The organism is Streptomyces sp. AMJ-169 (assembly GCF_055597585.1).
Genome location: NZ_JBVLTJ010000010.1, coordinates 175,628 through 232,713, shown reverse-complemented (window position 1 = coordinate 232,713; position 57,086 = coordinate 175,628). Strand labels below are relative to the sequence as shown.

General features: G+C 71.7%; 46 protein-coding genes and 2 tRNA genes (1 of these 48 cut by a window edge). 28 read left to right on the top strand and 20 right to left on the bottom strand.

Annotated features, from left to right (window positions below):
• Positions 1–332, bottom strand: the 5' portion of a protein-coding gene (locus tag ACYUD3_RS25055; RefSeq protein WP_470973889.1) for a DUF3145 domain-containing protein. Its footprint begins 163 nt before the window's first position; the window shows 332 of its 495 coding nt (coding positions 1–332); it begins with the start codon at positions 330–332; its stop codon lies off the left edge, out of view.
• 326 nt (positions 333–658) lie between these two features.
• Between ACYUD3_RS25055 and ACYUD3_RS25050 the strand changes: the two genes are divergently transcribed.
• The 3 genes from ACYUD3_RS25050 (at position 659) to ACYUD3_RS25040 (ending at position 5,769) form a co-directional block, all read left to right on the top strand.
• On the top strand, positions 659–1,489 hold the full coding sequence (locus tag ACYUD3_RS25050) for an SGNH/GDSL hydrolase family protein (protein ID WP_470973886.1): 831 nt from the start codon (positions 659–661) through the stop codon (positions 1,487–1,489).
• Positions 1,490–1,988: 499 nt separating this feature from the next.
• A complete protein-coding gene (locus ACYUD3_RS25045; protein WP_470973884.1) occupies positions 1,989–3,146 on the top strand; it encodes an aldose epimerase family protein in 1,158 nt (385 codons plus the stop codon).
• Positions 3,147–4,482: 1,336 nt separating this feature from the next.
• The gene (locus tag ACYUD3_RS25040; protein WP_470973881.1) at positions 4,483–5,769 is read left to right on the top strand and encodes a pyroglutamyl-peptidase I; all 1,287 of its coding nucleotides are present in this window, start codon (positions 4,483–4,485) and stop codon (positions 5,767–5,769) included.
• Between the two features lie 242 nt (positions 5,770–6,011).
• Here ACYUD3_RS25040 and ACYUD3_RS25035 read toward each other — a convergent pair whose 3' ends face one another.
• Positions 6,012–6,863 (bottom strand): EI24 domain-containing protein, encoded by an 852-nt coding sequence (locus ACYUD3_RS25035; protein ID WP_470973878.1) that lies wholly within the window; start codon positions 6,861–6,863, stop codon positions 6,012–6,014.
• A 261-nt stretch (positions 6,864–7,124) separates the two neighbouring features.
• Positions 7,125–7,562 (bottom strand): MarR family winged helix-turn-helix transcriptional regulator, encoded by a 438-nt coding sequence (locus ACYUD3_RS25030; protein WP_470973875.1) that lies wholly within the window; start codon positions 7,560–7,562, stop codon positions 7,125–7,127.
• Between the two features lie 105 nt (positions 7,563–7,667).
• Between ACYUD3_RS25030 and ACYUD3_RS25025 the strand changes: the two genes are divergently transcribed.
• The 3 genes from ACYUD3_RS25025 (at position 7,668) to ACYUD3_RS25015 (ending at position 12,565) form a co-directional block, all read left to right on the top strand.
• Positions 7,668–8,666 (top strand): NADP-dependent oxidoreductase, encoded by a 999-nt coding sequence (locus ACYUD3_RS25025; protein WP_470973872.1) that lies wholly within the window; start codon positions 7,668–7,670, stop codon positions 8,664–8,666.
• A 231-nt stretch (positions 8,667–8,897) separates the two neighbouring features.
• Positions 8,898–11,417, top strand: coding sequence for a M14 family zinc carboxypeptidase (locus ACYUD3_RS25020; protein ID WP_470973869.1), 2,520 nt, complete (start codon positions 8,898–8,900; stop codon positions 11,415–11,417).
• Positions 11,414–12,565 (top strand): serine hydrolase domain-containing protein, encoded by a 1,152-nt coding sequence (locus ACYUD3_RS25015; RefSeq protein WP_470973866.1) that lies wholly within the window; start codon positions 11,414–11,416, stop codon positions 12,563–12,565. Before ACYUD3_RS25020 ends, ACYUD3_RS25015 begins: the two co-directional genes overlap by 4 nt.
• Positions 12,566–12,651: 86 nt before the next feature.
• On the opposite strand, the gene ACYUD3_RS25010 is transcribed toward ACYUD3_RS25015, so the two are convergent.
• The gene (locus ACYUD3_RS25010; protein WP_470973862.1) at positions 12,652–13,446 is read right to left on the bottom strand and encodes an SCO2400 family protein; all 795 of its coding nucleotides are present in this window, start codon (positions 13,444–13,446) and stop codon (positions 12,652–12,654) included.
• Between the two features lie 212 nt (positions 13,447–13,658).
• Between ACYUD3_RS25010 and ACYUD3_RS25005 the strand changes: the two genes are divergently transcribed.
• The 8 genes from ACYUD3_RS25005 to ACYUD3_RS24970 all read left to right on the top strand — a co-directional run bounded on the left by ACYUD3_RS25005 (position 13,659) and on the right by ACYUD3_RS24970 (position 24,102).
• The gene (locus ACYUD3_RS25005; RefSeq protein ID WP_470973859.1) at positions 13,659–14,816 is read left to right on the top strand and encodes a mandelate racemase/muconate lactonizing enzyme family protein; all 1,158 of its coding nucleotides are present in this window, start codon (positions 13,659–13,661) and stop codon (positions 14,814–14,816) included.
• Positions 14,813–15,817, top strand: a complete 1,005-nt coding sequence (locus ACYUD3_RS25000; protein ID WP_470973857.1) for a zinc-dependent alcohol dehydrogenase — start codon at positions 14,813–14,815, stop codon at positions 15,815–15,817. The genes ACYUD3_RS25005 and ACYUD3_RS25000 overlap by 4 nt, the downstream gene beginning before the upstream one ends.
• A 133-nt stretch (positions 15,818–15,950) precedes the next feature.
• Complete coding sequence (locus ACYUD3_RS24995) at positions 15,951–16,913, top strand: hypothetical protein (protein ID WP_470973853.1); 963 nt, start codon at positions 15,951–15,953, stop codon at positions 16,911–16,913.
• 77 nt (positions 16,914–16,990) lie between these two features.
• Positions 16,991–18,097 (top strand): multiple monosaccharide ABC transporter substrate-binding protein, encoded by a 1,107-nt coding sequence (chvE, locus tag ACYUD3_RS24990; protein ID WP_470973849.1) that lies wholly within the window; start codon positions 16,991–16,993, stop codon positions 18,095–18,097.
• Between the two features lie 40 nt (positions 18,098–18,137).
• Positions 18,138–19,688 (top strand): multiple monosaccharide ABC transporter ATP-binding protein, encoded by a 1,551-nt coding sequence (mmsA, locus tag ACYUD3_RS24985; protein ID WP_470973844.1) that lies wholly within the window; start codon positions 18,138–18,140, stop codon positions 19,686–19,688.
• Positions 19,685–20,926, top strand: coding sequence for a multiple monosaccharide ABC transporter permease (gene mmsB / locus ACYUD3_RS24980; protein WP_470973839.1), 1,242 nt, complete (start codon positions 19,685–19,687; stop codon positions 20,924–20,926). The genes mmsA and mmsB overlap by 4 nt, the downstream gene beginning before the upstream one ends.
• A gap of 62 nt (positions 20,927–20,988) precedes the next feature.
• Positions 20,989–22,185: an aldose epimerase family protein gene (locus ACYUD3_RS24975; RefSeq protein WP_470973834.1), complete on the top strand. Its 1,197-nt coding sequence runs from the start codon at positions 20,989–20,991 to the stop codon at positions 22,183–22,185.
• Between the two features lie 189 nt (positions 22,186–22,374).
• A complete protein-coding gene (locus ACYUD3_RS24970) occupies positions 22,375–24,102 on the top strand; it encodes a pyridoxal phosphate-dependent aminotransferase (protein WP_470973832.1) in 1,728 nt (575 codons plus the stop codon).
• Between the two features lie 57 nt (positions 24,103–24,159).
• Here the strand turns inward: ACYUD3_RS24970 and ACYUD3_RS24965 are convergent, their stop codons facing one another.
• Complete coding sequence (locus ACYUD3_RS24965) at positions 24,160–25,143, bottom strand: arabinan endo-1,5-alpha-L-arabinosidase (RefSeq protein WP_470973828.1); 984 nt, start codon at positions 25,141–25,143, stop codon at positions 24,160–24,162.
• A 119-nt stretch (positions 25,144–25,262) separates the two neighbouring features.
• Here ACYUD3_RS24965 and ACYUD3_RS24960 point away from each other — a divergent pair, with 119 nt between their 5' ends.
• Positions 25,263–26,063: an intradiol ring-cleavage dioxygenase gene (locus ACYUD3_RS24960; protein WP_470973826.1), complete on the top strand. Its 801-nt coding sequence runs from the start codon at positions 25,263–25,265 to the stop codon at positions 26,061–26,063.
• An 86-nt stretch (positions 26,064–26,149) separates the two neighbouring features.
• Here ACYUD3_RS24960 and ACYUD3_RS24955 read toward each other — a convergent pair whose 3' ends face one another.
• The 3 genes from ACYUD3_RS24955 to arfA all read right to left on the bottom strand — a co-directional run bounded on the left by ACYUD3_RS24955 (position 26,150) and on the right by arfA (position 29,124).
• Positions 26,150–27,037, bottom strand: coding sequence for a sulfite exporter TauE/SafE family protein (locus tag ACYUD3_RS24955; protein WP_470973823.1), 888 nt, complete (start codon positions 27,035–27,037; stop codon positions 26,150–26,152).
• Between the two features lie 84 nt (positions 27,038–27,121).
• Positions 27,122–27,583 carry an RrF2 family transcriptional regulator gene (locus ACYUD3_RS24950; RefSeq protein WP_470973821.1) on the bottom strand — a complete coding sequence of 154 codons (462 nt, stop codon included), beginning with the start codon at positions 27,581–27,583 and terminating at the stop codon, positions 27,122–27,124.
• 26 nt (positions 27,584–27,609) lie between these two features.
• On the bottom strand, positions 27,610–29,124 hold the full coding sequence (gene arfA / locus ACYUD3_RS24945; RefSeq protein WP_470973817.1) for an arabinosylfuranosidase ArfA: 1,515 nt from the start codon (positions 29,122–29,124) through the stop codon (positions 27,610–27,612).
• A gap of 213 nt (positions 29,125–29,337) precedes the next feature.
• On the opposite strand from arfA, the gene ACYUD3_RS24940 reads away from it, so the two are divergent.
• Both ACYUD3_RS24940 and ACYUD3_RS24935 read left to right on the top strand, forming a co-directional pair.
• The gene (locus tag ACYUD3_RS24940) at positions 29,338–29,937 is read left to right on the top strand and encodes a toxin-antitoxin system, toxin component family protein (RefSeq protein ID WP_470973814.1); all 600 of its coding nucleotides are present in this window, start codon (positions 29,338–29,340) and stop codon (positions 29,935–29,937) included.
• Positions 29,938–30,038: 101 nt separating this feature from the next.
• A complete protein-coding gene (locus ACYUD3_RS24935) occupies positions 30,039–31,277 on the top strand; it encodes an MAB_1171c family putative transporter (RefSeq protein WP_470974210.1) in 1,239 nt (412 codons plus the stop codon).
• Positions 31,278–31,330: 53 nt separating this feature from the next.
• Here the strand turns inward: ACYUD3_RS24935 and ACYUD3_RS24930 are convergent, their stop codons facing one another.
• Together ACYUD3_RS24930 and ACYUD3_RS24925 are read right to left on the bottom strand one after the other, a co-directional pair.
• On the bottom strand, positions 31,331–32,179 hold the full coding sequence (locus ACYUD3_RS24930) for an SMP-30/gluconolactonase/LRE family protein (RefSeq protein ID WP_470973811.1): 849 nt from the start codon (positions 32,177–32,179) through the stop codon (positions 31,331–31,333).
• Between the two features lies 1 nt (position 32,180).
• On the bottom strand, positions 32,181–32,954 hold the full coding sequence (locus ACYUD3_RS24925; RefSeq protein WP_470973807.1) for an IclR family transcriptional regulator: 774 nt from the start codon (positions 32,952–32,954) through the stop codon (positions 32,181–32,183).
• A 153-nt stretch (positions 32,955–33,107) separates the two neighbouring features.
• Between ACYUD3_RS24925 and ACYUD3_RS24920 the strand changes: the two genes are divergently transcribed.
• Positions 33,108–33,686 (top strand): hypothetical protein, encoded by a 579-nt coding sequence (locus ACYUD3_RS24920; protein WP_470973803.1) that lies wholly within the window; start codon positions 33,108–33,110, stop codon positions 33,684–33,686.
• On the opposite strand, the gene ACYUD3_RS24915 is transcribed toward ACYUD3_RS24920, so the two are convergent.
• Both ACYUD3_RS24915 and ACYUD3_RS24910 read right to left on the bottom strand, forming a co-directional pair.
• On the bottom strand, positions 33,676–34,554 hold the full coding sequence (locus tag ACYUD3_RS24915; protein WP_470973799.1) for an ATP-grasp domain-containing protein: 879 nt from the start codon (positions 34,552–34,554) through the stop codon (positions 33,676–33,678). The genes ACYUD3_RS24920 and ACYUD3_RS24915 overlap by 11 nt on opposite strands.
• A 39-nt stretch (positions 34,555–34,593) precedes the next feature.
• Positions 34,594–35,310 (bottom strand): FadR/GntR family transcriptional regulator, encoded by a 717-nt coding sequence (locus tag ACYUD3_RS24910; RefSeq protein ID WP_470973795.1) that lies wholly within the window; start codon positions 35,308–35,310, stop codon positions 34,594–34,596.
• A gap of 125 nt (positions 35,311–35,435) precedes the next feature.
• Here ACYUD3_RS24910 and ACYUD3_RS24905 point away from each other — a divergent pair, with 125 nt between their 5' ends.
• The 9 genes from ACYUD3_RS24905 to ACYUD3_RS24865 all read left to right on the top strand — a co-directional run bounded on the left by ACYUD3_RS24905 (position 35,436) and on the right by ACYUD3_RS24865 (position 49,930).
• On the top strand, positions 35,436–36,683 hold the full coding sequence (locus ACYUD3_RS24905) for an SLC13 family permease (RefSeq protein ID WP_470973790.1): 1,248 nt from the start codon (positions 35,436–35,438) through the stop codon (positions 36,681–36,683).
• A 57-nt stretch (positions 36,684–36,740) separates the two neighbouring features.
• The gene (locus tag ACYUD3_RS24900) at positions 36,741–38,186 is read left to right on the top strand and encodes an acyl-CoA synthetase (protein ID WP_470973785.1); all 1,446 of its coding nucleotides are present in this window, start codon (positions 36,741–36,743) and stop codon (positions 38,184–38,186) included.
• Positions 38,183–39,649 carry a carboxyl transferase domain-containing protein gene (locus tag ACYUD3_RS24895; protein WP_470973778.1) on the top strand — a complete coding sequence of 489 codons (1,467 nt, stop codon included), beginning with the start codon at positions 38,183–38,185 and terminating at the stop codon, positions 39,647–39,649. Before ACYUD3_RS24900 ends, ACYUD3_RS24895 begins: the two co-directional genes overlap by 4 nt.
• A 134-nt stretch (positions 39,650–39,783) precedes the next feature.
• The gene (locus ACYUD3_RS24890; RefSeq protein ID WP_470973772.1) at positions 39,784–40,143 is read left to right on the top strand and encodes a CU044_2847 family protein; all 360 of its coding nucleotides are present in this window, start codon (positions 39,784–39,786) and stop codon (positions 40,141–40,143) included.
• 54 nt (positions 40,144–40,197) lie between these two features.
• Complete coding sequence (locus tag ACYUD3_RS24885; protein WP_470973765.1) at positions 40,198–41,922, top strand: VMAP-C domain-containing protein; 1,725 nt, start codon at positions 40,198–40,200, stop codon at positions 41,920–41,922.
• Between the two features lie 36 nt (positions 41,923–41,958).
• On the top strand, positions 41,959–43,002 hold the full coding sequence (locus ACYUD3_RS24880; RefSeq protein ID WP_470973758.1) for an AAA family ATPase: 1,044 nt from the start codon (positions 41,959–41,961) through the stop codon (positions 43,000–43,002).
• 232 nt (positions 43,003–43,234) lie between these two features.
• Positions 43,235–47,350 carry an SAV_2336 N-terminal domain-related protein gene (locus tag ACYUD3_RS24875; RefSeq protein ID WP_470974208.1) on the top strand — a complete coding sequence of 1,372 codons (4,116 nt, stop codon included), beginning with the start codon at positions 43,235–43,237 and terminating at the stop codon, positions 47,348–47,350.
• A 164-nt stretch (positions 47,351–47,514) separates the two neighbouring features.
• Positions 47,515–48,552 (top strand): rod shape-determining protein, encoded by a 1,038-nt coding sequence (locus ACYUD3_RS24870; protein ID WP_470973753.1) that lies wholly within the window; start codon positions 47,515–47,517, stop codon positions 48,550–48,552.
• 4 nt (positions 48,553–48,556) lie between these two features.
• Positions 48,557–49,930, top strand: coding sequence for a GAF domain-containing protein (locus tag ACYUD3_RS24865; protein ID WP_470973748.1), 1,374 nt, complete (start codon positions 48,557–48,559; stop codon positions 49,928–49,930).
• A gap of 172 nt (positions 49,931–50,102) precedes the next feature.
• Here ACYUD3_RS24865 and ACYUD3_RS24860 read toward each other — a convergent pair whose 3' ends face one another.
• The 6 genes from ACYUD3_RS24860 to ACYUD3_RS24835 form a co-directional block, all read right to left on the bottom strand.
• Positions 50,103–50,834, bottom strand: a complete 732-nt coding sequence (locus ACYUD3_RS24860; protein ID WP_470973743.1) for a helix-turn-helix domain-containing protein — start codon at positions 50,832–50,834, stop codon at positions 50,103–50,105.
• Between the two features lie 181 nt (positions 50,835–51,015).
• Positions 51,016–51,609, bottom strand: coding sequence for a hypothetical protein (locus ACYUD3_RS24855; protein WP_470973738.1), 594 nt, complete (start codon positions 51,607–51,609; stop codon positions 51,016–51,018).
• Positions 51,606–52,472, bottom strand: coding sequence for a carbohydrate ABC transporter permease (locus ACYUD3_RS24850; protein ID WP_470973731.1), 867 nt, complete (start codon positions 52,470–52,472; stop codon positions 51,606–51,608). The genes ACYUD3_RS24855 and ACYUD3_RS24850 overlap by 4 nt, the downstream gene beginning before the upstream one ends.
• Entirely contained in the window at positions 52,469–53,410 is a 942-nt protein-coding gene (locus ACYUD3_RS24845) for a carbohydrate ABC transporter permease (RefSeq protein ID WP_470973724.1), read from the bottom strand. Before ACYUD3_RS24845 ends, ACYUD3_RS24850 begins: the two co-directional genes overlap by 4 nt.
• A complete protein-coding gene (locus ACYUD3_RS24840) occupies positions 53,407–54,633 on the bottom strand; it encodes an ABC transporter substrate-binding protein (RefSeq protein ID WP_470974205.1) in 1,227 nt (408 codons plus the stop codon). Before ACYUD3_RS24840 ends, ACYUD3_RS24845 begins: the two co-directional genes overlap by 4 nt.
• Positions 54,634–54,836: 203 nt before the next feature.
• The gene (locus ACYUD3_RS24835; RefSeq protein WP_470973718.1) at positions 54,837–55,760 is read right to left on the bottom strand and encodes a DUF6807 domain-containing protein; all 924 of its coding nucleotides are present in this window, start codon (positions 55,758–55,760) and stop codon (positions 54,837–54,839) included.
• Positions 55,761–56,009: 249 nt separating this feature from the next.
• On the opposite strand from ACYUD3_RS24835, the gene ACYUD3_RS24830 reads away from it, so the two are divergent.
• Positions 56,010–56,660 (top strand): HAD-IA family hydrolase, encoded by a 651-nt coding sequence (locus ACYUD3_RS24830; protein ID WP_470973711.1) that lies wholly within the window; start codon positions 56,010–56,012, stop codon positions 56,658–56,660.
• Between the two features lie 89 nt (positions 56,661–56,749).
• Here the strand turns inward: ACYUD3_RS24830 and ACYUD3_RS24825 are convergent.
• Together ACYUD3_RS24825 and ACYUD3_RS24820 are read right to left on the bottom strand one after the other, a co-directional pair.
• A tRNA-Ile gene (locus ACYUD3_RS24825) sits at positions 56,750–56,823 on the bottom strand.
• A 190-nt stretch (positions 56,824–57,013) separates the two neighbouring features.
• Positions 57,014–57,086, bottom strand: a tRNA-Asn gene (locus ACYUD3_RS24820).

The following is a 57,086-nucleotide window of genomic DNA, read 5'->3' as shown; positions in this document are numbered from 1 at the left end:
GGGATGAGGATGTCGCCGTGGATGCCGGTGACGGCGTGGAAGATGCCGAGGTCGGGGGTGCAGCTGTAGCGCTCGCCCTCGGCGGCGGCGCAGGGTTCGGCGGTGACCTCGAAGCGGAGCATCTGCCAGCCCCTGAGGGCGGAGGCGAGCTTGGACGCCGTGCCGGCCTGGCCCTTCCAGGAGAATTCGGAACGCCAGGTTCCGGGGGCGGCGGGCTGCCGGATCCAGTCGAGGCTGACGCGCGTGCCGAGCACCCCGGCGACGGCCCACTCGACGTGCGGGCACAGCGCGCGCGGCGCGGAGTGCACGTACAGAACTCCACGTGTCGTCACGGGGACCTCCGGGCTGGCGGGTCGTCTTCAGGGCTGGCTGAGCGGCGGCGTTCGGGGCAGCCGCGTTGATGGCGAGGCTACCGTGCGGCGATGCAAGGAGTGTGACGTACCGTCGGTCCAAGGCCCCTCAAACGCCTGCCATTCACCCGGCAGGACGCCTGTGCGGGTGGGGAACGTTCCAATGGACGCGTCTGGAAACGTTCAAGAAAGTGGCCGGAAGTGGCTGCGGGAACTCGTGTGCGTTGTTCATGGTGTGGGGGTTTTGCGCTTCGTCGACCGGAAGGGTACGCAGAGTGACGCGAGGGCGGGCGGGATTGGCCGTGCTGATGACGGCGGTACTGGCGGTACTGGCCGGCTGCACCGGCGGGGGCGGTTCAGGGGGTACGGCGTCGGCGTCTCCCTCTCCGGCTCCCGTATGGGACGTGCGGCCCGCGTCCATGGCGGCCGTCGGGGACTCCATCACGCGCGGGTTCGACGCGTGCGGGGTGCTCCAGGACTGTCCTGAGGTGTCATGGGCGACCGGCGACAGCGCGGACGTCGACTCACTCGCCGTCCGCCTCCTCGGTGCCTCGCGGGCGGCGACGCACAGCTGGAACTACGCGAAGACCGGCGCCCTCATGGCCGACCTGCCCGGCCAGATGGCCCAGGCGGGCACGCGGGCGCCGGAGTTGGTGACGGTCATGGCCGGCGCGAACGACGCCTGCCGCGCCTCGGTCGCCGCGATGACCCCGGTCGACGCCTTCCGCACATCCTTCGAGCAGTCCCTTGCGGCCCTGCGCGCGGTGGCCCCGAAGGCCCAGGTGTACGTCGCCAGCGTGCCGGATCTGAAGCGGCTCTGGTCGGAGGGGCGGACGAATCCGCTGGGCAGGCAGATCTGGAAGCTGGGGATCTGTCCGTCGATGCTGGCGGACTCCGACTCGCTGGACGCCGCGGCGACCGAGCGGCGGGACTCCGTGCAGGAGCGGGTCGTGCAGTACAACGCGGTGCTGAAGGAGGTGTGCGGCGGGGACAGGTTGTGCCGGTTCGACGGGGGTGCGGTGTATGCGTATCGGTTCGGGACGGGGCAGTTGAGTCAGTGGGACTGGTTCCATCCGAGCGTGGGTGGGCAGGCGCGGTTGGCGGAGATTGCTTATGGGAGGGTTACGGCGGGGGGTTGAGGGGGGTGGGGGTTGGGGGGGGTTCTGGTGGGCGGGGGTTTCGGTGGGCGGGGGTTGAGGGGCTGGCGGCTTCGGCGGGGGCTTGAGGGGGCCTGCCGGATTCAGTGGGCGGTGGCTTCGGCGGGCGGCGGCTTGAGGGGGCAGGTCGACTTCAGCGGGCGGTGGCTTCGGCGGGCGGCGGCTTGAAGGGGCAGGTCGACTTCAGCGGCCGGTGGCTTCAGCGGGCGGCGGCTTGAAGGGGCCGGTCTGCCTCAGTGGGCGGCGGCTTGAGGGGCCCGTCCGCGCTTCAGTGACCGGTGGCTTCAGCGGGCGGCGGCCTGAGGGGCCGGTCTGCCTCAGTGGGCGGCGGCTTGAGGGGCCCGTCCGCTTCAGTGGCTGGCGGCTTCGGCGGGCGGCGGCCTGAGAGGGGGGCGGCGGCTTCAGTGGCGGCAGCTTCGGCCGGGCCCGGCGGCTTGGCGGGCGGTGTTCGTGTGCGGGGCCGTGTCTTAGGGTTTCGCTCATGAGCGAACACTTCGGAACACTTTCCGACGGCACCCCGGTGCACCGCTGGACCCTGGAGCGGGCCGGGACCCGGGTGCGGGTCCTGACGTACGGCGGGATCCTCCAGTCCGTCGAGGTCCCCGACCGGGACGGGCGGGCGGCGAACGTGGTGCTGGGGTTCGCCGATCTGGCCGGCTATCTCGATCACCCCGAGCCGTTCCTGGGCGCGTTGATCGGCCGCTACGCCAACCGCATCGCGAACGCCCGCTTCTCGCTCGACGGCCGGGAGTACCCCCTGGCCGCGAACAACGCCCCCAACTCCCTGCACGGGGGCCCGGCGGGCTTCGACAAGCAGGTCTGGACGGCCGAGCAGACGGCCCCGCACACCGTACGGCTGAGCCGGGTCTCACCGGACGGCGAGGAGGGGTTCCCGGGCCGGCTGACGGTGTCCGCGACGTACGCGCTGGAGGAGTCGGGGGCGCTGCGGATCTCGTACGAGGCGACGACGGACGCGACGACGGTGGTGAACCTCACGAACCATAGCTACTTCAACTTGGGTGGGGTGGGGTTGGCGGGGGGTGAGCCTGCGGGGGGCGGCTCGGCGGGGCGTAACTTGGTGGAGGCCGGCTCGGCGGAGGCCGGCTCGGCGGAGGCCGGCTCGGCGGAGGCCGGCTCGGCGGAGGCCGGCTCGGCGGGGCGTGACTTCGCGGGGCGTGACTCGGCGGGCGTCGGTTCCGAGGGGGCGGTCTCGGTCGCGTCGGGGCATGAGCTGCGGCTGGCCGCGTCCCACTACACGCCGGTCGACGAAACCCTGATCCCCACCGGGGAGTTGGCCGACGTCACGGGTTCCCGCTTCGACTTCCGTACGGCTCGCCCGACCGGCAACGGGTACGACCACAACTTCGTCCTCGACAAGGGGGTCACCGAGGGGGCCGTCGAGGTGGCGGAGCTGCGGGAGCCCGAGTCGGGGCGAGTGCTGACGGTGTCGACCACCGAACCGGGCATCCAGGTGTACACGGCCGACCATCTGTCGGCGCCGTTCACACCGTGCGCGGGGATCGCCCTGGAGACCCAGCACTTTCCGGACTCGCCGAATCGGGGGGACTTTCCGACGACGGTGCTGCGGCCGGGGGAGACGTATCGGTCGGAGACGGTGTACGGGTTCGGGGTGCGGTAATCCGCAGGGCGGGGGCGGGAGTTGGGGGATCCGGGGGCCGGGGGCCGGGGGCCGGAGTTGCGGGGCTCTGAGCTTCGGCGGCGGGAGTTGCGGGGTCTGGAGTTTCGGGGCCCGGAGTTTCGGCGGGCCTTGAGCTTGTTTCGGTGGCCGGAGTTGCGGGGGCTTGAGTCTCGGTGACCCAGAGTCCAACAGCTCGGAATCTAACGGCCCAGAGCTCCGGCGGCCGGAGTTGCGGGCCCCTGAGTCTCAGTGACCCAGAGTCCAACAGCTCGGAATCTGACGGCCCAAAGCTCCGGCGGCCGGGCGTCCGGCGGCCAGAGTTACGAGCCCCTGAGCCTCAGTGACCCAGAGTCCAACAGCTCGGAATCTGACGGCCCAAAGCTCCGGTGACCGGGCGTCCGGCGGCCGGGGTTGCGGGGCCTTGAGTCTCGGTGACCCAGAGTCCAACGACTCGGAATCTGACGGCCCGGAGTTCCGGCTGCCCCGGAGTTTCGACAGCCCGGAGTCCGGCAGCTCAGAGCCCGGCGGCCCTGAGTTTCGGTGGCCGGGCGGCCGACGGCCGGAGTTCGGTGGGCAGAGAAAACCCCGGTCCAGGGGTCAGGGTCCCGGACCGGGGTGGCTCTCGGGCACGCAGTCCCAGGGGTGACGCTATCCGGCGTGACGGGTTCCTGCGGTGCGAGTTCGATCTACCCACCTGGATTTCGTACGAACCCTTCACATAGAGGGGAGTGGGTGAGAGCGGGGGCCGGGGTGAGCTGGGGCGGGCCGGAGTCGGAGGCTGGGAGTGGCCGGAGTCGGTGAGGCGGGGGGCGATGAGGCTGGGGTCGGCCGGAGCCTGTGGGACTGGGGCCAGCGGGGCGGTGAGGCTGAGGGCGGCCGGAATCGGCGGGGCCGGGGCCAGCAGGGCCGTGAGGCTGAGGGCGGCCGGAATCGGCGGGGCCGGGGCCAGCAGGGGCTGAGGCTGGGGCGGTCGGGGTCCATGCGGCCGGGGTCGGTGGGAGCGAGTGAGGCCGAGGCCGACCGGAGCTTGAGGCGGCCGGAGTCGGTGAAACTGGGGTCAGCGGCAGCGAGTGAGGCCGGGGCCGAAGCCGAGGTCGGCCGGAGCTGGGGTCCGCCGGAGTCGGTGAGGCTGGGGCGGGCGGCAGCAAGTCCCGAACGGCAGGGGCCGGACACCGGACTTGCCGGCCACCAGACCCTCCCAGGTCGAGTTCGCGTCGCCACCCAGCGGTGAGGACCGGGGCGTTTCTCGGTGCTCTGGCGTAGACCACTCCCCTCACGGGATACTGCGGCCGTCCCGTACAGCTGCACGACTCCCGGTGTCCGAAGGGCTGGTTCCGTGACGTCCTCCCCCACCTCCCCCACCTCCCCCACTCGTTCGCGGCTGCGCGCCGGTGCGCTCGGACTGGCGCTGCTGGCGGGGCTCGGTGTCTCCGCCCCGGGGGCCGTCGCCGCTCCCGCTCCCTCCCCCACCGTCGAAGAGCTGCGGCTCGACCGCACGGTGCCGCAGGAGATCCTGACGCGGTCCGGATTCGCCTCCGTGGCACCGGAGTTCGCACGGGCGCTGAAGGCCGCGCACTCGTACGCGCAGGCGCGCGGGATCGTCGTACGGGAGGGGACCCGGCTGTGGGAGCGGGCCGTCGCTCGGGCGCAGGGGCGGGGGCCGGCCGGTGGGGATCTGGCTCGGGACGACGACCGGCCGTTGTACTGGGCGCGGCTCGGGATGACGCGGGAAGTGCGGACCTGGGAGCCGGGGTTCAGGCTCAGGGAGGGTCAACGGGCGGCGCTGCTGGACGAGTTGGAGCGGACGTCTCGGGGGCAGACCGAGGTGCGGTATCCGCGGGGCGGGCTGAAGCGGATTCTGGTGACCGGGTTCGATCCGTTCACGCTCGACCGTGACATCCGGATCTCGAATCCGTCCGGGGCGAGTGCGCTGGCGCTGGACGGGACGGTGATCCGTACGGCCGCCGGGCCCGCGCGGGTCGAGGCGGTCGTGTTCCCCGTGCGGTGGGCGGACTTCGCGCAGGGGACGGTGGAGCGGACGCTGAAGCCGTATCTGCGGGACGTCGATCTGCTGACGACCATCAGCCAGGGCCGCGTCGGCCGGTTCGACATCGAGCGGACCAACGGGGCCTGGCGGGGCGGCTTCGGTGACAACGACAACATCGGGCGGCTGGAGACGATCCCGGTCACCGATCCGGCGTCACAGCCTCAGTGGACGACCACGACTCTCCCGTACAAGACGATCACCACCACACCTACCGGCCGCTTCCCGGTGAACGACAACACCGAGGTGACGGAGATCCCGGCCGGCGGAACAGCTCCGGTGACCCGCCCGAACGGCCCGACTCCCGGCTCCACGGCCCGCGCCGGGGGCGGCGGAGACTACCTCTCCAACGAGATCGCCTACCGAGCGACCTTGCTCCGCGACCGCCTGAACTCGCACAACACCCTACGGGCCGGCCACATCCACACCCCAGTCCTCCAATTCGCCCCCACCAACACCGACCCGACGACAGGGACGGTGACCGATCCGGAGTTCGTGCGGAACCGGGGGGACATCATCGATCAGGTACGGGAGATTCTGGCGGTGGCGTTGGGGGCGGCTGGGGGGACGGGGGAGTAGGGGCCCTGGGGGGCGGGGGCGGTGGCGAGGGCTGGGGGAAGAGCAGGACGGCGAGAGGAGAGCTGAGGCGGGGGCGGGAGAGCCGGGGCGGCGGGGGTTACGCGCTTAGGCTCAGCTCAGCCCCTGTCAGGTCGCCGCTCCCTCAGAGCCCGCGCCGGCCGAAGTGCCCACCCCCGTCGAAGTGCCCGCTCCCGTGGAGCCCGGGTCGGCTGAAGTGCCCGCTCCGTCTAGCCCGCGTTCGCCTAAATGCCCGCCCCTTCGGAGCCTGCGTTCGCTGAAGTGGCCGTCCTCGGTGAAGCCGGCCCCGCCGAATCCGCGCCCGTTATTCCCTCAGCCCCCTCCTCCCGGCTCTCCTCCCCCAGCAGGTCCCTGGCCATCAGGGTGGCCCCCGCTACCGCGCCCGGCATCAAGAAGACCGCTACCACCGGGATCAAGAAGGCCAGGCCCAGAGGGGTGCCGAAGCCCCACGCCAGGGTTTTGCGGGAGCGGAGTAGGCCCAGTCTTGTGCCTAGGTCCACTCCTCTGCGCTGGAGGGCCACCGACGTCAGTTCCTCCGCGAGGAAGAAGCCGGTCACGAAGAAGCCTATGACCGGGATCACCGTCTGGCCCACCACCGGGATGAAGCCCAGGGCGAAGAGGAGGATGCCCCAGAGGGCGGCGCGGACGATCACGCGGAGGCTGTCGCGGGCGGAGATCCAGAGGTCGCGCCAGAGGGGGAGGGCGGATTCGGGGGCGGTGCCGTCGGGGGAGACCGACTTGTCGACCTGCTCGGAGATGCTGTCGTAGAAGGGCTGGCCGATCAGCAGGGTGACCGCCGTGAACGTGACGACCGCCAGGAGGAGGGCCAGGGCGAAGAGGACGGCCGTGAGGAGGCCGCGGAAGAGGCCTTGCCAGGGGCTCGACCAGTCGTCGGCGAAGGGGGTGGCCCACGCGATCACGTCGCCGCCCCAGACGACGAGCGCGCCCAGTGCCGCCAGGTACAGCACCAGCGTGATCAGCCCCGGCAGCAGCCCTATCCCGTACTGCCTCCCGTGCCGGCCCACCCACCGCTGCCCTCGCACCAGATACCCGAAACCCACCCCAAGATCGCGCATGCCAGAACTTTACCCACCACCACCGACATCCCCCCGCCCCTGTGGACAACCCACCCCCTGTGGAAAACCCCGGCTGGAAAACCCCGCCGCCAGGAGAACACGCACCCCCTCGACGCATACAGCCCTTCAAGACACGAGCCGCCCCACCACACGCAGCCACCCTCAGAGCACGCGGCACCCCAAAGCACGCCCCCTCAAAGCACGCGACCCCTCAGAGAGCACGCAGCCCCTCAACACACGCCCCCCTCAGCCCCCCACCCCTCACACCCCCAACATCCTCTCCAACATCCCCCGCAACACCACCCTCTCCCCCTCCCCCAACCCCGCCAACGGCTCCCGCGCGAAGCGCAGCGACTCGTTGAGGCTGCGAGCCGTCCTGCGCCCCTCCTCCGTCGTCACCGCGAGTTTCACCCGGCGGTCCGCGGGGTCGGGGCGGCGTTCGACCAGGCCCCGCGCCTCCAGGCGGTCCACGATCCCCGTGACGTTGGACGGTTCGCATTTCAGCTTCTGGGCCAGCTTGCGCATGGGCAGCGGCTCGATGGACAGCAAGGAGAGGAGGCGGGCCTGGGCCCCGGTGAGGGAGTGGGCCGCCGCCGCCTCCTCGTAGTCCGCGTGGAACCGGGCCACGACCTCGCCGATCAGCTCGACCACCTCAAGGGTCAGGGGGTCGAGACGGCGGGAGTTCGCTGAGGGAGCCATGGCCGCCAGAGTACCCCTTTACTTGACAACATGAAATATCAAGCTGCATGGTTGTTTCAGGTAGTGAAGTACTTGCAGTGACTCTGATGACAGGAAGGTCCCCCCATGCTCAACCGCGAATGGCACCTGCTCAACCGCCCGGTCGGCTGGCCGAAGGCCGAGGACTTCGGACTGGTGGAGACAGAGACGCGGGCGCCGGGCGAGGGCCAGGTCCTGGTGCGGAACAAGTTCCTGTCGGTCGACCCCTACATGCGCGGCCGGATGAGCGCCGCGAAGTCGTACCTCCCCCCGTTCGAGCTGGGCAAGGTCATGCAGGGCGGCGCGGTCGGCGAGGTCATCGAGTCGAACGCCGAGGGCTTCGCCGCCGGTGACCACGTGCTGCACTTCGGCGGCTGGCGCGAGTACGCGACGTTCGACGCGCAGCAGGCCGTCAAGGTCGACGCGGACGCCGCCCCCCTCTCGTCGTACCTCGGCGTCCTCGGTATGACCGGCCTCACCGCCTACGCGGGTCTGCTGCGCACCGCCGCCTTCAAGGAGGGCGACTCGGTGTTCGTCTCCGGCGCCGCCGGGGCCGTCGGCAGCCAGGTCGGGCAGATCGCGAAGCTCAAGGGCGCCTCGCGGGTCATCGGCTCGGCCGGTTCGGACGAGAAGGTGAAGCTGCTCACCGAGGAGTACGGCTTCGACGCCGCGTTCAACTACAAGAGCGGCAAGGTCTCCGACCTGCTGCGCGAGGCCGCGCCGGACGGGATCGACGTCTACTTCGACAACGTCGGCGGTGACCACCTGGAGGCCGCGATCAGCTCGCTCAACCAGGGCGGCCGGATCGCCGTCTGCGGCATGATCTCGGTGTACAACAACACCGAGCCGGCCCCCGGCCCGCGCAACCTGGCCCGGCTGATCCAGACCCGCGGCCGGATCGAGGGCTTCCTGGTCGGCGACCACTACGACCTCCAGCCCGAGTTCGTCGCGGACGTCGCCCCCTGGATCGCCTCCGGTCAGCTGAAGTTCCGCGAGACGGTCGTCGAGGGCATCGAGAACAACCTTGAGGCGTTCCTCGGTGTGCTGCGCGGCGACAACACCGGCAAGATGATCGTCAAGCTCTGAGCCAGGAAAGCTCTGAGCCAGGCTTACGAGTTGAGGGCCGCACCCCTGATCCGGGGTGCGGCCTTCCGCATGTCCCGCCCCGCCCCCGCTCCACCCGCGCGAGCCTGTGACCCGACACCCTCTTGTTGCGGTTGAGTCGAACGGGTACATCTCGCCGTACCGATCTGCGGGTCTGCCCGACAGGCCCACCACCAGCAGCGGTTCCGATCCGGCAAGTCCAGAGGAGGTCACGTGCGCACCACGAGAACCACCCCTGCAAGAGCTGTGCTGATCGCCGCCCTCGCGCTCACCGCGACGGGCTCGGTCCTGATCGCCCCCCGCACCGCCGCGGCCGGCCCCGAGCCGGTCACCCGGGAACGGGAGGCCCGCGCCTCCGCTCCTGCCAACTCCCCCGCCCTGGCGGCCAGTCGGGCCCTCACAGGCCAAGAGGCGCGTCTCTCCGGGGACTTGGGGTACCCACGCAGGCAGGTCCTCTCCCCCGACCCCGTGAACCCCGCCGACAAGTCCCTCAAACTCGGCCTCACCGCCTACCATTCCATCGCCCCGAAGCTCAACTCCCTCCAGAAGCTGGGGAATCGGGTGAGTGTGGAGATCGCGGGACGGTCGGCCGGCGGACACCGGCTCTTCCTCGTGACCGTCACCGCCCCGGAGAGCGCCGCGCAGGCCCGCGCCCAGGAGCGGACGCGGCGGCTCATCGAGGAGGGGCGGGCCCGCGCGGGCGACGTACGCGGCTACAAGACGCCCGTGTTCTTCAACAGCAACATCCACGGCAACGAGTGGGAGGGCACCGACGCCGCCCTCAAGGCCATCGAACGGCTCGCCACGGCAAGGGACTTGAGGACCGCCGACCTGCTCGCGCACAGCCGGCTGTACTTCAACGTCACGGCGAACCCGGACGGCCGGATCGCCGGCACCCGCGCCAACGCCAACGGCTTCGACCTGAACCGGGACGCGGTCACCGCCTCCCAGCCCGAGGCCCGCGTCCTGCGCCGGATCGCCATCGACAAGCAGCCGGCCGTCATGCTCGACCTGCACGGCTACAACAACGGCACCCTGATCGAGCCGACCACTCCCCCGCACGGCGAGAACTACGAGTACGACCTGTTCCTGAAGAACACGTACGCGAACGCGCTCGGCATGGAGTCGGCCGTCAACTCCCTTGGCTACACGCCGAAGAAGGACGGTGTCGAGCCGGTCGTCATCCCGTTCCGCGACCTCGCCGAAGGCTGGGACGACTGGCCGCCGATCTTCACCCCGCAGTACGCCGCCTTCCACGGCACGGTCGCCGCCCACACCATCGAGATCCCCCTCGCGGTCAACAACTCGGCCTACAACCTGCCGGTTGAGGAGCTGCGCCGCCGCTCCGCGATCAACGTCGCCGTGGCGGGCGCGGCGATCGGCTCGACCCTCGACTTCGTGCGCACCCACCGCGCCGGGCTGATCGCCGACCAGACCGAGGTCTTCCGCCGCGGCGCCGCCGGCGCCCGGCAGATCCCCGTCTCCTCCTCAACTGTCCCCGGGGTACCGGGAATCGGTCCCGAGGACGTGTATACGACGACCTTCCCGCGCGCCTACGTCATCCCGGCCGGCTCCTCCGCCGCCGCGCGCCTCGTCGACCACCTCCTCGCCAACGACGTCCGCGTCGGCCGCGCCGCCAAGAGCTTCCGGCTCGCGGGGCGTTCGTACCCGGCCGGTGCCTATCTGGTCGACATGCGCCAGCCCAAACGGGGGCTCGCCAACGCGCTGCTCGCCGACGGGCGGGACATCAGCGGCAAAGTCTCGGTGATGTACGACATCTCGGGGTGGAGCCTAGGGCGCTTGTGGGGCGCGGACGTTGTGTCCGTCGGCTCCGGTCAGCTGCCCGTCCGTACCGCCATCTCCCGTGCCACTGCGGTGAGTTCGGTGCCCTCCTTCGGGAATCTGCGGCTGCGGCTCGACGGTCCGTCCGCCGTCGCCGCGCTCAACTCGCTGCTGGCACAAGGGGTTTCGGTGCGGCGGGACCTGGACGGGAGTGTCGTCGTGCCGGGGTCGGCGCGGCGGCAGGCTGCTGCGGCGGCGCGGGCGTACGACGTGCCGTTCACCGCTGCGGCCGGTTCGGGGCGTACGCCGCTGCACCGGGTCCGGGTCGCCGCCGCCGTCTCCGCCGGGGAGCTGTTCGCGCTGCGGGAGATGGGGTTCGCGGTGACGCCGGTCTCGGAGACCCTGCTGAACTCCGGGTTCAACTGGGGTTCTGTGGATGTGCTGTTCGTGTCGGCCGGGCTCGACCGGGGGCGGCTCAGCAGCGGTGCGCGGCAGGCGCTGGACGCGTTCCTCGCCCGGCGCGGGCTCGTCGGGATCGGGGCCACGGGAGCCGAACTCGCTTCTCAGGCAGGAGTGTTGAAAGCCACCGCCGTGGAGGGCAATCCTGATGCCAACGGTGTGGTGAAGGTGGTGGGCCGGGACGGCAGGCCGGGCTACTCCTTCGTCTACTCGCCCAGTTGGTTCACCGGTCTGGGGTCCGGGGTGCGGGTCGAGGAGTCGTACGCCGCCGGGAACCCGCTCGTCTCCGGGCACTGGCGGCCGCTCGCCGACGGGTCCGGCGGGCCCGCGGGCGCGGCCGGGCGGCCGGTGGCCGTGAGCGGTCCGCATGCCGTCCTGTTCGGCTCGCAGCCCCTCTTCCGGGATCACCCGAAGGGGGAATTCCCGCAGGTCGCACAGGCTTTGTTCACGATGGCTCACGCCAGCAGCGGCTCTGTCGAGGAGAACGGATGACGCTAGAGATCCACGGGACCGTCGCCGACGGTTTCGAGGCCGTACGGGAGGAGTTCGCCGCTTTCGTGGCGGGCGAACAGCCGGATTACGAAGGTCAGTTGTGCGCGTACGCGCAGGGGCGCAAGGTCGTCGACCTGTGGGCCGGTGAGGGGGTCCAGGCGGACACGCTGTACGCCGTGTACTCGTCCACCAAGGGGGCCGCGCATCTGGTGGTCGCGCTGCTCACGCAGGACGGCACGCTGGAGCTGGACCGCAAAGTCACCTACTACTGGCCGGAGTTCGGGGCCGAGGGCAAGGGGCAGCTGACCTTGCGGGACCTCATCACGCACCGGGCCGGGCTGATCGGTCTCGACGCCGGGTTCACCCCGGAGGAGATGGCCGACGACCGGCTGATCGCCGAACGCCTCGCCGATCAGCGGCCGTTCTGGCGGCCGGGGACCGCGTTCGGGTATCACGCGCTGGTGATCGGCGCGCTGACGGGCGAGGTGGTCCGGCGCGCGACCGGCCGTACGCTGCAAGAGGTGTACGAGGACCGGGTGCGGGTGCCGTACGGGCTCGACTTCTTCCTCGGGCTGCCGGAGGCGCACGAGGGGCGGTACCGGTCCGTGCAGCCGATGCTGCCGACTCCCCAGCAGCAGGCGGTACTTGACGCCGCGCCTGCGGGGCCGCACACGCTGGCCTCGGTCGCGTTCAACACGCACGCCGGCGGGTCCGGTGAGCTCGTCGACTTCCCCAACTCCCGTGCCGTGCGCGCGAAAGGGCCCGCCTCGGCCGGCGGGGTGGCCGCCGCGCGGGGGCTCGCCGGGATGTACGCGGCGAGCGTCGCCGAGGTCGACGGGCGGCCGCCGCTGCTGAAGCCGGACACGGTCGCCGAGGTCGGGCAGATCCACTCGGCCGGCTACGACCTCGTCGCCCGCGCCCACAAGTCCTTCGGCCTCGGCTTCCAGGCCACCGCCGACACCTGGTACCCGTTCCTCGGCGCGGGCGCCTTCGGCCACAGCGGCGCGGGCGGCTCCCAGGCGTTCGCCGATCCGCGCAGCGGGCTGGCGTACGGGTACACGCGCCGGAGGCTGGCGTTCCCGGGCGGGGCCGCGCCGGAGAACGGGCGGTTCGTGCGGGCGGTGCATCGGGGGGTGCTGGGGATGTGAGAGGGCCTCACAAGAGGTTCCTGTAGCTCCTTGAGCGGAGGCCGCACCCGTCATCCCGGGATGCGGCCTCCGCGGTCTCGGCACCCCTACGTGCACCACCACAAGAACCGATTGCACGTTTCCGAAGGCGACGGTTCCGGGGTCGGCTGCGTCGTGCTCGGCTGTGTCGTCGGCGTAGGGCTGTCCGGCTCCGTCGGAGTCGTCTCCGCCGGGATCGTGGGGGCCGGTGAGGCGCCGGGAGCCTCCGACGGGGTCGGGGAGTCGCTCGCCGACGGGGAGGCCGAGTCGGAGGGGGACGCCGACGCGCTCGCCGAGGCCGACGCCGACGCGTCCGGCGATGTGGAGACCCGGTCGGCGGGGCGGGCGTGGGCGCCCGGGGCCGGGCTCGCGCCGGCCACCTCGTCGTTCTCGCCGCCCGCCGCCGAGGGGTGGCCTGAGGAGAAGCCGGGGGCGTCGACGCCCAGCTCGGCGAGGCTGAGCGCGGCGGTCACCAGGACGGCTCCGGCGACGGCCAGGACGATTCTGCGGCGGCGTCTTCGGTGCGCGGTCGCCTTGCGGTCGCGACGGCTGCCGTGGTCGGCGCCGGCGGCGGTCCCGTCGGCGCCGGGGTCGTCGTAGGACTGCGACTCCACCGAAGCAGCCGGAGCGGTGCGGTCCCGGCCCCTGCCCGTCCCTTTGCGGCGTGCCGCCCGGCCGCCGTCCGGGGGAACTTCCGCGGTGGCCGGCGCGGGCTGCGGGGCCGGAGTCCCGTACCCCTGTGCCTCGTGCTCCTCCGGCTGCGCCGCACCGGCGTACGCGCGTAGATCCTCGGCGGCAGCGCCGCAACCAGGGCAGGTCAGGGCGTTGTTGAGGTGGCGGCGGCAGGTGTGGCAGTAGTCCATGACGCGGGAAGACTAGGTTCCCGGCGCGTGGCGATCCTAGAGGCGGCTGTGAAGGTTGTGTGGGAACAAGCGATCGAAACATGAAACGCGCGAGCGAAACTGTCGAAACCGTTATGCGTTCGACCCATTGACACCCCCCTCACGTCGTCCTTACTGTCACGCCAGAATTTCGAACGTGTGACGAAATCTCGAACAGCTGAGGGGCAACTTCCGTGCGTATCACCGGAATCAGCACGCACGTGGTCGGGACGCCGTGGCGCAACCTGACCTACGTCCAGGTGCACACCGACGAGGGGATCACCGGAGTCGGCGAGACCCGGATGCTGGGCCACACCGACGCACTGATCGGCTACCTGCGCGAGGCCGAGACCAACCACATTCTGGGCTCCGACCCGTTCGCGGTGGAAGACCTCGTGCGCCGGATGAAGTACGGCGACTACGGGCGGGCCGGCGAGATCGTGATGTCGGGCATCGCGATCGTCGAGATGGCCTGTCTGGACATCAAGGGCAAGGCCCTCGGCGTGCCCGTCTGGCAGCTGCTCGGCGGCAAGGTGACCGACAAGGTCAAGGCGTACGCCAACGGCTGGTACACCACCGAGCGCACCCCGGAGGCCTACCACAAGGCCGCGCAGGGGGTGATCGAGCGCGGGTACAAGGCGCTGAAGATCGACCCGTTCGGGACCGGCCACTTCGAGCTGGACCACGACGAGACGCTGTACGCGGTCTCCCTGATCGAGGCGGTGCGGGACGCGATCGGGCCCGACGCCGAGCTGATGCTGGAGATGCACGGCCGGTTCTCGCCGGCCACCGCCGTCCGGCTCGCGCGCGAGCTCGCGCCGTTCAAGCCGGCCTGGCTGGAGGAGCCGTGCCCGCCGGAGAACCTGAAAGCTCTCGAAAAGGTTTCGGCGAAGGTCGACATCCCGGTCGCGACGGGTGAGCGCATCCACGACCGCATCGAGTTCCGCGAGCTGTTCGAGAGCCAGGCCGTGGACATCATCCAGCCCGACGTCGGCCACATCGGCGGCATCTGGGAGACCCGCAAGCTCGCGGCGACGGCCGAGGCGCACTACGTCCTGGTCGCCCCGCACAACGTGGGCGGCTCGGTGCTGACCGCCGCCTCGCTCCAAGTCGGCTTCTCCACACCGAACTTCAAGATCCTGGAGCACTTCAACGACTTCGCGGACGCGGAGATCAAGAAGATCGTGAAGGGGGCGCCGGAGGTCGTCGACGGGTACTTCCACCTGTCCGACGCGCCCGGTCTCGGCGTCGAGTTCGACGCGGAGGCGGCGGCCGAATTCCCGCAGCAGCAGGCCCGGTTCGACCTGTGGGCCGAGGGCTGGGAGCAGCGCAAGCCGAAGGGCACGAAGTGAGTTTCCAGGTTCTGGTCGAGGCGCCGGGCGTGCACCGGGTCGAGGAGCACACGCCCCGCGACCCGGGCGCCGGCGAGGCGCTGGTCCGGGTGCACGCGACCGGGATCTGCGGCAGCGACCGCGAGGTGTACCAGGGCAACAGGCCCGAAGGGTACGTCCGTTACCCGCTGACGCCGGGGCACGAGTGGTCCGGGACGGTCGCGGCCGTGGGATCTGGCGTGCCGTCAAGTCTCGTCGGGCGCAAGGTAGTTGGTGAGGGTTTCCGCAACTGCCAGGTGTGCGACCGGTGTCACGCCGGGGAGACCACGCTGTGCACCGACGGGTACGAGGAGACGGGGTTCACTCAGCCCGGCGCGATGGCGGCGACGCTGACGCTGCCGGCCCGGCTGCTGCACGCGCTGCCCGAGGACGCCGACCTCACCGCCGCCGCGCTCCTTGAGCCGGCCGCCTGTATCGCCGCCGCCGCGCTCAAGGCGAACGCCCGGCCCGGTGAGCGGGTCGCGGTGGTCGGCACGGGCACGCTCGGGATGTTCGCCGTGCAGTTCCTGAAGGCGGGCTCGCCGGCGGAGCTGCTGGTCGTCGGGACCCGGGGGGACCGGGAGGCTTTGTCGCGGCAGTTCGGGGCGAGCGACTTCCGCACCCGGGACCAGGAGCTGCCGGACGACTTCGACGTCGTCATCGAGACGGCGGGGTCGGCCTCCGCCGCGCGGACGGCCGCCTCGCTGCTGCGGCGGGGCGGGCGGCTGGTGCTGACCGGCATCCCGGCGGCCGGCGCGCAGGGGCTCGATCCGACCGACCTCGTCGTACGGCAGCTGGAGGTGCACACCGTCTTCGGCGCGCCGCCGGACGCCTGGGCGCACACGGTGCGGGTGTTCGGGGCCGGGCTGCTCGATCCGCTGCCGCTGGTCACGCACGAGCTGCCGCTCACCGAGTTCTCCGAGGCCATCGAGCTGGTGGGCTCGGGTGATCCGAAGGTGGGGAAAGTGCTGCTGAAGCCGTAGCGCGCCGCTGCGGGGGCGGCCCCTGAGAGCCGTAGGGGCCCTAGGGCAACTCCCTCAGGGGCCGCCCCGCCGCCCCTGACCCGAGCCGCGAACCTCGTCCGAAATACCGAACCATGGACCCGAAGGACAGCTTGTGACCGACGCTTCCGTTCCGGCAGCCCGTCGCCCCGGTGAGCCGGCGCTCAGCGCGCTCGGCCTGGGCGCGCCCGCCCTCGACCCCGCCGACGCCTCCGCGCACACCTTCCCGGGCGGTGGCCGCTGGCGCACCGAGGTCCCTTCCTGCGAGGGTCCCGAAGCGCTGGCCGTCGTCCTGAAGGAGTCCTCCCGCCTGGACGTGCCGATCCACCGGATCAGCCAGGGCAGCGGCGTGTGGATGCTGTCCGACGCCGAGATCACCGAGATGGTGGAGGCGACCGCCGCGCGCGACATCGAGCTCTGCCTGTTCACCGGCCCGCGCGGCACGTGGGACATCGGCGGCTCGACCCGCACCGACTCGCGCGGCGGCGGCCTGCGCGCCCGGGGCCACGACGCGGTCGCCGGGTGCGTCGAAGACGCCGTACGCGCCACGGAGTTGGGGGTGAAGTGCCTGCTCGTCGCGGACGAGGGGGTGCTGTGGACGCTGCACCGGGCGCGGGTCGCGGGGATCATCCCGGCCGACACGACGCTGAAGGTGTCGGCGCTGATCGGTCCCGTCAACCCGGCCGCGTACGCGGTGTACGAGCGGCTCGGCGCCGACTCGCTGAACGTGCCCAGCGATCTGACGCTGGATCATCTCACCGAGATCCGGCGGGTGTCGGGCGCGCCGATGGACATGTACATCGAGGCGCCGGACGACCTCGGCGGCTATGTCCGGATGTACGAGGTGGCCGAGCTGATCCGGCGCGGCGCCCCGCTGTACCTCAAGTTCGGCCTCTCCAAGGCCCCTTCGATCTACCCGTGGGGCACGCATCTGCGGGACGTCACTCTGGACACCGCCCGGGAGCGGGTGCGGCGCGGCCGGCTCGCGCTGGATCTGCTCGAACGGCACGGCGCGGCGGGCGACATGGCGCCGCTGGGCTCCCGGCTGCCGGGCGAGCTGAACCGCTTCCCGGTCTGACGAAAACTCCGCGCTGTCCGCTCTCCCGGCCCGCGTGACCGCTCTCTCAACGACGAGAAGAACAAGGACTGATCAGCATGCTCAACCGCAGAGCGGCGCTCGCCGCGATAGCCACCGCCGCCTCCCTCGCCCTGACCCTCACCGCCTGCGGCCAGAGCGGCGAGGGCGGCAGCGCCGAGTCCTCCGGCTCCAGCAAGGGCGGCACGATCGGCATCGCGATGCCGACGAAGTCGTCCGAGCGCTGGATCAACGACGGCAACAACGTCGTCAAGGACCTTCAGGCGAAGGGCTACAAGACCAAGCTGGTGTACGGGGAGGACGACCCCGACCAGCAGGTCTCGCAGATCGAGAACCTGATCACGCAGGGCGTCAAGGCGCTGATCGTCGCGGCGATCGACAACAAGTCGCTGAACAACGTCCTCCAGCAGGCCGCCGACGCGAAGATCCCGGTCATCGCCTACGACCGCCTGATCCTCGGGACGAAGAACGTCGACTACTACGCGTCGTTCGACAACGAGAAGGTCGGCAAGCTCCAAGGGCAGTACATCGTCGACAAGTTGGGGCTGGCGAGCGGCAAGGGCCCGTTCAACATCGAGCTGTTCGCGGGCTCCAACGACGACAACAACACGAAGTACTTCTTCAGCGGCGCGATGAGCGTGCTCCAGCCGTACATCACGTCCAAGAAGCTGGTCGTCAAGTCGGGCCAGACGGCGCTGACGAAGGTGACCACGCTGCGCTGGGACGGCGCGACCGCCCAGAAGCGCATGGAGGACCTGCTCACCTCGTCGTACACGAGCGGCCGGGTCGACGCGGTGCTCTCGCCGTACGACGGCATCTCGATCGGCATCATCGCGGCGCTGCGCTCGGACGGTTATGGTTCGGCCGCGCAGCCGCTGCCGGTGATCACGGGCCAGGACGCGGAGCTGGCGTCGGTGAAGTCCATCATCGCGGGCCAGCAGACCCAGACCGTGTACAAGGACCTCCGCAAGCTGGCCGAGGTGGCCTCGGTGATGGTCGACGACTCGCTGAACGGCAAGACGCCGCAGACCAACGACACCAAGACGTACGACAACGGCGCCAAGGTCGTCCCCGCGTACCTGCTGGAGCCGGTGAGCGTGGACAAGGCCAACTACGAGCAGGTCCTGGTCAAGGGCGGCTACTACACGGCGGACCAGCTCAAGTAGCCCCGGCCTGTTCGCAACTCACTGATTGGAAGGCACGACCATGGCGGGACCCGTCCTGGAGATGCGCTCGATCGTCAAGACCTTTCCCGGTGTCAAAGCGCTCTCGGACGTCACGCTGACGGTCCGTCAGGGCGAGGTCCACGCCATCTGCGGCGAGAACGGCGCCGGCAAGTCCACCTTGATGAAGGTGCTCTCCGGCGTTCATCCGCACGGCAGTTACGAGGGGGACATCCTCTTCGAGTCCGCTCCTTGCGAGTTCCGGGACATCCGGGCGAGCGAGCAGCGCGGCATCGTCATCATCCACCAGGAGCTGGCGCTGTCGCCGTACCTCTCGCTGGCGGAGAACATCTTCCTGGGCAACGAGCATGCCAGGGGCGGGTTCATCGACTGGCGGGAGACGCTGCGGCACGCGACGGACCTGCTGCGCCGGGTGGGTCTGGACGACCATCCGGAGACGCGGGTGGCGGACATCGGCGTCGGCAAGCAGCAGCTCGTGGAGATCGCGAAGGCGCTCTCGAAGAAGGTGAAGCTGCTGATCCTGGACGAGCCGACGGCGGCGCTGAACGACGAGGACAGCGACAAACTCCTCAATCTCATCCTGGAGTTGAAGAACCAGGGCATCACCTCGATCATCATCTCCCACAAGCTCAACGAGATCCGCAAGGTCGCCGACTCGGTGACGATCATCCGCGACGGCCGCTCCATCGAGACCCTCGACGTGAAGGACGCGGGGACCACCGAGGACCGGATCATCAGCGGCATGGTCGGCCGCGACCTCGACAACCGCTTCCCCGAACGCAGCGGGTACGAGGGGGAGGTGGGCGACGCCCCGGCGCTGGAGATCAAGAGCTGGACGGTCACGCATCCAATTGACCAGCAGCGCAAGGTGGTTGACGATGTGTCACTGCACGTGCGGCGCGGGGAGATTGTCGGCATCGCCGGTCTGATGGGCGCGGGCCGCACCGAGCTGGCGATGAACGTCTTCGGCCGTACGTACGGCCGTTACGCGGGCGGCCAGGTCTTCAAGGACGGACAGGAGATCCGTACGAAGACCGTCGCGGAGGCGGTGAAGCACGGCATCGCCTATGTCACCGAGGACCGCAAGCACTTCGGCCTGAACCTGATCGACACCATCAACCGCAACATCTCGCTGACCGCGCTGCACAAGGTCGCCCGGCGCGGGATCGTCGACGAGCACGAGGAGCGGCAGGTCTCCGAGGGCTACCGCACGTCGATGAACATCAAGGCGCCGACGGTGTTCGAGCCGGTGGGCAAGCTGTCCGGCGGCAACCAGCAGAAGGTCGTCCTCAGCAAGTGGATCTTCGCGGGTCCCGAGGTGCTGATCCTGGACGAGCCCACGCGCGGGATCGACGTGGGCGCCAAGTACGAGATCTACACGGTCATCGACCAACTGGCCGCCCAGGGCAAGGCGGTCGTCTTCATCTCCTCCGAGCTGCCCGAACTGCTCGGCATGTGCGACCGCATCTACACCATGGCCGCCGGGCGGCTCACGGGCGAGTTCCCGCGGGCCGAGGCCACGCAGGAAGTGCTGATGCGTCAGATGACGAAGGACAAAGAGGTAACGCGATGAGCACCGACGTGACCGACAAGAGCCCGGCGGCGGCCCCGCCCGGCAAAGGCGGCGGGGCCGGCGGCAATCTGCTCCAGCTGATCCTGAACGGCCTGCGCAGCAACATGCGCCAGTACGGGATGCTGATCGCGCTCGGCCTGATCATCGTCCTGTTCCAGGTGTGGACCGGCGGCGATCTGCTGCTGCCGCGCAACGTCTCCAACCTGGTGCTCCAGAACAGCTACATCCTGATCCTGGCGATCGGCATGATGCTCGTCATCATCGCCGGGCACATCGACCTGTCGGTCGGCTCGATCACCGCGTTCACCGGGGCGATGGCGGCGGTGCTGACGGTGCAGCACGGGGTGGCGTGGCCGCTGGCGGTGGTGATCTGCCTGCTGGTGGGCGCCGCCGCGGGCGCCGTACAGGGCTATCTCATCGCCTACTTCGGGATACCTTCGTTCATCGTGACCCTCGCGGGCATGCTGCTGTTCCGGGGGCTCACCGAGATCTCGCTGAAGGGGCAGACGCTCGGCCCGTTCCCGGGCGGGCTCCAGAAGATGGGCAACGGGTTCCTGCCCGAGGTCGGTCCGCACACCAACTACCACAACATCACGCTGGTGTTGGGGATCGTCCTCATCGTCTTCTCGGTGCTGCAAGAGGTGCGCGACCGTAAGCGGCAGCAGGAATTCGCCCTGGACGTGGTGCCGTTCAACCTGTTCCTGCTGAAGCTCGTCGCGATCGGCGCCGCGATCCTCGCCGTCACGATGCTGCTGGCCAGCTACAAGGGCGCCCCGATCATCCTGCTCATCCTCGGTGTGCTGGTCATCGGCTACGGCTATGTCATGCGCAACGCGGTCTTCGGGCGGCACATCTACGCCATCGGCGGCAACCTTCCGGCGGCGAAGCTGTCCGGCGTCAAGGACAAGAAGGTCACCTTCCTCGTCTTCCTGAACATGGGCGTGCTCGCGGCCCTGGCCGGTCTGGTGGTCGCCGCCCGGCTGAACGCGGCGTCCCCGAAGGCGGGCCTCAGCTTCGAACTGGAGGCCATCGCCTCGTCGTTCATCGGCGGCGCCTCCATGAGCGGCGGCGTCGGCACCGTCCTCGGCGCGATCATCGGCGGGCTCGTCCTCGGTGTGCTGAACAACGGCATGAACCTGCTGAGCGTCGGGACCGACTGGCAGCAGGTCATCAAGGGGCTCGCACTGCTGGCGGCGGTCGGGTTCGACGTGTGGAACAAACGCAAGTCCGGTTCGTAACCATGTATCTCCGGGCCGCACCCCTAAGGGTGCGGCCCCAGCCCTTAAGGGGAGCCGCAGATATGGAACTGAACAGACGCACGGTCATCGCGGGCGCGGCGGCGGGCATCGCCGCGAGCGGCCTGGGCGGGACGGCGGAGGCGAGCACGGGCGGGGTGAGCGCGGGCGGGGCCGACTCTTCGGGCGCCGCCGCCGCTTCGGGCCGCACTCCCACGAAGAAGCTCTTCGGCACCCTCGCCGACGGCACCAAGGTCCACGTGTGGTCGCTGTCCAACGGCGCCACCCGCATGCAGGTCCTCTCCTACGGCGGTGTCCTGCACGCCCTGGAGATCCCCGACCGCCACGGCCACTACGCGAACGCCTCGGCGGGCCTGCGCACGATCGAGGACTACGTCGCGAAGAGCCCGTACTTCGGCGCGCTGATCGGCCGCTACGGAAACCGCATCGGCAAGGGCCGGTTCACGCTGGACGGCAAGAAGTACCAGCTGTCCGTGAACGACGGCGCCAACAGCCTGCACGGCGGCGCCAAGGGCTTCGACAAGCACGTCTGGGACGTCGAGCCGTGGGTCAAGGGCACGGACGTCGGCCTGCACCTGCACTACACCAGCGTCGACGGCGAGATGGGCTACCCGGGGACGCTGCGCGCGAAGGTGACGTACACGCTGACCCGGCGCGGCGAGTGGATCATCGACTACGCGGCGACGACCGACAAGGCGACGGTCGTCAACCTGACCAGCCACGTCTACTGGAACCTCGCCGGCGAGGGCAGCGGGTCCATCGAGGACCACGAGCTGACGATCGCCGCCGCCCGCTACACCCCGACCGACGCGGGGCTCATCCCGACCGGTGAGCTGGCGAAGGTCGCGGGCACCCCCTTCGACTTCCGCCGGCCCAAGGCCATCGGCCGGGACCTGCGCGCCGGGCACGCGCAGCAGATCCTCGCCAAGGGCTTCGACCACAACTGGGTGCTGGACAAGGGGATCACGGCGAAGCCCGAGCACGTGGCGACGCTGCGCGACCCGCACTCCGGCCGCACCCTGAAGATCGCCACCGACCAGCCGGGGCTCCAGTTCTACTCCGGCAACTTCCTCGACGGCACCCTGACCGGCACCGGCGGCCACACCTACCGGCAGGGCGACGCGCTGTGCCTGGAGACGCAGCACTTCCCGGACGCGCCGAACCAGCCGAAGTTCCCGTCGACGGTGCTGCGGCCGGGGCAGACGTACCGGACGCGGACGGTGCACACGTTCGGGGCGTGAAGTCGCTCTGGGCACAGGGGCGTTGAGCGCCCGCCATAGGTGCTTCACAAATTCCTACCGATTTCTCGGTGAGTGAACAGCCCCGGCCCAGCCTCCGTATGTAGGGGCGGCCCGTGTTCCATCGCACGGGCCGCTCACGCCAAGACGGACCCGTCTGTCCCCAACGGGCCCGCCCCATACGGAGGTTCCATGGCCGACAACGTCACCTCGTTGTTCCGCAGCACGACGGCCCACAGCCCGTCGATGGCGGCACTGACGCGGGAGGGCGGCGAGGGTACGGGCCCGGTCGACTTCTGTATCCCCTGCAACCCCTACTTCCCGACGCCGGCGATGTTCGACGACATGGCGGCGCGGTTCCGCAGCATCATCACGTACTACCCCAGCAGCGCCGACACCATCACCGCCGAGCTGTGCAACCTCCTCCAACTCCCGCCGCAGGCCGTGGCGATGGGCAACGGCTCCACCGAACTCATCACGTGGATCGACCACTTGCTGGTGCGGGAGTCCCTCGCGGTGCCGGTGCCGACCTTCGGCCGCTGGACCGACCAGCCGATGGAGACGGGCAAGCGGGTCGACATGTTCCCGCTCCAGGAGGCGAACGGATTCGCCCTGGACCTCGCCCAGTACGCCGAGTTCATCCGTACGCGCGGCACCCGGGTCGCGGTGATCTGCAACCCGAACAACCCCGACGGCGGCTTCCTCCACAAGCACCAGCTGGTGCAGTTCATGGACGCGATGGCCGACCTCGACCTCATCGTCATCGACGAGTCGTTCCTGGAGTTCGCCGACGCCGAGCAGGAGCCCAGCGTCGTCCAGGAGGCCATGCTGCGGCCCAACGTCGTCGTCCTGCGCAGCCTCGGCAAGAACTTCGGGCTGCACGGCATCCGCTTCGGCTACCTCGTCGCGAACCCCTCGCTGGCCGGCAAGGTCCGCTCGATGCTGCCCAAGTGGAACCTCAACTCCTTCGCCGAGCACGTGGTGTTCATGCTGAAGGACCATGGCCGTGAGTACGCCCAGAGCCTCATGCAGGTGCGCCGCGACCGGCTGGAGATGGCCAGCCAGCTGTCGGCGCTGCCCGGTCTCACGGTCTACCCCTCGCAGGGCAACTTCCTTTTCGTACGGCTGCCGTTGGGCGCGGAGGGGACGGTCGTGCGCGACCGGCTGCTGACCGAGCACCGGGTGCTGGTGCGGGAGTGCGGCAACAAGATCGGCTCCTCCAGCCGCTTCCTGCGGCTCGTGGTGCGGCCCGAGGTGGACGTGCGGCGCCTGGTGACCGGGATGGAGCAGGTGCTGTACGGCAGCCGCAAGCAGGAGGCGGTGCCCGAGCTGGCGGCCGCGGTCGGCTACAGCTCGGGTACGGCCGCCGTGGACCGGCTGGTCACGAACGGCGCGGGGATGCCGGGCCTAGCCGCTCAGGCCCTGGCGGCCGGCGCCCCGGCTCCGATGGCCCCGGCGGCTGTCGGGGCCGGTATGCCGGCGCAGATACCTGCGGCGCAGATGCCGGCGCAGATTCCGGCCGCTCAGATTCCGGCGGCGGCTCAGATTCCGGCCGCGCAGATCCCGGCGGCGGCTCAGATCTCGGCGGCGCAGATTCCGGCGGCTGCCGGGATGGGGACGGGGATGGGGATGGGGCAGCCGGCGGGGATGCTGGGGCAGGCGCCGATGGCCGCGCAGGTGCCGCAGCAGATACCGATGCAGTCCAACGGGGCGGGCATTCCGATGCCGGCGCAGGCACCCGCGTACCCGCAGCAGCAGCCGCCCGCGCAGCCGGCGATGACTCCGCCGGGGGTACCGGCGCGGGGCGGGCTGACGGCGGCGCAGGTACGGGGGACGAACGGGCTGACCCCGGCACCGGCGACGGGGTGGCCGAACGCGGGGAGCTGGCCGAATGCGGCGGGGATGGGGCAGGTGGGGTAACTCCGGAAAGGGAGACCCCTTAAAGGGTGAGGCAACTCCTTTACGGGGTCGGCCCGTTCAGTACGCGACGGGCCAACCCGTGCTCCAGTCCAGCAAGTTGATCCCCAGCTTCGGTGTCCCGTTGTCGTTGCCGTCGTAGTAGTGGTAGACGATGAGATCCCCGTCGGCGTCGGCCAGTACCGACTCCCCGCCGGGCCCGATCACGCTGCCGTGTGTCTCCAGCACCGGCGTCCCGCCGTTCTCGGTGAGCGCGACGCCGTTCTTGTCGACGTACGGCCCGGTGACGCTCGCCGCCCGGCCGGCCTTCACCTTGTACGTCGAACTCGTCCCCGCGCAGCAGGTGTCGTACGAGGCGAAGAGGTAGTAGTACCCGTTGCGCTGCACGATGTACGGCGCCTCGATCGCCTTCGTCCCGGTGGGGCGGGCGGCGATCGAGCGGCGGGCGGTGTCCGAGGCGAGCTGTTTCCCGGTCGCCGGATCGATCCGGATCAGCTTGATCCCGGTCCACCAACTCCCGAACGACAGCCACCACTTGCCGTCGGTGTCGACGAAGAGGGCGGGGTCGATGGCGTTGTAGTCACTGGACGCCGATGACGTATAGACGGTCCCGTAGTCGCTCCAGGACCCCGGCAGCCCGGTACTCGAACCGGCCAGCCCGATCGCCGACTTGTTGGACCCGAAGGTGGAAACGGCGTAGTACATAAGATACTTACCGCCCTGATACGAGATATCAGGCGCCCACGCCTCGGTGTTGCCGTACGAGACCCACCAACTCGGCCTGCCGCCGAACGCGTCCGCACCCGCGCTGAACGCGACCCGGTCGGTGGAGGTGCGATAGGTCAGCCCGCCACCGGTCCCGTACACGAGATACCGACCGGCGGCCGTACGGACCATCGTCGGATCATGCACACCCGTGTCCCCGGTGACCCGCCCCGGATTCGGGTAGGCGGAGGCGGTCGCCGGGATCAGGGCGAGCAGGAGGGCTGCGAGGAGGGTGACTCCGACGCGGCAGGGCGCCGGTCTGCGGAATGTGCGGCTCATACGAACGGAACGTAAAATCGAACGCTTTGCGCGTCAACGACCGGCACCCGACTTGACTGACCATCACTTTGCCGAACTGATAGCTCGTCAATAGAAACCCTCCCTACGGTGCCGTGTCCATGACAGACAACACAGCAGAGCCCACCGCCGGAGAATCCAATGTCGGGCGCCGTACCGTGCTGCTCGCGGGCGGTGCCACGGCCGCGACCCTGGCCGTAGGCGTCGCGACCCTCACCGAGACGAGCGCTCAGCCGGCCCAGGCGGCCGAGCAGGCGGCCGGAGTTCAAGAAGCCCAAGCCGCCGCAGCCGTCTGCACACTCACCAAAGAAATGACCGAAGGCCCCTACTACCTGGACGGCCAGTACGTCCGGGCCGACATCACGGAAGGCAAGACCGGCTTCCCCCTGAAACTCGCCCTCACCGTCGTCGACGACGACACCTGCGCCCCCCTCAGCAACGCCCTGGTCGAGATCTGGCACTCGGACGTCCTCGGCGAATACTCGGGCTTCGTCGGCAACAACGGCCACAGCGAACCCGACAGCGGCACCTTCCTGCGCGGCGGAGTCCTCACGAACACGAGCGGGCTCGCGAACATCACGACCGTTTTCCCGGGCTGGTACCGGGGCCGCTGCATCCACATCCACGTCAAGGTCCACACGAACGTCACCCTGACCTCGAACGGCTCCTTCACCGGCGGCCAGGAACTCCACACCGGCCAGCTGTTCTTCGACGAGACCCTCTCCGCCAGAGTCGCCGCGCTCACCCCGTACACGGCGAACACGGTCACCCGCACCACCCTCACCCAGGATTCGATCTACGACGGCGGCGGCGCCGCTTCCGGACTGCTCACCCTGACCGCGCTGGGCAGTTCACCGACCGCCGGCTACAGCGGCACCCTGACGCTCGGCGTCGAGCGGTGACTCCCGTACAGCTGAACTGAGTTCACCACCGGCGGCCCCGAGTGACGGCGGGGCCGCCGGTCCCGTTCCCCCAGCCGCGCCCCACCTCACGCAGTCACCAACTCCCCTTCCCGCTCCCGCAGATGCGCCCGCACCGAGTACCCCACCGCCCCGGCCCACGCCGCGAACACCCCCACGTACACAAGGACACTCCCCGCCCCAGACATCCCCACCCACCCGCTCCCCAGCAGCGTCCGCACATTCGTCACGACGATCACCCCACCCACCGCCGCCCCCAACACCCGTGCCGGCAACAGCCGTACGAGCCAAGCCGCCACCGGCGCCGCGACGAGCCCTCCGAGCAGAAACGCCAACACCCAAGCCCATTCAAGCCCTTGAGACCCCAGCGACACGAGAAACCCGAGACTCGCCGCCAACGCCACCAGAAACTCACTGGTGTCGACAGAGCCGATCACCTTACGCGGCTCCATCCGCCCGCTCGCCAGCAGCGCGGGCGTACCGACGGGCCCCCACCCGCCCCCACCGGTCGCGTCGAGGAACCCGGCGACCAGGCCGAGCGGTGTGAGGAACCGCCGCCGCAGCGGCTTGCCCAACTGCCCCTTGGGCAGCCCCCGGAAGGTGAACCGGGACATGACGTACACCCCGAGGCCGAGCAGGATGAGGGACATCACGGGCTCGGCGACCTCGGTGGACAGCGCGGACAGGACGGTCGCGCCGAGGAAGGAACCGGCCGCGCCGGGCACGCCGATGCGGGCGACGACCTTCCAGTCGACGTTGCCGAACCGCCAGTGCGACGCGCCGGACATCAGCGTCGTACCGATCTCGGCGAGATGGACGGTCGCGGAGGCCGCCGCCGGGTTGGTGCCCATGGCGAGCAGCAGGGTCGTGGAGGTGACGCCGTAGGCCATGCCGAGGCTGCCGTCCACGAGCTGGGCGCCCAGGCCGGCGAGGGCGAGCAGGATCAGCGTGCGCATCCGTGCACCGTAGGGGGCCACTCTGAGGAGGTTCTTAGACGTCCATGAGGACGCCGCACAGGAACACCCGGTACAGAAGAGGACCTACGGGTTCTCCCACGCCGCCGGTTCCGCCGCCAGCGCCTTCACCGGACCGGGCAGCGCCCCGGCCGCGAGATCGGCGACCGTCACCCCCTCCAGGATGCGCCGCACATTGGCCCGCAGCGCGACCCACAGCGGCAGCAGCGGCTCGGCGGTCCCCTGGTAGCTGAGGCCGGTGGGGCGCTCGCCGCGGACGGAGACGATGGGGCCGTCGACGCCTCTGATGACGTCCGCGACGGTGATCGCCGCCGCGTCCCGCGCGAGCCGGTAGCCGCCGCCCCCGCCGCGCCGGCTGTCGACGATCCCGGCCCGGCGCAGATCCCCGAGGATGCCCTCCAGGAACTTGTGCGGGATGTCCTGGGCGAGCGCGACGGTCTCCGTCTTCACCGGGGCGCCGGCGGACTGCCGTACGGCGATCTCCAGTACCGCCCGTACCGCGTAGTCCGCCCGTGCCGAGATCCTCATGCGCCCATTGTGCGGTGCGCGCGCGGTCAGGCGAGCCGGATCACGTTCCAGGAGAGCGGCTCCAGGGTCGCCGTCAGCCGGCCGTCCGTGAGGGCGGTGCCCTGGGCCGGGTGCGGGGCGACGCGGTCGGGGTCGGTGAGGGTGTTGCGGGCGTCGGGGTCGGCGTCGGCGAGGACGCTGTGCTCGACGACCCGCGCCAACCCGAGCCCGCCGAGGGCGACTTCGAGCGGCAGCGGCTCGGTGCGGCCGCGGTTGACGGCGAAGACGGTGACGGAGCCGTCGGCGGCGCGGACGGCGGTGGCGTGCAGCAGGTCCGTCGTACCGAACCGCTTCGTCTCGTGGGTCGGGGAGTCGGCGCGGACGTCGAGGACCTCGCCCCGGCCGTGGCGGGCGGCCTGGGCGAAGGGGAAGAACGTGGTCTGGCGCCAGGCGGGGCCGCCGGGCTCGGTCATGATGGGGGCGATGACGTTGACGAGCTGGGCGAGGCAGGCGATCTTGACGCGGTCGGCGTGCCGGAGCAGGGCGATGAGCAGCGAGCCGAAGACGACCGCGTCCGTCACGCTGTAGTTGTCCTCGAGGAGGCGCGGGGCCTCGGGCCACTCGTCGGGGTCGTGGGCCTCCGCGTGGTCGTGCCAGCGGGAGGTGTACCAGACGTTCCACTCGTCGAACGAGAGGTTGATCTTCTTCTTCGACTTCAGGCGGGCGCCGATGTGGTCGGCGGTGGCGACGACGTTGTCGATGAACGACTCCATGTCGACGGCCGAGGCGAGGAAGGAGTCGAGGTCGCCGTCGTGCGGCTCGTAGTAGGCGTGCAGGGAGATGTGGTCGACGAGGTCGTACGTCTCCGCGAGGACCGTCGCCTCCCAGGCGGCGAAGGTCGGCATGGACTGGCTGGAGCTGCCGCAGGCGACGAGTTCGACGCGGGGGTCGATCTGGCGCATCGCGCGGGCCGTCTCGGCGGCGAGGCGGCCGTACTCCTCGGCCGTCTTGTGGCCGGTCTGCCAGGGGCCGTCCATCTCGTTGCCCAGGCACCACATGCGGATGCCGAAGGGCTCCTTGTCGCCGTGCGCGACCCGCAGGTCCGAAAGGGCGGTGCCGGCCGGGTGGTTGGCGTACTCCTGGAGTTCGAGGGCCTCCGCGACGCCCCGGGTGCCGAGGTTGACCGCCATCATCGGCTCCGCCTGGGGGCCGAGTTTACGCAGGAAGGCGATGTACTCGGAGAGGCCGAAGCGGTTGGTCTCCGTGGAGTGCCAGGCCAGGTCGAGGCGGCGGGGGCGGTCCTCGGCGGGGCCGACGGAGTCCTCCCACTTGTAGCCCGAGACGAAGTTGCCGCCGGGATAGCGGATGGTCGTCACGCCCAGTTCGCGGACCAGGTCCAGCACGTCCTGGCGCAGGCCCTCGGTGTCGGCGCTCGGGTGGCCCGGCTCGTAGATGCCGGTGTAGACACAGCGGCCGAGGTGTTCGACGAACGAGCCGAAGACTCGGGGGTCGACCTCGCCGACGGTGAAGGCCGGGTCCAGGGTGAAGCGGGCGGTTCGCATGGGCACCTTTCGGGGGCCTTCGGGAGCCTGCTGAGAGGTCTCACTGTCCGAAATACCGGATAACGCTCGGGTCTCCGAACAGGGACCGTAGGGGGCGGCGCGACCCACGTCAACCCATGTGAACACGCTTTCCGACACCGCTTTCCACGGCTCCCTCATGACGTGTGCACATCTGCGCGCGTAGGCTCGGCGGGGGCCGATAAGGGGGTGGGGATGGACATCGCGGATGGGCGGGTGCCGAACGGGCGGGCGCCGAACGGGCGGGTGCCGGGCGGCGGGCTGTTTCGCCGGCTGCGGACCGGTTCGGCCATGCGGCGGCTCAGCTCCGGGCTGACGGCCGCGCTGCGGGAGCGGGGCGGGCCGGAGCGGCGGGGGCTGGAGACCGGTGAGGTGTGCCGGATGCTGTGCGCGCGGATGGGGGAGCTGCGCGGCGGGCGGCGGGTGGAGGTGCGGTTCGAGCGGTTCCCGGACGAGATCGAGGTGACCGGGCTGTGGGTGGAGTTCGCCGACTTCGACCTGGTCATCGTCGAGGAGCGGGCCGAGGAGGTGCAGCAACTGGTCATCCTGGGCCATGAGTTGTGGCATCTGCACGCCCGGCACCAGCACCACCACGTCGCCGCGAGCGCCCTCGCCGGCCGCTCCGACTGGGCCGGCGTCCCGCTGGCGGTCGCCGCCCGCGACGGCTCCCGCGAGGCGGACGAGGCCGAGGCGGACGACTTCGGCCACCGCCTGGCGGCGGCGGTACGGCCGTACCTGCGGGCGGGGGACGACGGGGCGGTGCAGCGGCTGCTCGGGTATCACAGGGGGCGGTGATGTGGCTCGCTCTCGGGGTCCGGCAACTCGCCTCCGGCGCACCGGCGTTCGGCCAAGACCTCCGCCAACTCGCCTCCGGCGCAACCCCGCTCGCCTCCAGCCTGCGCCAACTCGCCCTCCCCCTCCCCTCTCTCTCCGACTTCAGCATCTCCTTCTGCGTCCCCACCTTCGTCCTCTTCCTCGCCCTCGCCCTCAAGCTCCCCACCATCCTGCGCATGTGGCGCGACCCCCTGCTGCGGGCCGTCGGCGGGATGCTGCTGCTGGCGTGTGCCGTGTTCGTGTTCGTGGCGCCCTCGACGATCGTGTGGACCAACCGGGTCACCGGGATCCCCAACTTCTCGGCGCCGTGGTGCTATTCACTGCTCACCGCGTTCGCCGGCGCCTGCCTGCTGCTGATCATCGCCTGGCGGGGCGGGTTCGGGCCGCCGACGCGGGCGGCCCGGCGGGCGCGGCGGTGGGTGATCGGCTCGTACTCGGCGGTGATCGCGGCGCTGTGGGTGCTGTTCGCCCTCGCCGACGTCCCCGAGGAACGCGTCCGCGACCTCGACACGTTCTACGCCAACACCCCTTTCATGCGCGAGGAGATCCTCCTCTACCTCACCGCGCACACCGTCGCCGTCGTCATCACCCTCCGGCTGATCGGAAACTGGCTGCGCACGGAGGAACTCGACGGCTGGCTCCGCGCCGGCCTCCTCTTCCTCACCGTCGGCTACGCCTTCAACCTGGGTTTCGACGTCCTCAAACTCACGGCGGTCGCGGCCCGTTGGACCGGCCACGACCTCGACTGGATGAGCACCCGCGCCGCCCCGCTCGCCGCGTCCCTGTCGGCGATCCTGGCCGCCGTCGGCTTCATCCTCCCGCACAGCGGCCAATACCTGCGCGACCGCTGGGAGTCGTACGCCGCCTTGCGTGAACTGCGGCCCCTGTACACGCTGATGAGGTCGGCGACCGGCCGGGGCGTGCCGTTCGCGCCGCACGCCTCGGCGGGGCTGCGGCTGGTCCAGCGCGAGACGTTCATCCGCGACGCGCTGCTGCGGCTGTCGCGCCACTTCGACGAGGACCGGGGCCGCCGGGCCTACCGCGCCGCCGTCTCCCTCGGCCACTCCGAGGACCGCGCGCTAGCCCTGGCGGCGGCACTCACCGTCCAGGACGCGGTCACCCGAGGCCGCCGCACCCCGTACGAGGAGACCACCGGCGACCTCGACATCACCCGCCTGCTCCAGTCGATCGGCCCGGTCTCCCGCGCCCTGCGCGACCCCGAGACCCTGACGGCGGTCCGCACCCGGATGGCGACGACGCCGGAACCGGCGAAGAGACTGCGGGGCGCGGGCCACCCCTAGCCCGGACGACAATCCGGTAGCCCTACGACAAGACGCCCCCGGTCACCTCCCCCTCACCCCGCGAACGCCGGCAACGCCACCCCCTTCCCCGCCCCCGGCACCACCAACAGCGAACCGGCAACCGGATGCGGCGAGTTCAGCCCCACCCGAGCCGTCGTGATGTACAGATCGCTCAGATCCGCCCCGCCGAACGCACAAGCCGTGACCCGGGGCACCGGCAGCGAGATGACCCGGTCCAGCCGCCCCTCAGGCGTGTACCGCCGCACAGCCCCCCCGTCCCACAACGCGACCCACACACACCCGTCGGCGTCGACGGTCAGCCCGTCCGGGAACCCGGCCCCCTCCTCGATCGCGACGAACTCCCGCCTGCCGCCGACCCGTTCACCGTCGTGGTCGAAGACGTCGACCCGCCGGGTAGGACTGTCGACGTAGTACATGAGCCGCCCGTCCGGGCTCCACCCGGTGCCGTTGCTGACCGCGACGTCGTCGAGGACGACCGACGCGAGCCCGCCGCCGGTGAACCGGGCCAACGTCCCACCCCCGGCCGCCTCGTCGTACCGCATGGTCCCCGCCCACAGCGACCCGTCGGGCGCGACCGCCGCGTCGTTGCCGCGCCGGCCGGGGACAGGTTCGTGGTGCAGCCAGGAGAACTCCCCGCCGGCGTCCAACAGGCCCACCCCGTCACGGAGGTTGAGGACGAGGCCGCCGCCCGCGCGGGGTTTGGCGGCGCCGACGTGCTGGTCGGTGACCCGTACCGACTGCCGGCCGCTGACGGGGTCGTAGGAGTGCAGCCGCGCCCCGAGGATGTCCAGCCACAGCAGCCGCCCGGTGGCGGGGTCCCAGGTGGGCCCCTCCCCGAGGGTGGCCTCCGCGCGTACGGCGATGTCGAATCCGCTGGTCATGTCAGGCCACGCTCCGGTGTCCGAGCCGCTCCGAGAGTTCGGCGGCGCCCTTGGCCGCCAGCTGTTCCAGTTCCACGCGCCGCTCGTCGCTCCAGCGGATCATCGGCACCGAGATCGAGAGCGCGGCGACGACCCGCCCGGTGCGGTCGCGGACGGGGGCCGCGACGCAGCTGACGTCCGGGTTGGACTCCCGGCTCTCGACGGCGATCCCCCGCTCCCGGATCGGGACCAGCGCCTCGCGCAGCGCGGCGGGGTCGGTGATGCTGTTCGGGGTCATCCTGACGAGGTCGGCGTCGTCCGGGACGCGCGCGGTCAGCTCGTGCTCGGGCAGCGAGGCGAGCAGCATCTTGCCGACGGACGTGCAGTGCGCGGGCAGCCGGCGGCCGGCAGCGGAGACCATGCGGACGGCGTGCGTGGAGTCGACCTTCGCGATGTAGATGACGTCGGTGCCCTCCAGGATCGCCACGTGCACGGTCTCGTCGCAGGTCTCGGCGACGGACCGGGCCACGTGCTGCCCCTCCGCCGCGAGGTCCAGCTGCTCGGCGTAGCGGCTGCCGAGCTGGTACGGCCGCACCCCGAGCCGGTAGCGGCCGGGCTGGCCGGTGACCGGGACGATGTACGAGCGGGCGGCGAGCGTCGTGACCAGTTCGTGCACGGTGGTGCGCGGCAGCTTCAGGCGGCGCACGATGTCGGGGGCGGAGAGTGTGCCGTCCCCGTCGAGGAAGAGCTCCAGAATGTCCAGAGCCCGGGTCACGGCAGGTACCAGACGTCCCATGGCCGGCCCCCTCCCTTGGTGGTCTTGTGCGGTCCTGTTCGAGATTTCAACAGGCGATCGGGATGACGAACACAGGCTAATCAGAAGGCACCTGGCGGGCAATGGGCGGGAAAAGGCGGTTTCCTGGTGGGCGGGGTTTCCCGGTGCGCGACGATGGGGCGTATGCAGCCGTTCACGCCTCTCGACTTCCAGCTGGTCCTGCTGCGCCTCATGGCCGACCACAACCCGGACCTCGTCGAGGACGCCCGCCGCGCGCTGGGCGCCTCCGCCGCCGGGATGCGCGAGGCCAACAAGCGCTGGCAGGCGATGCGGCACGCCCCGCGCGGCCGGGCCGCCGCGAGCCGCTACGCCTCGGTCCTCGGCGCGCCCGAGTCCCGCTCGGACCGCAGGATCGGCGACCTGACCTGCACGGCCCTCCAATGGCCGGTCCCCCTCTGGCCGGACCTCCGCTTCGAGGTCCTGCTCGCGCCGAACGGGTCGGTCTGGAACGAGTGGCTGGTCCGGGCGCCGGGCACACCACCGCCCCCGCTGCGGACGACCGCCGACCTCACCCCCTGGTCCTGCACGGTCGACGAGGCGGCCGGCGCCTTCCCCCCGGCCCGCCCCCTGGAGGGCACCGCCCCCAACCGCTGGGGCCTGGCCTTCACGGCACCCGACGCGGAGGGGGTACGGCGGGAGGTGGCGGCGGAGTTCACGTGGGGGCTGTTGCAGCGGGTGGGGATCAGGAACTAGGCACGGCCTTCAGGATTCCCTCGACGACCGTCCCCAACGACCCCGGATGCAGCCAGAGAAACATGTTCGGCTCGACCAACTCCAGCTCCATCACGCAGGGTTGCCCGTCATCGCCGTCGACGACGTCCACCCGGGCGTACAGCAGTTCACTTCCCCCGGGCACAGCGGCCAACGCCCGCCCGGCGAGGGCGAGTTCAGCGGGGGTGGGCGTCCAGGGCGCCAGATCGGGATGCGCGGTCTTGCGCACGTCGTAGGGCGTCCCGGGACTGAGCACGGCCCCCTTCCGGCTGGCGTGCAGCAGCCGCCCGCCGAAGAACTGCACGGCCCGCTCCCCGCTGACGTCGATCCCCTTGACGTACGGCTGGACCATCGCCGTGAGCCCCTCGGCGTGCATCCGCCCGATGTGCCGTACGGCGGTCTCGCGCTCGCCGGCGGAGTAGCGCGCGGCGAACCGGGACCCGGCGCCGGAGGTCGGCTTGACGACGTACTCACCGTCGCCCGGCAGCTCCGGCGTCTCCCCGGGCGCGCAGTACCGCGTGGGCACGACGGCCACCCCGGCCGCCGCCAGCTCCCCCAGGTACCGCTTGTCGGCGTTCCACCGCACCACCCCGGCGGGGTTGGCGAGCCGGGTCACGCGGGCGGTCTCGCCGACCCACCCCAGGAACTCGGCCGCCCGCCAGCTGTAGTCCCAGGTGGACCGGATGACAACCAGGTCGAAGCCGGCCCAGTCGGCCTCGGGGTCGTCCCACACCTGGACCGAGGCCTCGGCCCCAGCCGCCTTCAACGCCTCCAGCAGCCCCGGCAGATCCCGGTCGACAGGCCCGTCGGGAGCGGACGGACGATAGGTGACAAGCGCGATGCGCGGCACAGTGGAACCCTCGTTTCGTACGGCTGACGGACCTTGAGGCTAGTCAACCGGGGCGTCCGACGGCTCCTCCCAGTCCAGCAGGCGCACCTTCGCCACCGTACGGACATGTGTGCGCATCGCGGTCGCCGCCCGGCGTGGGTTTCCCTCCGCGATCGCGTCGAGGATCGCCTGATGCTGCGTCAACGACCTTGCGGGGCGGCCTGGTTGGCGTAGGGATTCCGTGCGGCTCTCGGCGATCTGGGGGGCGATGGAGCGCATGAACTCCGCCAGGAGGGCGCTGTGGGCCGCCGCCGTCACCGCCGCGTGGAAGAGGCGGTCGCCCTCGGTGCCGGGGGCGCCGGAGGCGGTTTCGCGGGCCATGTGGGCCAGGGCCGCGCGCATCGCCGTGAGGTCGTCCTCCGTGCGGCGTTCGGCGGCGAGTTCGGCGAGCTTCGTCTCCAGGGCCTCGCGGGCCTCCAGGACGTCGGGCAGGCGCTTGCGGCGCTCGACCATCCGCTCGACCGGCTCGACGTCGAGGCTGTCGCGGACGAGGTACGTCCCGCCGCCGTGCCGCGCCTCGACCAGCCCCTGCACCTCCAGGACGACGATCGCCTGCTTGACGGAGGCCCGGCTCACCCCGAGCCGCTGCGCCAGGTCGCGTTCGGGCGGCAGCCGGTCGCCGGACTTGAGGCCGCCCTCGGTGACGTACTGCCGCAGCCGGTCCAGCACTTGCTCGTACAGGCGCTGTTTCGTCATCGGCCGCAGGGCGTCGCTCACGGGGGCCTCCTCTCCGTCACGCACGCGGTCTTGACTCCCGTGCACGGCGGCCACTCTAATCGACCGTCGCCACCATTGGCTCAGCCACTCGTCCACTGCTCCGGGACCCAACGACGGGAGCCCGTATGTCCCCCGAACTCGTCTCGATCCTCGTCCTGGTGGTCGTCTTCGTCATCGCCACCACCCGCTCGGTGAACATGGGCGCGCTCGCCTTCGCCGCCGCCTTCGGGGTCGGTGAGCTGGTCGCCGGTCTCGACGCGGACGGCATCTTCGCCGGGTTCCCCGGTGATCTGTTCGTCGTCCTGGTCGGCGTGACGTACCTCTTCGCGATCGCCCGCGCCAACGGCACCACCGACTGGCTGGTGCACGCCGCGATCCGGCTCGTGCGCGGCCGGGTCGCGCTGCTCCCGTGGGTGATGTTCGCGCTGGCCGCCGCGCTGACCGGCATCGGCGCCGTCAGCCCGGCGGCCGTCGCGATCGTCGCCCCCGTCGCCCTCAGCTTCGCCGCCCGCTACACGATCAGCCCGCTGCTGATGGGCGCGATGGTGGTGCACGGCGCGCAGGGCGGCGGCTTCTCGCCGATCAGCATCTACGGCACGATCGTCAACGGGATCGTGGAGCGCGAGCACCTGCCGGGCAGCCCGGTCGCCCTGTTCCTCGCCTCCCTCCTCGCCAACCTGGCCATCGCGGGCGTGGTGTTCGCGGTGTGCGGGGGGCGGCGGCTGTGGCGGGAGCGGGTGACGTCTGAAGCGGACGCGGCCGAGGACGACGTCCCCCTCACCCCCGCCCGTATCGCCACCCTCGTCTCCCTGCTCGCCCTGGTCCTGGCCGTGCTGCTGCTCGATCTCGACCCCGGGCTCACCGCGATCACCCTGGCCGTGCTGCTGAGCACCGCCTGGCCGGAGGACAGCCGCAAGGCGGTCGGGCAGATCGCCTGGTCGACGGTGCTGCTGATCTGCGGGGTGCTGACGTACGTCGCCGTCCTGGACGAGATGGGCACCATCAAGTGGGCCGGCGAGGGCGTCGGGAACATCGGGGTGCCGCTGCTCGCGGCCGTGCTGCTCTGCTACATCGGCGCGCTGGTCTCGGCGTTCGCCTCGTCGGTCGGCATCATGGGCGCGCTGATCCCGCTGGCGGTGCCGTTCCTCCTGCGGGGCGAGATCGGGGCGGTCGGGATGGTGGCGGCGCTGGCGGTGTCGGCGACAGTGGTGGACGTCAGCCCGTTCTCGACGAACGGCGCGCTGGTCCTGGCCGCCGCGCCGGATGTCGACCGGGAGCGTTTCTTCCGGCAGTTGATGGTGTACGGGGGGATCGTGGTGGCCGTGGTACCGGCGGTGGTGTGGCTGGTCATGGTCGTCCCCGGGTTCGGGTAGCCCTGGCCTGAGCGACATTTGACCGAACAGTGCAGCAATGACCAAGGAGTACGACGCGTGTCCTCTCTCTTCCCGGCCCTGACCGCCGACCCCGGTCCCGACCGGCCCGCCCTGTCCTTCGGCCCCCGCGCCCTCACCTATGCCCGACTGGCGGGCGCCGCCGGGGCCGTGGCCGCCCGGGTGCGCGGGGTGCAGCGGGTCGCCGTGTGGGCGACGCCGGAGCTGGAGACGGCCGTGGCGGTGGTGGGCGTCCTGCTCGCCGGGTCCGCCGCCGTCCCGCTGAACCCCAAGTCGGGCGACAAGGAGCTGGGGCACATCCTCGGCGACAGCGCCCCCGCCCTCGTCCTGGCCGCCCCGGGCACCGAACTCCCGTCCGCGCTGGCCGGGTTGGAACGAGTGGACGTCGATGTCGACGCGTCCGCCGAACCGCCCGCCGACGACTTCCCGGACGACAACCCGGCGCTGGTCGTCTACACCTCCGGTACGACCGGCCCGCCCAAGGGCGCGGTGCTCCCCCGCCGGGCGCTCGCGCACACCCTGGACGCGCTGGCCGACGCCTGGCAGTGGACCGGCGACGACGTCCTGACCCACGGGCTGCCGCTGTTCCACGTCCACGGACTGGTCATCGGCATCCTCGGCCCGCTCCGGCGCGGCGGCTCGGTACGGCACTTGGGCCGCTTCTCCACGGAGGGCGTGACGCGGGAGCTGAGTTCGGGCGCGACGATGCTGTTCGGGGTGCCGACGATGTACCACCGCATCGCCGAATCCCTGTCCGAGGAGCCGGAGTTGGTGAAGGCCCTCGCGAACGCCCGTCTCCTGGTGAGCGGTTCGGCGGCGCTGCCCGTGCACGACCACGAGCGGATCGCGGCGGCCACCGGGCGCCGGGTCGTCGAGCGGTACGGCATGACGGAGACCCTGATGAACACGAGCGTCCGCGCGGACGGCGAGGCCCGCGCCGGAACCGTCGGAGTCCCCCTGCCCGGCGTGGAGTTGAGGCTGGTCGAGGAGGACGGCACGGCGATCGACGGGTACGACCGGGAGCGGGTCGGCGAGATCCAGGTGCGCGGCGCGAACCTCTTCACCGAGTACCTGAACCGCCCCGACGCGACCGCCGCCGCGTTCACCGCCGACGGCTGGTTCCGCACCGGAGACATGGCGGTGCGCGACCCTGACGGGTACGTCCGTATCGTCGGCCGCAAGGCCACCGACCTGATCAAGAGCGGGGGTTACAAGATCGGGGCCGGTGAGATCGAGAACGCGCTCCTGGAACATCCAGGGGTGCGGGAGGCGGCGGTGACCGGGGAGCCGGACGCGGATCTGGGCGAGCGGATCGTGGCGTGGGTCGTCCCGGCCGACCCCGAAGTACGGCCCACCGCCGAGGAGTTGGCGGACCACGTGGCGTCCCGCCTGGCCCCGCACAAGCGCCCCCGGGTGGTCCACTACCTCGACACGCTGCCCCGCAACGACATGGGCAAGATCATGAAGCGGGTGCTGAGCGCATGAGCGACCGTCTCTCGGCCCGCGAGATCATCGACACCGTCACCGACGAGTTCACCGAACTCCCGCCCCCGGCAAGGGTGTCACTGCCCGACGGCCCCCTGACCTGGCAGGGCTACGACGACTCCCGCGCCCGCGCCACCGGCCGCACCGGCGAGGACGAGTCCGTGCTCTGCGGCACCGCCGACATCGAGGGCATCCAAGTCGTCCTGCTCGCCTTCGAGTTCGGCTTCCTGGGCGGCTCCCTGGGCGAACGGACCGGTGACCGCCTGGAGGCGGCGTACCGCTACGCCCGCTCCGAACGCCTCCCGGTCGTCTCCCTGATCGCGACCGGCGGCAGCCGTATGCAGGAGGGGATGCTCGCGCTGACCCAACTCCAGCGGGTGGCGAGGGAGGTGTCGATGACCCGGGAGTCCGGGCTCCCCCAGATCGCGGTCCTGCGCGACCCGACGACGGGCGGCGGCTGGGCGACTCTCGGCGCGGGCGCGGACGTGATCCTGGCGCTGCCCGGGGCCCAGGTCGGCTTCGCGGGCTCCCGGGTCCGCCCGGCCGACGCCGATCCGTCGGCGTACACGGCGGAGGCCCAGGTCGCGGCGGGGTCGGCGGACGCGGTGGTGCGACTGGAGGAGCTGCCGGAGACGTTGGGGTGGTGGCTGCGGCTGCTGTCCGGCGGGGCGGACCGGTGGCAGGCGCCGGAGGTGGCGCAACTGCCGGATCTGCCCGGGGTGGTGGAGTGGCCGAAGCCGGCTCCGGCGGCCGAAGAGGACGGGCCCGCGTCCTTCGATCCGTTCGCGGAGGACTTCGACGACGAACCCGATCCGGTCCCGCTCCCTCCCGCCGTCCCCGGCTCCGGCTGGGCCGCCGTCCAAAGCGCGCGTTCCCCGCGACGCCCGCGCGCCTTCGCCTACTTGGACGCCCACTTCGGCCGGTATGCCCGCATCAGCGGTGACCGGCACGGAGGTGTGGATGCCGAGGGGATCGTGTGCGGGTTCGGGGAGCGGGACGGGTACACCGTCGCGTTCGCCGCGCAGACCGGCGTCGCCATGCGGCCCGCCGGGTACCGGACGGCCGTGCGGCTGATCAAGCTGGCGGTGCGGATGCGGATTCCGGTGCTGACGCTGATCGACACGCCGGGCGCCGCCAATGACGCGGAGGCCGAGCGGCAGGGGGTGGGGGCGGCGGTCGCCGAGCTGTTCATGGCGCTCGCGCAGGCCCGTACGCCGGTGACGTCGCTGCTCATCGGGGAGGGCGGCTCCGGCGGGGCGCTGGCGCTGGCCGCGCCGGGGCGGACCTGGGCGACACCGGACAGCTACTTCTCGGTGATCGCACCGGAGCTGGCGGCGGCCATCCTCAAGCGCCCGGCGGACCAGGTCGCCGCGACCGCCGATCAACTGCGGCTGCTGCCCGACGACTTGGTGCACCTCGGGGTGATCCGGCCGGCGACCGACATTCCCGGCGCGGACGTGTGAGCCTGTGAGGCATCGGCGCCGTCTTCACAACCCGTGGAGGCGGCGCCGTGCCGTACCGCCGAGACGGGGACAAGGCCAAGCACCGTACGTAACAATGGAAGTGCACAGAGGCGCGGGACGACGGGGGAGTCGTGGTGGACGAAGTGGTGGAGTTCCGGACGGAGGACGGCGCGGTCGTCGCCGTGCAGGCCGTCGGCGAGCGGTCCGGTTCGCGGCTGGTGGCGCGGGACGGGAGCGTGCAGGCGGCGCGGACGTTCGAGGGCGCGCTGGAGGGGGTGCGGGCGGCGGCCCAGTCGGCGCTGCGGGTGTTCCGGGACGGGGCGGGGGCGCTGCGGCCGGACGGGGTGGAGATCGAGTTCGGGGTGCGGCTCCAGGCGGAGGCCGGCGCGGTCATCGCGAAGGGGACGAGCGAGGGCCATCTGGTGGTGAAGCTGACGTGGGGGGCCGCGGCCGGGGGCCGGGACGAGGGGTCGTACGCCGATGACGCTTCTTGAACTTCCGTGCGGCAGGCCGATGTCGACGCTCCTTGAGCCGGGGACGGCGGTTCGATGAGGAGCGCCGAATGGCACGCCCGGGTCGAGTCGGCCGGCCGGGTCCTCGGCGCCGGGTTCCTGGTCACCCCGGACACGGTCGTCACCTGCGCGCACGTGATCGGCGGACAGCCGACGGAGACGCTCACCGTGTCGTTCACGGAACGCCCCGAACTCCCTTCCGTACCCGCCCGGTTGCTGGCGCACGGCGGCTGGGACCCGGAGTCGGGGCACGACCGGGGCGACCTCGCGGTGCTGCGCCTCGACCGCCCCGCCCCCGTCGTCCCCGCCGTCCTCGCCCCCTCGGACGCGGTGCACCGCGAGCGGCCCGAGGACCCGCCCCGCAAGCTCGTCGTCTACGGCTTCCCCGCCGGGTTCGACGAGGGCACGCTGGCCGAATACCGGGTCACCGCACCGCAGTTGATCAGCGGGGAGTGGCTGCAACTGGAGGCGTGGCAGCTCGGCGGGCAGCCGCTCGCGCCGGGGTTCAGCGGGGCGGCCGTGGTGCTGGTCGAGACGGGCGAGGTGGTGGGGATGGTGACGGCGGCGGCCGGCGGGAGCGTCGTGCGCACCGGGCGGATGATGCCGACGGCCGTGATGGTCCGGTACTGGCCGGGCCTGGACGGGCTGGTCCCCGTGCCCGGACACCGCCCGGCCGACCGCACCCGGCTGTACCGGCTGGTGGCGCGGGCCGAGGCGGCGGGCCTGGAGTGCGATCCGACGCAGCTCTACAACGCCGTCCGCGATCCGCTGGACGTGCTGGTGCAGAAGCCGGGGTTCGCGTCGGTGCGGGCGGCGGCCCTGTTCGTGCTGTCGGAACTGGACGGGGAGGGCGCGGCCGGGACGGTGCTGCGGTTCACCGAGCGGCTGGAGCAACTGCTGTCCGTGCCGCAGGAGTCGGACGCCGAGGAGTACGACGTCGCCGAGGCGCCCCCGGACTGGTCGCCGATCCTGGTCGAGCTGCGGCACAGCGGCGCGGGCGACGACCAGGTGCAGGTCACGGTGTCGGCGTACAGCGGCGGGCAGCAGCATCCGGTGGGCGCGGCGACCGTGCCGTGGAGCGGGGTGCGGGCGTTCGTGCAGGAGCACATCGACGAGGCGTTCTCCTGGCTGGCGCCCGGCGCGGACGAGCTGATCGCGTTCGCGCTGCCCCGCAACTGGCTCGATCTCCCCGTCGACCGCTGGGAGTTCGCGCCCGACGTCGACACCCCGATGGGCTGCATGTTCCCCCTCGTCGTCACCGACCACACCCGCCGCAAACACTCCGTCCAGCATCTGCTGGACAAGGCCTGGCGGCGGCTGGACGGCAGACCCGGGGTACGCCTGGCCCGGGTGGAGTGCGGCGAGGACCCCGGCCGGGCGGAGAGCCTGCGGATGCGGTTACGGCGGCACGACGCGTGCGTGGCCGCGTTCGCCGCCCCGCCGGCCGCCGCCCGCGCCCACTTCGGCGTCGCGGTGACGGCCCCCGCCCCGGCCGTCGTCTGGTCGCGCGGCGGCTGCGCCGACGGGGACTGCGTGGGCGCCGACGGCTGCGCGGGCAAGACGTTCCTGGACGGCCTCGACACCGAGCTGGCGGGCTGCCCGCCGGCCGAACTCCCCTTGTACGTCCTGCACTTACGGATGGCGGCGGAGGCCGACGAGGGACACTGGGCGCGGGACATCCAGCTGCTGTGGGACGACCCGAGGGTCTTCGCCGACCCGCACACCGCCCGCCCCCGCCCGGCCCGCTCCCCGGTGGCCTGACGTTTCCCCCCGACCTCCCGCGGAGAAAGTAAGCCCATGTCCGACTGGTCCGTCTACACCGGCACGAGCGACCCGCACGCCGGTATCGAGCGGCTGCCCGCCCCGCCGCCCTGGCGGGCCTTCGACGGCGCGCCCATACTCCCTGTGCCGGACGACGACGCCGACGAGGCGGCCGTCTCCCCCGACCGGGTCCACCGCGCCCGCACCTACGTCGCCACCCCCGACAGCGTCGAACTCGTCAACGCCGCCCTCGTCCTGCGCCGCCCCCTCCTGGTCACCGGCCCGCCCGGCACCGGCAAATCGTCCCTCGCGTACGCGGTGGCAAGGGAGTTGCGGCTGGGCCCGGTCCTGCGCTGGAACATCACCAGCCGCAGCACCCTGACGGACGGCCTGTACCAGTACGACCCCCTGTCCCGCCTGTACGCGGCCCGCAAGTCGGCCTGGCAGGAGGGCGGTTCGGACGCCGGCCCCTACGGCGACCTCGACGGCGTGGAGGACCACCTCCGCCTCGGCCCCCTCGGCACGGCCCTCCTGCCGTACGCCCAGCCGAGGGTCCTCCTGGTCGACGAGCTGGACAAGAGCGACCTCGACCTGCCGAACGACCTCCTCAACGTCCTGGAGGAGGGCCAGTACGAGATCCCCGAACTCCTGCGCGCGGCAGGCCAGTCGGCGCGGAACCCGACGGTGGACGTCCTCGCGGACGGCTCCCAGGTCCCGGTCCCGATCGCCCGTGGCCGGGTGCGCTGCAAGGCGTTCCCCTTCGTCGTCCTCACCAGCAACGGCGAACGCGAGTTCCCCGCCGCGTTCCTGCGCCGCTGCGTACGGCTGCGGCTGCGCAGGCCGGACCGGCAGCAGCTGACCGAGATCGTGCGGGCGCATCTGGACACCCCGGCGGCGGAGGCGGATCCGCTGATCGACCGCTTCCTGGCGCGGGCGGCGGAGGGGGACTTGGCGACGGACCAGCTGCTGAACGCGCTGTATCTGACGGGGGTCACGGGTCTGGACGCGGCGTCTCGGGGGGAGTTGGCGGAGCGGTTGATGCCGTATCTGGATGCGGTGGCGGATGCGGATGGGCTCTGAGGGGGTGGAGGGTTCTGCCGGGGCGGGGGGCTCCGCTGGGGCGGGGGGCTCCGCTGGGGCGGGGGGCTCCGCTAGGGCAGGCGGCTCCTCCGGGGCGGGGGGTGATTCTGGGGTGGCTGGGGGTGCTTCCGAGCTGGACTCCGTGGCAGCTGGAGGTGCTTCCGAGCCTGGCTCCTTGGCAGTTGGAGGTGCCTCCAAGGCTGGCTCCGTGACGGCTGGCGTCGCTTCGAGCATGGGCTTCGCCCAGCCCGGCCGGCCCTCGCTTCCTCTGCTCGCGGATCTGCTGGGTGCCGTGTCCGGTGATGCCGGTCCGTCTCCTCGTGAGCTGGCCGAAGTTCTTTGGCTGGCGCGGCAGTTGGCCGGTGAGGTGCCGGAGCCGGTTCCTCGGCAGGCCGCCGCGCCCGTACCCGTTCCGCCCCAACCGCCCGTCGAGCCCGGCCCGTTGCCCGTCCCGCCGGCCCCGGCAGCCGCCCCGCCTCCTCCACCGTCCCCGACCGGACGCGTCCCCCTCCACCTGCCCACCCCCTCACCCACCCCCGGCCAGCCCTCACTGCGAGTCCCCGTCCCCCCGATGCTCCCCCACCCCCTCGCCCTGCAACGGGCGTTGCGGCCGGTGAAGCGTACGGTTCCCGACGCGCGGGCGCGGCTGCTGGACGAGCGGGCCACCGTCGACCGCATCGCCCGCCTCGGCGCCCACCCCGAGGTGTGGCTGCCGGTACTGCGCCCCGCACGGGACCGCTGGCTGCGGCTGGCGCTGGTGCACGACGTGGGTCCGACGATGCCCGTATGGGCGCCGCTGGTAAGGGAGTTGCACGCCGTACTCGCCCAGTCCGGCATCTTCCGCACCGTCTCCCTGCACCCCGCGACCCCCGACGGCCACGCCAGAGGGGTCGCCGCCCCGGCGGACGGGCGGACGGTCGTCCTCGTCGTCAGCGACTGCATGGGCCCGCAGTGGCGCCCGGGCCCGGCGGGCGACCGCTGGTACGCCCAACTCCGGCGCTGGGCGGCGAAGTTGCCCCTGGCCCTCGTCCAGCCACTGCCCGAACACCTGTGGGCACAGAGCGCGTTGCCCGCCGAGGCGGGCGTCTTCGTGGCCCCCCGCCCCGCCGCGCCGTCCGCGTCGGTGGCGTTCACCGCGTACGACCTCGACGCCCGCAAGCCGCCAAGTGACGCTTTCCCGCTGCCCGTTCTGGAGGCGGGGGCCGCCTGGCTGGGGAACTGGGCGGCGTTGGTGAGCGATCCCGGGGGCGGGCTGGTTCCGGGGGCCGCCGCTTGGGTGCCTTCAGTTCCGGTCGACGGTGAACAGGAGGACTCCGAAGGGGAGTTGAGTGCGCGGGAACTGGTCCTGCGGTTCCAGGCGACCGCCTCTCCGGAGGCGTTCGTGCTGGCGGGGCATCTGTCGTTGGCGGTGCCTTCCGTTCCGGTGATGCGGCTGGTGCAGCATGCGGTGGAGGGGGAGCCTCGGTCGCAGCATCTCGCCGAGGTGATCCTGAGCGGGATGCTGCGGGCGGTGGACGGGCCGTCGGGGTCGTACGAATTCCGGCCCGGGGTAAGGGAGTTGCTGGCGGGGACGTTGCCTCGGACCGTGCGGGGGCGGACGCGGGAGTTTCTGGCGCGGGTCGGGGGGCTGATCGACGAGCGGGCCGGGTTCAGTGCGGGGGTGTTCGGGGCGCGGAGGGGGAAGGGCGAGGAGGGTGCCTTCGCGACGGTCCGGGGGGAGACCGTCGAACGGCTCGGCGGGGGTGGGGAGGGGTTGCTCGGGGGGCGGTACCGGGTGCTGGGGAGGAGGGGGGTGGGGCAGCGGGTGCGGGAGGGGGTGGATACGTGGGGTGGGGAGCGGGTCGTCGTTCATCTTTATCCGGAGCGGGAGGGGCCTCATGAGCGGTTCCTGGCTGAGGCGGAGGTCTTGAGGGGGGTTGAAAGTCCTTACGTGGCACGGGTGTTGGACTTCGGGGTCGAAGGGCGGGTGCCGTATCTGGTCGTGGAGTTCGTGGAGGGGGTGACGCTGTCCGAGCTGACGCTGGGGAGCGGGCCTGGGGTGTCGTTGCCGGTCTATGCCGCGTTGCTGGCCGATGTCTGGGCGGGGCTCAGGGCATTGCATGAGCGGGGGCTGGTGCGGGGGCAGGCGGGAGATGTCGGGCTGCTGCTGCGGCCGGACGGGTCCGCGCTGATCAGTAGATTCACGCTGGGCGAGGGGTCCCGGCAGTGGGTCACGTCGGGCGACTGGGCCGAACTCGCCTCGACCGCGACGGGGTTGGCGAGGCATTCGGCCGAGGTCGAGCGTTTCCACGACGAGGTCATCACCCCCGGCGGCTGGCCTTTCGAGTCCCGCCGGGACTCCGCCGGCCTGCCTTCCGATGCCCGCCGGGTCGCCGCCGCCCTCGCTCAAGCCCGCCAGACCGCCCCCCTCCACGTCCGCCTCTCCACCCCCCTCCGCATCACCCGAGGCGACACCGACCTCCCCCTCCCCTCCCCCGCCGCACAGTCCCTGCTGGTCCAACTGCTGCGCGCCCCCGGCCACCGGGCCACTTACGAGGAGCTGGCGGCCAACCTGCCGGAAGCCCAACCCCTCGACCGGGTAAGGGAGTTGGCCCGCGAGCTAGTAACCGCCTGCCTCGGCCCCGCGACCCTCGCCGAGCTGAACGACGGCTACGCCCTCCACTCCCCCGGCGCCCGCCTCGAACCCGTACCCGACCCACCCCCCACCACCCCCCTCCTCTTCACCACCCCCACCCCCCTCACCCCCGAATCCCGCATCACCCTCGAATACGCGGTGGACCAAGTCCTCACCCGAGCCGGCCTCACCCCCGCCCAATACACGACCCACGTCCTCCCCCACGGCTACCGAGTCGACATCACCCCCACCGCCAACCTCCTCCCCCTCCTGGCGGCAGCGATCCGCTGGCTCCCCGGCCCCTTGGCCACCCTCACCGACCCACCCCCCCTCCACGTCACCTACGCCGGCGCCCCCGAACCCCCCAACTCCCCGGCCCCGGTGACCATCACCATCCCCCCGCCCCTCCACACCTCCTTCGCCACCAGCTCCGCCGCCTCCGGCCCACACCGCTTCCGCCCCCTCTACGGGCCCGACCCGGACGCCCCGCCGCTGGCCTGGTACTGCCCCCTCCCGGCCCCCCGCCCGGAGGACGACACCCGCGACCTCGTCAAGGGCCCCCACCTCACCCGGGACCTCCGCGACCTGCGCCTCCCCGCCCCCGGCCGGGCGGCGATCGTCCACACGCTGCCCGACGGCCCGCTGACCCTCCTCGACCCGGCCGACCCCTACCAGGGCCGGGACGCGGGCCCGGTGACGTACTACGAGGTAGACCTGGCCCCGCAGACCACCTCGGGCCGTACCCGGCTGCGCAGTTCGGGCCGCAGCGACTTCGACGCGCGGGTACGGCTGCGCTGGCAGGTCACCGACCCGGTGGCGTTCGTGCGGGGGGAGGTCACGGGGATCGCGCGGCGGCTGGTCGACCATGTCGCCGAGGTCGCCCCCGGCATCACCCGCCACCACTCCCACAACCGCCCCCGGGGAGCGGAACGCGCGCTGGCGAAGAACCTGCGGCGGTGGCCGGTGCCGGGGGTGCAGGTGACCTGCGAGATCCAGCTGACGCCGGACGAGGGGCAGGCGGCGCCCCAGCAGAGCGCGCCAGGGCTCGACGCGCTCCTCGCCGCCGCCCCGGCGGTGCTCCTCGGCTTCGACGGCCCCGTGACCCGCCTCTTCACCGCGGGCCAGGCCCGCGAGGCCGCGCTGGCCCTGCTGGCGCTGGTCGCCGAACTCCGGGACCCCGAGGACGCGTTCACCGGACGGCCCTTCGCCATAGCGAACATCCGCGAGACCGCCGTGCACCCGCTGGACGTGCTGCGGGTCTTCGCCCGCGACGCGGTCGGGCCGCACCTGCGGCACCGTCTCGACCAGCTGGAGCTGGCCGCACTGCCGGACGCGCCGACGACGCACAACGCGGTCGCGCTGGTGCGGGCGCTGCACGGGTCGGGGCGGCCGGTCGCGATCGTGACGGACGTGTGCGAAGCGGCGGCGCGGCGGTACGTACAGCCGTACGGGCTGCCGCTGGCCGGAGTCCATGGGCGGGCGGACGATCTGCGGCTGCTGATGCCGGACCCGGACTGTGTGCGGCGGGCGCTGGCCGGCGCCGGCACCGACCGGGCCGTCGTCATCGGGTCGGGCAGTGCGGCGCTGGCGGCGGCGCAGCGGGCCGGGCTGCCCTTCATCGGTCTCGCGCGCAACCGGACGGCGGAGCAGGGGCTGCGGGAGGCGGGGTGCGAGGTGGTGGTGCGGTCGCTGGAGCCGGTGCTGGAGGCGGTGCGCGGACTGGGGAATCCCTGAGCTTGCGCGCCACGGGACCCGCTTCGGGCGATCATCCGTAAATCATCCGTTCGGGCGCTCCCCGCCCGGCCCATCCCAGCAGGCGGCCCCTCCCCCGCGCCCGCACGATGCGAGGGAGGCCGCCATCCCGGCGGTCCGATGCCGTGCTCTCGGGAGGACCTGCCATGACCGCCAGCTTGGAGCAGCTGCGCCGCTGCCATTTCGCCGTCGACCTGGGGGCGGCGCGGACGCGGGTGTATGTGAAGGGCGCCGGGCTGGTGGTGGACCAGCCGTCGGCGGCGGCCGTCAACACCCGTACCGGCGCGCTGATCGCGGTCGGCGAGTTCGCGGAGAAGATGACCGGGCGGACGCCGGACTACATCCGCGTGGTGCGGCCGGTCTCGGGCGGGACGGTCGTCGACATCGAGATGGCCCAGCGGATGCTGCGCCACCTCCTCGGTGACAAGATCCGCCGCCAGCTGCGCTACAAGCCCCGGCTGCGGGCGGCGGCCTGCACCCCGCACGACGCCGATCCGCTGGCGCAGCGGGCGACGATCGAGACGCTGGTGGGGCTCGGGGCGCGGCGGGTGGAGCTGGTGGACACGCTGATCGCGGCGGCGGTGGGGTGCGGGCTGCCGGTGGAGCGGCCCGAGGCGACCATGATCATGGTGTGCGGGGCGGCGGCGACCCAGGTCGCGGTGCTGTCCCTGGGCTCGATCGTGACGGCCGAACGGGTCCCGGTCGGCGGTGAGGCGGTCGACCACGCGATCGTCCAACACCTGCGCCACCAGCACGAGTTGATGCTCCCGAGCCAGTCCGTACGACCGCTTCAGCTGGCGCTGTCGAGCAACGGCCTCTCCCCGCACGGGCCGACGTCCACGGAGATCCACGGCCGGGACGTCGCGACCGGGCTCGCCCGTTCCGTCCAGGTCGACACCGCCGCCGTGCGCGACGCGATCGAGACCCCTTTGACGGCCGTCCTCGACGGGATCGGCCGCGTCCTGCGCAACTGCCCGCCCGACCTGGTCGCCGACCTCGCCGAGCGGGGCATCATGATGGTCGGCGGCTCGGCGCTGCTCCCCGGTTTCGACCAGATGCTGCGCGAGGCGACCGGCATGCCCGTGCACATCGCCGACCGCCCCGACATCTGCGCGGCACAGGGCCTCGGCATGATGCTGGAGGGCCGCATCCACCCCCTGGAACTGGACCCCCTGGGCGCCTGACCGCGTGCACTGGGACGCCCTGCTGAGAGTCGGCACCTCGCTGCGGCTCCGGCCGACGGTACGTCATATCGAGGAGGCGGCACGGGAGTTGGGAGCGGTGCTCGAAACGGACGGGGAGCGCGAAACCGGCGGGGCGGAGAGCGGGGTGCCCGAAACGGACTCCCCCTCAGCCTCCTCCGAAGCGAACGCCCCCTCCGTCCCCATCGAAGGCTACGGCCACCTCCGCCCCCTCAACGGCCAACTCACCCCCGCCCTGGAGGTGTTGGCCGCCCGCGCGTCCGCCGCCCTCGCCGACGCCCGCCGCTACGAGGCCGCCCGGCAGCGCGAACGCTGGATCGAGGGCGTCGCCGCGGTGACGACCGCCCTCCTCAGCGGCGAGAGCGCGGCGGACGCCCTGATGACGGTCGCCGAACGCGCCCGCCTCCTCGCCGACGCGGCGGCCGGGGTGATCCTCCAGCGGACCGCCGAGGGCGGCATGGAGATCGTGGCGGCCTCGACGTACGACGACCCGGGCGACATCGTCGGTACGACGATCCGCCCCGGAAGTCCGGTCCTGGTCCAACTCCTGGGCGGTGAACCGGTGTTCATCGACGACTCGGCGACCGACCCCCGGATGACGACCCACGTCCGGCACCGCTTCGGCCCCAGCATGATGCTGCCGCTCCAGGCCGACGGACAGCTGATCGGCACCCTGGCCCTCCCCCGCCGGCGCGGCGGACGCCCCTACACGCCCGCCGAGAAACAGCTGGCGGTCCAGTTCGCCGCGCAGGCCGCCGTGGCCCTCCTCCTGGCCGACACCCGCGACCGGCGCGAGCGGCTGGCCGTGTACGAGGACCGGGACCGGATCGCCCGGGACCTCCATGACCTGGTGATCCAGCGGCTGTTCGCGACCGGGCTGTCGTTGCAGGCGACCCAGCGGCGGGCCGGGGCGGACACGGCGACGGTCACCGCGATCGGAGTGGCGGTCACCGAGCTGGAGTCGACCGTGCAGCAGATCCGTACGGCCATCCTCCGGCTCCAACAGCCGCCCGCCGAGCCGCCGTTGGGGGTGCGGGCACGGGTGCTGCGGGAGGTGGGGGCCTGCCTGGGGTACCAGCCGGAGGTGCGGTTCTCGGGAGCCGTCGACGCACTGGTCCCGGAGCCGGAGGTACCCGCCCTGCTGACCGCGCTGCGGGTCGCGCTCACGGGACGGGAACGGGCCGATGTGACGCTGGAGGCGGACGGGCGAACGGGGGTGCGGGTGGTGGTGGACGGGGAGGTGGTGTGGGAGGGGGTGCCGGAGGGGCCGGGGTTGGAGGGGACAGGGTTGGAGGGGACAGGGTTGGAGGGGCCGGAGACGGAGGCGCCGGACGCGGAGGCGCCGAACGCGGAGGGCTAGGCCACCCGGGCCACCCCGGCCGCCGTCAGCCCCGTCGGATCAGAGCACCCCGGCCGCCGTCAGCCCCGTCGCATCAGAACCCCCCGCCGCCGTCCGCCCCGTCGGATCAAAGCGCCCCCGCCCGCGTCAGCCCCGTCGCATCAGCGCCCCCTCCGCCGTCCGCCCCACCGGCTCACGCCGCCCCCGGCAGCGTCCGGAACTCCGGCAGGGCCGCGAGGCAGACCCCCAACTCCTGGGCCGTGCGCCGCAGTCCGGGTGCGAGGACGCGGCGGATCTCCTGGCCTGAGACGCCCACGGCGGAGGCGGCGGCGATCTTGCCCTGGGCGGGCAGTCCGACGGGCGAGGCCAGGATCGCGTTCCCGCGGCTGGTGTCCTCCAGCCGCAGCACGGGCCCGGTCGGCCCGGTCAGCACCCGCCGGGCGGCGAAGCCCACGACCCGCTCCCAGGCGGTGTCGGCCGCACCGACCCGCAGCAGGTGGACGACCTCCCGGTCGCGCACGGCGGACAGGTAGACGGCGCTCGCGCCGGTCGCCGTCCGCAGCCGCTGGAGGTAGGGCAGGGCGAGCGCGCGGATCTTCTGGTCGCGGGGCAGCCGGTCGCCCAGGACGAACATCTGCCGGCCCAGCAGCAGCCCGCGCTCACCGCGCTCCAGGAACCCGGAGTCGAGGAGTTCGGCGACCAGGCGGTGCGTGGTGGGCTTGGGCAGGCCCGCGCGGACGGCCAGTTCGGAGAGGGTCAGCTCGCTGTCGTCCGGGCCGAACGCCTTGAGCAGGGCGAGGCCCCGGGTGAGCATCGAGTCCTTCTTGCGGCCGACGGACGCGGCGGCGGAGGCGGCGGGCACGGCGGGCACCGAGGACAGCGGGGTGCGGGAGGCGTTCGGGGAGAGGGCGAGGGAAGGGCGCATGGGGGAGGCTCCCGGGTCGAGGGAAGGTCCGAACGGGCGGCGGGCACCGGGCAGTCGGGAATATGGGGGGGCGTCGGCCCGATGTTCCGCCTGCCGGAAATTCTGACCGCCGGCCGCCCTGTCGTTAAGCCGACAAGGGGTACCTGAACCGTCCAGGACGTTTTGGGAAAACCCCCAGTCTTCAGCTTTTCGTATGGCGCGTCCCGCGTACATCGACTGCGGCGAGCGCCATCGCCAGCGGCCCCGGCGCGAGCACCGCCAGCGGCAGCAGCGTCCACGCACACACCCCGGCGGTGACCACCGCGAGCAGCACGAGCCCGCTGCCCCCGGGATCGCGTACGACGGCCCCGGCGCCCGCGCGGACGGCGGCCGGCCAGTCGGTGAGCGACTCGGGGCGGGCGCAGGCGCGCAGGGCGACGAGGAGTGCCGCGCAGCCGATCGCGGCGGCGACGGCGGCGAAGAGGGCGCCGCCGGGCAGTCCGGCGCGGGCCAGCGCGAGGTCGGCCAGGAGCAGCAGGGCCCCGGCGAGGGCGGCGAAGCCCGCGGCCAGGTCGCCGGCCCGCAGCCGGCGCCGTAGCAGCCAGAAGTAGCGGCCGGCGGTCGCGGGGCGGTCCTCGCCCGCGCCGCGCAGGATGGCGCAGGCCGTGGACAGGGCGGCGGGGATCGTGACAACGGGCAGGCAGGCCAGGGAAGTCGCCAGGCCGACGCTGAGGACGTCGGCGAAGAGGCTGAACCTCGGGCCGAACACCTCGCCGGGCTCGCGGGTCGCGGTCATCCCTTGAGTCCGGAGCTGGCCATGCCCTCGACGAGGAAGCGCTGGAAGGCGAGGAAGAACAGCACGATGGGCAGCAGCGCGATCACCGACATGGCGAACATCGGCCCGAACGAGGACTGGCTGGAGGCGTCGACGAAGGACCGCAGGGCGAGGGTGAGGGTGAACTTGTGCGGGTCGAACAGGTAGATGAGCTGGGTGAAGAAGTCGTTCCAGGTCCAGATGAAGGTGAAGATGGCGGTGGTGATCAGGGCGGGGCGGGTGAGCGGCAGGATGATGTGGAGGAAGCTGCGGAAGGGCCCGCAGCCGTCGATCCGCGCGGCTTCCTCCAGTTCGCGCGGCAGCCCGCGCATGAACTGCACGATGAGGAAGACGAAAAAGGCTTCTGTGGCAAGGAACTTGGGCAGGATGAGCGGCCAATAGGTGTCCACCAGGCCGAGCTTGTTGAAGATGATGTACTGCGGGATCAGCACGGCGTGGTGCGGCAGCATGATCGTGGCGATCATGAACGCGAAGAGCGGCCCGCGCAGCCGGAACCGCAGCCGGGCGAAGGCGTAGGCGGCGAGCGAGCAGCTGAGGACGTTGCCGAGGACGGCGCCGCCCGCGATGAGCAGCGAGTTGCCGAGCAGCCGCCCCACGGAGACGCCGTTCACGCCGTCCAGGGCGGTGGAGTAGTTGGACCACTCCAGCCTGCCGGGAAGGAGGTTGAGGCTCGCGATGACCTCGCTGGCCGGTTTGAGGGAGGTCGCCAGCAGCCAGGCGAGCGGGTACAGCATGACCAACAGCGCGGCGAGCAGCCCGAGATGCAGGACGATCCGCCCACGCCGGGCCGGACTCAGGGGAGTTGACGCGGTCCGACTGCTCATCGCTGCTCCTCGGCGGCGTAGAAGACCCAGGCGCGGGAGGTGCGGAACAGCACCGCCGTCACGGCCCCGATGACGAGGAGCAGCACCCACGCCATGGCGGAGGCGTAGCCCATGTGGGAGGCGACGAAGCCCCGGTCGTACAGGTACATCGTGTAGACGAGCGTGGAGTCGGCGGGCCCGCCCTTGCCCGCGCTGATCGCGAAGGCGGGCGTGAAGACCTGGAAGGCCTGGATGGTCTGGAGCACCAGGTTGAAGAAGAGGACGGGGGACAGCATGGGTACGGTGATCGAGCGGAACTGGCGCAGCCGGCTCGCCCCGTCCACGGCCGCCGCCTCGTACAACTCGCCCGGGATCTGCTGGAGTCCGGCGAGGAAGATGACCATCGGCGCGCCGAACTGCCAGACGGTGAGCAGGGCGACGGCCAGCAGCGCCCAGCCCGGTTTGTTGACCCAGCCGCCGGTGCCCAGGAGGTTGTCGACGGTGCCGCCGTCGTTGAAGACCGCCCGCCACACCAGCGCGATCGACATGGACGCGCCGAGCAGGGAGGGCGCGTAGAAGGCGGAGCGGTAGAAGGCGCGGCCCCGGCGCATCGGCTTCAGCGCGAGGGCGACGGCGAGCGCGAGGCCGAGCTGGAGGGGGACGGCGATGACGACGTAGGTGAGGGTCGTCACGACCGAGCGCCAGTAGCGGGGGTCCTCGGTGAACATCTGCGTGTAGTTGCGCAGGCCCACCCAGTGCGGCGGGCTGAAGAGGTCGTAGTCGGTGAACGACAGGTACAGCGACACGGCCATCGGCAGCAGCGTGAGGCCGGCGGCGCCGAGCACCCACGGGGAGAGGAACACCCAGGCGGCGCCCTCGCGTTGGCGTTTTCTCCGGGCGGGCGAGGGGGGCGCGGCGCCGGCCGGCCGGGGGGTGACGGGCAGGTCGGTGGTGGTCATGACCGCAGCTCCGCCTTCGCCTCGGTGACATAGTTCTCGGCCGCCTCACGGGGCGACATCCGCTCGTACGACACCTGGTCGTAGTCGCGCTGGAAGGTGGTCTGCAACGCGTTGTCCCCGGCCGGCGGGGCCTGCGGCGGCGGCTTCAACTTGCCTTCCAGGGAGGTCTGGTAGGCGGCGACGGTCCGGTCGAAGCCGGTCAGCTGCGGCTCGATCGCCGTGCGCACCGACTCGTTGACGGGGATGCCCCGGGTGGCGCCGAGGATCTTCGCCGCCCCCATGTCGTTGATCATGAAGTCGATGAACTTGGCCGCTGCTGAGGGGTGTTGGGTCTTGGCGGAGGCGCCGAGGAACATGGACGGCTTGAAGTACTGCCCAGGCGTGCCGTCTTCGCCGCCCGGCATGGGTGCGAGCGCGACCCCGCCGGGCAGCAGTGCCATGAACCCGCTGGCGGGAGCGTCCCAGTTGGCGTCGGTGACGGACTTGCCCCGGCCCAGCGGGGTGTTCTCGACGGTGCCGTCGAGTTGGGTGGTCTGCTCGGCGGGCGACACGGCCCCCTCGCGGCGCAGTCGGTCGGCGAACGTCCACCACTCGGTCAAGTCGTCGGCGGTGAACCCGAGTTGGCCTTTCCCGGTGTACAGCGCCTTGCCCTTGCCGCGCAGCCACACCTCGAAGCAGTCCTCGCTCTGCCCCGGGTCGGTGGCCCCCGGCTTCCCGGTGGCCTTCTTCAACTCCCGCATGGTCTGCGCCCATTGCTCCCAGGTCCAGGCCCCTTCCGGGAGCGGTACGCCGGACTCGCTCCACGCCTTGACGTCGTACGCGACGGTCTCCGTGCCCCGCCCCTGCGGGATCGCGTACTGGACGCCGCCGACCTCGCCGGTGGCCAGCAGACCGGGGTCGATCCGCGAAGTCCCCAGCGCTGCCCGCTCCTTGCCGAGGTCGAGGAGGACCCCGCCGTCGGCGTACTGGTCGATCTGCCGGTAGTCGAGCTGCATGACGTCCGGGGCGTCACCGCCGGCGGCCTGCGTGGCGAGCTTCTGCTTGTAGGCGTCGTACCCGGCGAAGGAGGTCTGGATGTCGATCCCCGGGTTCGCCTTCTCGAACAGCGCGACGGCCTTCTCGGTCCGCGCGGCCCGGTCCGGGTTGCCCCACCAGGTGTAGCGCAGGACGACTTCGCCGTCGGCGGAGGCCGACCCGCCGCAACCGGCGAGCGTGCCGCACAGGAGGAGGGCGGCGGCGGTGGCGCGGAGTTTGCTGAGCCGACGGGAGCGGGCGGACCGGCCTGGCCGACTTGGCCGACTCGGCCGGCGGGAGCGGACCGGCTGGCTCTGCCGATGGGAGGGGACGGACCGGCTCACCCCGCCCAGCTCACGCACCCCGCTCGCCCCGCCCAGCTCACGTACCCCGCTCGCCTCACGCGCCCCGCTCACCACGCCAACCCCGCCAGATGCGCCCCGACCCGCCCCCGGTCCCACGCCCCGTCGGCGAACACCACCCGGTACCGGTACCCGAAGGACTCCCCCGGCGCCAGCGCGAACTCCTCGAAGAACGCCCAGGAGAAGGCGACCGTGGGGATCGGCTCGGCCCGTACGAACCAGTGCGAGGGGTGGATCGCGGACCCCTCGTCCAGATTCTCGGGCGCGTGCGCGAAGACGAGCGTGGAGTGCCCGTCGACGTCGTCGTGCTCCCCGCTGTAGGCGATCCACGGACTGCGCTCACCCATCAGCTTCCCGGCGCCGTCGCCGTCCTGGGTGAACGCGTGCCCGCCGGTGAAGTCGCGCGGCCCGCGCCAGTGCAGCCCGGTGTACCCGGCGGCCTCGCGCCCGGCGGTGGTGGGCGAGCCGAACACCAGTGGTTCGGTACGGGTGTTGGTGAGCCGGATGCCCCAATCCAGCGCCCACGCACCGGCGTTCTCGTCCACGGAGTGCACGCGGACGTCCCGCACCTCCCGCGCCCACTGCGTGCCGCCGTTCTCGATCCAGGTCAACTCCTCGGTGAACGCCAGCTGTTCGCCGTCGACGCGGAACGCGGTGAACCCGTCGTGCCGCATCGACCCGACGATGTCCGGCAGGTCGAGGTACCCCTCGCCGTGCACATAGCTGTGCCCGCCCCAGAAGTTCTGCCCCGAGAGGTGGCTGGCCGTCATCTGGAGCCCCTTGTGCCAGCGGTGATCGCTCGGCCGGTACCCGCTGACGAGCCGCCCGGCCAGGGTCCGCAGCGGATGCGCGTACGGTTTGCGCGCCTCGTACGCGTCGGGGTCGGGCCGGTACACGTACCGCAGGATCTCGGTCCCGTTCCCCGCCTCGACCGCGACATGATCGCCGTGCACATGGCTGACCCGGATGCTCATACGTGCTCCCGCTGCTCTGAGAAAGCGCTTGCCCGCGACTCCTTTCGCGCGACCCTAGGGGCCGCCCGAATGTCCGGACAACCCCTGTGCACGGACTGGAGATCGACTGGCGATGACCGGAACTCGCCTTGCCCACAAGCCAGTTGATCCGACCTGCCGCCCCCGGGCGGCCCGGCGTTAAGGTCGAGTCGCCCACGGCGGCGCCCTGTCCGCGTCCGCCGCGCTGCGAGCTGAGGAGAGGCGGCACCCATGCTGCTCACGACGGACGCGATCCTGTTCGACCTGGACGGTGTGCTGGTGGACAGTTCCCGGTGCGTCGCCGACGCCTGGTCCGAGTGGGCCGGGCGCAACGGCCTGGACGCCGAGCGGACCTTCGCACTGGGCCACGGCCGTTCGACGGTCGACCACGTCCGGGTGGCCGCCCCGCACCTGGACGCCGAGGCGGCGGCCCGCGAGATCGACGGCCTGGAGCAGCGCTATCTCGCCAAGGTCCGCGTCCAGCCCGGCGCCCTGGCGGCGACGGAGGTCCTGACCCGGGCGAACGCCCCCTGGGGCGTCGTGACGGCCTGCACGGCCCCCGTGGCCGCCGCCCGCCTCACCCTGGCCGGCCTCACCCCGCCCCCGGCCCTGGTCACCACCGACCAGGTACGCCACGGCAAACCGGCCCCCGACGGCTACCTCCTGGGCTGCGAGCGGCTGTCCGTCCCCCCGTCCCGGGTCGTGGTCTTCGAGGACGCCCCCGCCGGAATCACCGCCGCGCGGGCGGCGGGTACGCGGGTGGTGGCGCTGCGCACGACCCACGAGGCGGCTGAACTCCCGCCCGCGGACGGGGTGGTGCGGGATCTCTCGCGGGTGCGGCTGCGGCCGGGCGCGGAGGGCATCGGGATCGAGCTGATCTGAACGGATGAGCGGAGGTCACCACCTTCGGGTGGCGTCCTCCGCTCTGACGTCTCCACAGGCGGAAACGGTTCTCTCGATCGGGCTGAGAGTGGGGCGGGTGGGACTCGAACCCACGGCCGACGGATTATGAGTCCGCTGCTCTAACCGGCTGAGCTACCGCCCCACGCGGCGTGTCGCGTACAAGTGTGCGCGCCGTCTGCCGCAGCATAGCCGGTCATACGATCTCCCGCTGGGGGCGGGTCCGGCTGTGCACGGCTGCTGACCTCGCGTTCACGTCCTTCAGGACCGCACGGACGCCCGCCCGGTTCCCGGGGACATGAAAAAGGACCCCGACGGGGTCCTCGTTCAGCATGCTCCCCCGACTGGACTCGAACCAGTAACCTGCCGGTTAACAGCCGGCTGCTCTGCCAATTGAGCTACGGAGGA

What these genes read in the sequence shown, in the direction of transcription:
- ACYUD3_RS25050 (WP_470973886.1), top strand. Translation starts at nt 659, where the DNA reads ATGACGGCGGTACTGGCGGTACTGGCCGGCTGCACCGGCGGGGGCGGT.
- ACYUD3_RS25045 (WP_470973884.1), top strand. Translation starts at nt 1,989, where the DNA reads ATGAGCGAACACTTCGGAACACTTTCCGACGGCACCCCGGTGCACCGC.
- ACYUD3_RS25035 (WP_470973878.1), bottom strand. Translation starts at nt 6,863, where the DNA reads ATGCGCGATCTTGGGGTGGGTTTCGGGTATCTGGTGCGAGGGCAGCGG.
- ACYUD3_RS25030 (WP_470973875.1), bottom strand. Translation starts at nt 7,562, where the DNA reads ATGGCTCCCTCAGCGAACTCCCGCCGTCTCGACCCCCTGACCCTTGAG.
- ACYUD3_RS25025 (WP_470973872.1), top strand. Translation starts at nt 7,668, where the DNA reads ATGCTCAACCGCGAATGGCACCTGCTCAACCGCCCGGTCGGCTGGCCG.
- ACYUD3_RS25015 (WP_470973866.1), top strand. Translation starts at nt 11,414, where the DNA reads ATGACGCTAGAGATCCACGGGACCGTCGCCGACGGTTTCGAGGCCGTA.
- ACYUD3_RS25010 (WP_470973862.1), bottom strand. Translation starts at nt 13,446, where the DNA reads ATGGACTACTGCCACACCTGCCGCCGCCACCTCAACAACGCCCTGACC.
- chvE (WP_470973849.1), top strand. Translation starts at nt 16,991, where the DNA reads ATGCTCAACCGCAGAGCGGCGCTCGCCGCGATAGCCACCGCCGCCTCC.
- mmsA (WP_470973844.1), top strand. Translation starts at nt 18,138, where the DNA reads ATGGCGGGACCCGTCCTGGAGATGCGCTCGATCGTCAAGACCTTTCCC.
- mmsB (WP_470973839.1), top strand. Translation starts at nt 19,685, where the DNA reads ATGAGCACCGACGTGACCGACAAGAGCCCGGCGGCGGCCCCGCCCGGC.
- ACYUD3_RS24975 (WP_470973834.1), top strand. Translation starts at nt 20,989, where the DNA reads ATGGAACTGAACAGACGCACGGTCATCGCGGGCGCGGCGGCGGGCATC.
- ACYUD3_RS24970 (WP_470973832.1), top strand. Translation starts at nt 22,375, where the DNA reads ATGGCCGACAACGTCACCTCGTTGTTCCGCAGCACGACGGCCCACAGC.
- ACYUD3_RS24965 (WP_470973828.1), bottom strand. Translation starts at nt 25,143, where the DNA reads ATGAGCCGCACATTCCGCAGACCGGCGCCCTGCCGCGTCGGAGTCACC.
- ACYUD3_RS24960 (WP_470973826.1), top strand. Translation starts at nt 25,263, where the DNA reads ATGACAGACAACACAGCAGAGCCCACCGCCGGAGAATCCAATGTCGGG.
- ACYUD3_RS24955 (WP_470973823.1), bottom strand. Translation starts at nt 27,037, where the DNA reads ATGCGCACGCTGATCCTGCTCGCCCTCGCCGGCCTGGGCGCCCAGCTC.
- ACYUD3_RS24950 (WP_470973821.1), bottom strand. Translation starts at nt 27,583, where the DNA reads ATGAGGATCTCGGCACGGGCGGACTACGCGGTACGGGCGGTACTGGAG.
- arfA (WP_470973817.1), bottom strand. Translation starts at nt 29,124, where the DNA reads ATGCGAACCGCCCGCTTCACCCTGGACCCGGCCTTCACCGTCGGCGAG.
- ACYUD3_RS24940 (WP_470973814.1), top strand. Translation starts at nt 29,338, where the DNA reads ATGGACATCGCGGATGGGCGGGTGCCGAACGGGCGGGCGCCGAACGGG.
- ACYUD3_RS24930 (WP_470973811.1), bottom strand. Translation starts at nt 32,179, where the DNA reads ATGACCAGCGGATTCGACATCGCCGTACGCGCGGAGGCCACCCTCGGG.
- ACYUD3_RS24925 (WP_470973807.1), bottom strand. Translation starts at nt 32,954, where the DNA reads ATGGGACGTCTGGTACCTGCCGTGACCCGGGCTCTGGACATTCTGGAG.
- ACYUD3_RS24920 (WP_470973803.1), top strand. Translation starts at nt 33,108, where the DNA reads ATGGGGCGTATGCAGCCGTTCACGCCTCTCGACTTCCAGCTGGTCCTG.
- ACYUD3_RS24905 (WP_470973790.1), top strand. Translation starts at nt 35,436, where the DNA reads ATGTCCCCCGAACTCGTCTCGATCCTCGTCCTGGTGGTCGTCTTCGTC.
- ACYUD3_RS24895 (WP_470973778.1), top strand. Translation starts at nt 38,183, where the DNA reads ATGAGCGACCGTCTCTCGGCCCGCGAGATCATCGACACCGTCACCGAC.
- ACYUD3_RS24885 (WP_470973765.1), top strand. Translation starts at nt 40,198, where the DNA reads ATGAGGAGCGCCGAATGGCACGCCCGGGTCGAGTCGGCCGGCCGGGTC.
- ACYUD3_RS24880 (WP_470973758.1), top strand. Translation starts at nt 41,959, where the DNA reads ATGTCCGACTGGTCCGTCTACACCGGCACGAGCGACCCGCACGCCGGT.
- ACYUD3_RS24875 (WP_470974208.1), top strand. Translation starts at nt 43,235, where the DNA reads ATGGGCTTCGCCCAGCCCGGCCGGCCCTCGCTTCCTCTGCTCGCGGAT.
- ACYUD3_RS24870 (WP_470973753.1), top strand. Translation starts at nt 47,515, where the DNA reads ATGACCGCCAGCTTGGAGCAGCTGCGCCGCTGCCATTTCGCCGTCGAC.
- ACYUD3_RS24860 (WP_470973743.1), bottom strand. Translation starts at nt 50,834, where the DNA reads ATGCGCCCTTCCCTCGCCCTCTCCCCGAACGCCTCCCGCACCCCGCTG.
- ACYUD3_RS24855 (WP_470973738.1), bottom strand. Translation starts at nt 51,609, where the DNA reads ATGACCGCGACCCGCGAGCCCGGCGAGGTGTTCGGCCCGAGGTTCAGC.
- ACYUD3_RS24850 (WP_470973731.1), bottom strand. Translation starts at nt 52,472, where the DNA reads ATGAGCAGTCGGACCGCGTCAACTCCCCTGAGTCCGGCCCGGCGTGGG.
- ACYUD3_RS24845 (WP_470973724.1), bottom strand. Translation starts at nt 53,410, where the DNA reads ATGACCACCACCGACCTGCCCGTCACCCCCCGGCCGGCCGGCGCCGCG.
- ACYUD3_RS24835 (WP_470973718.1), bottom strand. Translation starts at nt 55,760, where the DNA reads ATGAGCATCCGGGTCAGCCATGTGCACGGCGATCATGTCGCGGTCGAG.
- ACYUD3_RS24830 (WP_470973711.1), top strand. Translation starts at nt 56,010, where the DNA reads ATGCTGCTCACGACGGACGCGATCCTGTTCGACCTGGACGGTGTGCTG.